Here is a 57671-nt window from a genome sequence, read left to right as displayed (position 1 = left end):
CCTTCTACGATTTACGTGAGAAATCCCGTGACGATGTAAAAGCCATTATCGAAGAAGTCGCAGCAACGCCAAATCTGGCCGCAGGCACTGATGAGCAAAAAGTCGCTGATTTGTATCGCTCATTCATGGATACCGAGACACTCAACAAGCTGGGTGTTACGCCCATTCAAAGTGAATTCGATGCCATTAATGCCTTAAAAGATAAAAATGAATTAGTCGCATACTTTGCCCACAGCCAAATTGCTGGTGCTGGTACGCCAATAGCATTTTATATCGATATCGATGCCAAAAACTCTAGCCGTTATGCGACGCATTTATACCAATATGGCTTAAGCTTGCCAGAAAAAGACTACTACTTTAACGACTCTGAACGCTTCGTTAATATCCGTAAAGCGTTCGTTGCCCACATCGAAAACATGTTTACCCTAGCAGGATTGGCTAACCCAAAAGCCAGCGCTGAGGCTATTTTAGCGTTAGAAACCGACATTGCCGCTAAGCATTGGGATGTGGTGGAAAACCGCGACAGCACTAAAACCTATAACCTGTACCAAGTAAAAGATTTACCAACATTGGCACCGGATATCGACTGGACAGTTTACTTAACTACGCTTGGCGCTGATAAACAAACCGATATTATTATTAACCAACCTAGTTATATCCAAGGCTTAAATGAAGTACTAAAAGCGACCGATTTAGCTACGTGGAAAACCTACATGCAGTGGCAAGTACTGACGCATGCAGCGAATAACCTGAGTGAAGCCCTAGACAACGAAAACTTCGCCTTTTTCTCTAAAACCTTAAACGGTCAAGAAGAACAAGAGCCTCGCTGGAAGCGTGGCGTAGCAACCGTTAACGGTATCCTTGGCGAAGTCGTCGGCAAAGTGTACGTCAAACGTCACTTTACGCCAGAAGCGAAAGAACGCATGCAAGCACTGGTTGAAAACCTTCGCGGCGCTTATGGCGATAGCATCAAAGATTTAGCTTGGATGAGTGACAGTACTAAAGTCGCAGCTGCTGATAAGTTAGCCAAATTCAATCCAAAAATCGGGTACCCGAATAAATGGGAAGATTACAGCAAACTAACCATCAAAGCTGACGATTTAGCCGGTAACGCTATGCGTGCCAGCGAAGTTGAACATGCTAAATCATTAGCCAAACTGGGCGCGCCAATCGACAAAGACGAATGGCACATGACCCCACAAACGGTTAATGCTTACTACAACCCAACCATGAACGAAATCGTATTCCCTGCCGCTATTTTGCAACCACCATTCTTCAATTTGGCGGCAGACGATGCTGTCAACTATGGCGGTATTGGTGCGGTTATTGGCCACGAAATGGGCCACGGTTTTGACGACCAAGGTGCCAAGTTTGATGGCGAAGGCAATATGCGTGATTGGTGGACTGAGCAAGACTTAAAAGAGTTCTCTGCTCGTGGCCAAGCACTGATAGCCCAGTACGACGGTTACTATGTGTTTGACGATTTACACGTCAACGGTGGATTGACCTTAGGCGAAAACATTGGTGACTTATCAGGTGTGACTATCGCTTATCGTGCTTATAAGAAATCGCTTAATGGTAAAGAAGCACCGGTCATCGATGGCTTATCGGGCGATCAACGCTTCTTCATCGGTTTCACTCAAATTTGGCGCGCGAAAGCCAAAGAAGAAGCCATGCGTAACCGCGTAGCGACCGATCCACACTCACCTGCTGAATTCCGTGCTCTGGGTGCTCTGTCTAACATGCCTGAGTTCTACAGCACTTATGAAGTCAAACCTGGTGATGCTATGTATATAGCACCAGAAAAACGAGTAAAAATTTGGTAAGCCAAATTAGCATGGCCGCTCGGTAATAAGTCTGCCGAGCCACAACAATGGCGCTTCCTATCATAGGTTGCGCCATTTTTATTTGGCTCAATCGCAGCGTAATGAATGTGGAACCCTGCGTAAGATGAACAACTCTTAATGATTGATTCAGCATTAATTAAGCAATAGTGACCTATGGTGAATGCGTGACCTGTATAACTCACGTATCACGTATAAGGAAGTAGGCCGCATGACTAAGTTATTTCGTACTTTTTTTATTTTTCTACTGTTATTATCGAGCCGTACTGGTGTAGCCAACCCTCTTGACATCAGTAACAGTAAAACAGAACGTGGTAATTACAGTGCAAGACAGGCACAAAGCCATGATCTGCAAGGTCTATATGCGCTTAGCAGCCAAACCTTTGATACGCCTCGCCAAGCTTTGAATGACTTATCTGTACTACATCATCAAGCCTACGACGCACAAGCTGAACTGGCTCAGTTACTCAGAAAAATTGCCCAGCATTCACCAACACAAGTGATTATTCCTCCGGTGAAAAGCTATCAAAGAGCCGCCGATAAGGTGGCGACAAAATTTAATGGTGACGCCAGTCAAATTACCGACCTTGCGAGGGCCAGTATCGTGGCAGGCAGCATTCAAGATTTAATGCAGGTTTACCAGATCTTAAACGAGCAAACCCAAATGGTAAAACAAAAAAACCGCTTTGCTGAGCCTAAGACGTCAGGCTATCGTGATCTCAATTTACTGGTGCGTTTACCCCAATCGGGCATGATTGCTGAAGTACAATTGCATCTGCAGGATATTGCCAATATCAAAAATGGCCCAGAGCACAAGGTATATGAAAAAGTGCAATTCATAGAAGCGACGGCCAATAAACAAAAAAGATCGTTGAGTGAGTTTGAATTGGCGCAGATTGCCCAATTACGCCAAGAGTCACACAAGTTGTACCACAAAGCATGGCTTAACTATAAACGGGTCGATGAAGCCAGTTTATTAAAAACCTCAGCCGCTTAAACCCTGCCCCTTTCACTCTTGCGCTAGTATTCTGAAAAGGTACTGGCGCTTTTTTATGTTTTACAACGCTAAAAGTCAGTTTAAAAACATTATGCACAAATGCACTCTCTCGCATCGAACAGCTGTTTGAGTATATAATCCCGCGCCATAGCCCTATCAGCAGGAAACGCCATGCACGACATCATCGAGCAACTCCAAGAACGCAGCGAAACTGTGCCTGTGCCACTCGAATTACCTACATTTGAGCAACTCGTCGAAGTCGAAGAGCAAATCCTGATTTCATTGCCGCGGGAGCTAAAAGAATACCTGTTGTATGCCAGCGATGTGATTTACGGCGCAATAGAGCCTGTGACTGCATCCGATCCTTACTCCCACACTTATCTACCTGAAGTGACTTGCTATGCTTGGTCCATCGGCATGCCAAGGGAGATGATTGCCATTTGTCAGCAGGGCGATGCCTTTTACTGTATCGACCAAGATGGCCAAGTACATTTCTGGAAAAATGGCGGCTTTACTGATATCTATTGGGAGTCGTTCTGGGAATGGGTTGAAGAAATCTGGTTGAAGATCAAATACTAATTTTACTTTTATTGCATTGAGAACAATATTATGTCGAAAAACATTGGCTTGAACGCCATCGAAATGAGCTACTTACGCCAATCACTGAGCTTAAGTGCGGCTCAAGTTGGCACGCTCACTAATCATAGTGAAGTCGATGTATTAGCCTGGGAAAGTGGCGAACAAGTTGCACCAGAGCTAGCACAAAAAAAACTACTCGATATTGATGACATTATCGAGATGCAAGTGCTCAATACCTGCGATGGCATTGAAGAGCTATTTAAAAAAGAACCTAAGCGTCACTTAGCTTTCGTGGTGTACTCCACTCAAGCGACTTATACGCAATACAACCCCGAATTTTTAAGTTCATTGCCTTTTACTGAGCTGTACAACACCGCAGCTTGGCGTATCAAGAAAGAGTGTAAATTGGTCTTAGAAGTCGATGTGAGCTTAGTAGCGCTGGACGTAGAAGCTTATAAAGCCTTCCGTGAACCAACCAAAATGAGCGAAAGCCGCGAAAGCCGCGCTAAATGGGCCGCGACGCAGCTTTAATTTAAACCAATACAACACTAAAAAGCAGCAATCATGCTGCTTTTTTATATCTAGCATAAATTGTCAGATAAGTTATTCGTTGTTAATGGATTTCGTAGCAAACTAATTTTTTTATAAAAATAGTTTGTTAGGTTATAAATTGAAATATATGTGCTTAGCATACAAAAACGGCGCCTTTAATCGGCGCCGTTTAACATTAAGACCTTTGATTCATCATTTAGAAATTCATGGTGAATTTAGTATAAACGTAGCGTCCCATTGGGTTATGTACTGAAATCACATAGCCGTAAAGGTCAGTATCACCATCACCAATGGCAAATGGTGGCTCTTCGTCAAAGACGTTGTTCACGCCTAAAGTGAGCTTGAACATGTCATTAAAGCGATAAGTACCTGACATATCTACCAACAATTGCGCATCAATAGTACGCGACTTATTGCTTTCAAAATCGAGTACACCATCAAAATCGATATCAGGAGTATCTTCAAACTCACCGATATAACTTAGATTAATGTTGGCGCCAAAGTTGTCCATAGTCCAGTTAGTAGTGAGTAACCAACGATGTTGAGGAAACTTATATTCGCCAGTGTAATCTAGGCCGTCTTTTTCGAAGTTATGTAAGTAACTGTACTCTAGACCGAATTTTAAATCGCCATAGCTATCTAGCTCAAAACCATAATGGCTAGAGACGTCCATCCCTTGTACATCTTGAGAGCTTAAGTTAACAAAGCTTGAATGGATGATACTAATCGGACCTAGCGTTTGCCCCGCCTGCGGTGTTAAACGCTCACACACAGTGCTACTTTGATCGTTACAATTTGCAGTATAGATATCGCCTAATGGTTGTTTATCAATTTTGTTATCTTGCGTAATACTAAAGAGATCAAAACCCACATCAAACTTCTGGCTTGGTGCCCAGATCATACCAACGTTCCACGTCTCAGACTCTTCAGCATCAAGATCTGAGTTGCCTTCAAATTCAGTGTTGTAATCTAAAGCCTCACAATCCACATTATCGGCAGCACAGCGATAAGTATCGATAAAGAAACTACTTTCACGAGATGGACCTAGGCCAATTTGTGCTAAAGATGGCGCACGAAAACCCGTAGACCAAGAAGCGCGAGCGGTTAACTCATCAGACACGCCCCATTGGAAAGCAACCTTAGGGTTAGTCGTTGAACCAAAATCACTATAATGGTCATATCGACCCGCTAGTTGCAGTTCGAAGTTATCGGTTATCGGAATAGATAATTCCATATAAGCCGCATATTGCTCACGGGATGCTGCAGCAGAAACCGCCTCAGTACCAAAAATCAATCCACGTTGGAATTGCTCATCCGGCACATCACTTACATCTTCTTCGCGATATTCAGCTCCGGCCGCCATCATAATGTCGCGACCACCAAGGGTAAATGCTTGGCCAGAGATATTAGCCGCATAAGACGTCATATTTGACAGACCTTGGCGTACTAAGCTGGTCGTAATGGCATCAATCACTTCTGGTGAGTTAATCGCGCCACCAAATGGGTTATAACGACCGGCATCAATTTCACGTTGTAAGTAATCGGTTCTTACCCAACCTTGGCTACGATCACCCGTTTGAGTTGACTCACTACGACCTTTTTGAACAGAAGCTTCCCAATCCCACTCCTTTACGACACCACGTAAACCCGCCACTAAACGTAAGCTGTCAGATTCGATATCCCAACGTCGCGCGCCCGCATCAACGGTACGAAAACGGCCGATTTCAATATCTTTGCCCCAAGGGTTATTTGGGTGACTACCGGGAACCGTTAATCCAGCATCTTCATCAAGAGGCGTTGGTGCACCACCCGCTTCTGAGGTATTGTGCTGAGCCGCTAATTCAAGGAAGGCAGTTAAATCATCATTAAAATGGTAATCAAATTGACCAATAGCACCGACGCGTTCAGCGGATGGGATCACCAAGTTATATGAACCATATTCAAATAAACAACTGCCGCTCGCTGTTGCACTATCAGCAGGACAAGCGGGATCGATGGTTTTCACCCCATCTACATAGAAATAACCAGGGAAACCACGAGAAGATCTAAAATCCTCCCCCCCATAAGGTGATTGATTTGAAACCCCAAAACGGCCTAAGTCAGTTGCAGCCAAAGTATCATTTTTGAAATAGTCGAGAATAATCGATGCATTGCCTTTTTCGGACTTAGTTCCCCACACGACACTCGCGGTTTTTTCGCCATAATCCGTACCAGAGCTGTCGCCTAAACCAAGGCTGACCTCAATGCCTTCAATGTCTTTTTTGAGGATAATGTTAACCACACCCGCAATAGCATCAGAGCCATAAATAGCCGATGCACCGTCCTTAAGAATATCGATACGTTCGATAGCTGAAACGGGAATATTATTGATATCAACAAATGAATTAGTGATGCCTTCGGCAAAAGCACTCGCCGCAACACGGCGGCCGTTAATCAAGACTAAAGTCGCATCAGGGCCTAAGCCGCGTAAACTAATGGATGCACCACCGTTAGCCGTAGAATCTTGACTGTTTCCTCGGGTAGAAAACGCGCCAGCACCGTTCGCCGGCATACGCTCGAGTAATTGCTGTAAATTATCAAATCCCATATTAGCAATATCGTCTTTGCTAATGGATTGAATCGGTGATGGACCTTCGATATCGGTACGTTTAATACGAGAGCCCGTTACTTCAATACGTTCAACTTTTTCAACACCGTCAGCGGCTTGGACTACTGTAGGGGCTAATGACATAGCAATGGCAATGGCACAAGCACTGGGTAAAATCTGAGGTCTTTTCATACACATCCCTTGTTTTAATTATTTTATCAAACCAAAGCTAATTAATATTTAACCTTAAATTAACAATAAGTAAGATAATGAGTTACAAGAGAAAGTCAATCAGCTAAAAGTAGAAGTGACACTTTTATTACATGTTAAAACAGGACACGTTCTCAACTAACAAACTGAAAAAGAACCCAGAGCCTTTAAGTGATATCTGGTCGTAAATCATCATATTTTAATAACGAGAATAAAGAGGCCGTATGCAAGAAAGTATTATTCATCAAGCGGAGTTTGAAGCTAATTTAGGCTGGTATTGGTTGCTTTCTGGAGCCGCTTATTTCAGCCTCAGCATAGTCGGTATTCCTTTGTTATTGCTTTGGTTTCCGATAGGACTGTGGGGGACTCGCCGTTATATTAGTAATATGAGTGCCCAGCTCACCAGTAATAAGTTGATTGTACGCCGTGGAATATTAACCCGTACCGAAAACACTGTACCTTTGGATAAAATTACCGATATGGCATTGATCCAAGGCCCAATTATGCGTCTATTTGGACTACATAAACTCACGGTAGAAACCGCAGGGCAATCGGGCACAGGTGCCTTGATAAGCTTAATTGGCATTATTGATGCGCCCCAGTTTAGAACCCGCGTATTAGAGCAAAAAGAACGTCTTGCTCAGCCATTGCATCCAACAATTCCCTCACTGCAGCCTGATAATGCGTTATTACAAAACGTGGTAGAGATGGCTGCAAGCCTAAAACGCATTGAAGCCTTGCTCAGCCAAAAATTAAACGGATAAATTGAATAAAACGACTTTGAGTGTCATCACTTTACCTTTAAGGTTGGGCCACTAACCCAGCATGAGCGCAGCGGCGCTTATTCCAACCCTAAGATTAATTTTCAACAGGTATTTTTGATAACGATATGACTGAATCCTCAGTAACTTCTCCCTCATCCTCTTGGATGACACACCTGACTCTAGGCATTAAAGCTATGGGGCCTGGCATTCTTATGGCCGCAGCGGCAATTGGTGCATCCCATTTGGTAGCATCGACTCGGGCGGGCGCCGAATTTGGTTGGCAATTAGCTTGGGTTATTTTAGGGGTTAATTTACTTAAGTACCCCTTCTTTGCCGCTGGTGCACGCTACACCGCTGCTACAGGGGAGAGTTTACTGCACGGCTATCTCAAACAAGGCCGAGGTTACTTACAGCTATTTACTGGACTGAATGTCATCGCCGCTGTTGCCAGCACGGCAGGGGTTTGCATGCTAACCGCCGCTATGTTGACTCAATTTATCCCGCTTCCTATCGATTGGTTAGCGCTGTTGGTCTTGTTGAGCTCATTGGCTTTATTAATTTTAGGGCATTATCAATTACTCGATAAACTCACTAAAATCATCATGTTTGTTCTAACGCTTACCACATTAATTGCCGTTGCCTTGGCTTGGGATCATGCTCAGCCATTAGCGAGCAATTTTGTTTCGCCCTCACCTTGGCAATGGGCCCATGTAGGATTTCTGGTCGCCATGATGGGCTGGATGCCAGCGCCGATTGAAGTCAGCGCTTGGAACTCTCTGTGGTTACTCGAAAAACAAAAAAGCCAAACCGTAACGAAAGCGCAGGCGTTACTCGACTTTAATTTAGGCTACATTATTACGGGGATCCTCGCTGTCGTATTCCTGTCCTTGGGCGCCTTAGTGATGCACGGCAGTGGCGAGCACTTTTCAGATTCCGGTGCACAATTTGCCAACCAATTAATTAATCTTTATAGCCAAGTGATGGGTGGAGACAGTCGCTATCTTATTGGTGCAGTAGCGTTTTTGTGTATTTTCAGTACTACTGTGACGGTTATTGATGGCTATAGCCGCACCTTAGCTATGGGCTGGCAATTACTCAGTGCAACCAACAGTTCTGAGAAACGTCTCACCGGGATCATGCTCGCCATTAGCGCTTTAGGTTTGTTACTTATCCTCTTCTTTAAAGGCGCACTGCTACCGCTACTTGAGTTTGTTATGATCTTGGCTTTTATGACCACTGTCATTTTTGCTTGGTTAAACTATCGTCTAATGACCAGTAGCCAGCTCCCCAAAGCCGATAGATACGGCGCGAAGATGAAGCTACTATCTTGGTTTGGCCTGAGTTATTTACTGATTTTTGCTGCACTTTTTGTTTATTGGTACGCTTTTATTAAATAAACCCATTAATTTGAGAGTATAATAGCCGCTCTTAAACCAGACAGCGCAGCCGCGCCAAGAGATGACCATGATTAATAATGATATTTTGCGCCGTTTGCGCTTCGTGTTTGATTTTAGCAATGCAAAAATGATTAAAATTTTTGCCAAAGCTGGAAGAGAAGTGCCTGTCGAAGAGATAATTGATCTTCTACGTAAAGAAGAGGAAGAAGGTTATAAAGCTTGTAACGACACGACCTTATGTCAGTTTTTAGATGGTCTTATCATCGAAAAGCGTGGTTTACGTGAAGGGGCTGAAATTCCAGCACCTGTTGCACGTTTAAATAACAACTTAATCTTCAAAAAGCTCAGAGTTGCCCTCGAAATGCGTGAAGAGGATATTGTTGCCGTATTGACCTTAGCCGAAGTGCAAATGGCAAAGTCTGAACTCAGCGCTCTGTTCCGTAATCCAGAACACAAAAACTTTAAAGAGTGTGGCGATCAAATCCTGCGTAACTTTGTTCGCGGTTTATCGCTCAAATACCGCGGCGTTTAACGCTAGGTTTAAGCTGGCTGAATAAGCCACGCGCTTTTAACATCAAACGCAGCTAAAGCTGCGTTTTTTATATTCAATTTCACCCAAGCAACAACGCCCTCTTAATGCCTCATCTCATGAGCTTTTTTGTTTAAAACAGCCCACTTCTTGATTGCTGCAAAAAAATGACAAATACCTTGCTCATCGGACAACAAAGATCACATTTCATGATAACCTTACGTGACTTATAGCTCGTATCGAACCACTTAAACAATAACTAAAAGGTTACCCATGGACGATAATAAACGCCCCCTCTATCTTCCGTTTGCAGGACCTGCCATTCTTGAAGCCCCGCTGATTAACAAGGGCAGTGCATTTTCTGAAGAAGAGCGTATTTTCTTTAATCTCGAAGGCTTAGTACCCTATGCCATTGAAACGATTGAGGAGCAAGCTTCTCGCGGCTACGACCAGTTTAGAAGTTTCACTAACGATCTCGACAAACATATTTACCTACGTAACATTCAAGATACTAACGAAACGCTATTTTATCGTTTAGTACAAAATAATATCAGTGAGATGATGCCCATCATCTACACCCCTACTGTCGGCTTGGCTTGTGAACGCTTCTCAAAAAACTATCGCCGCAATCGTGGTTTATTTATCTCCTATCCAAACAAAGATAGAATTGACGACATCCTCAATAACTCCACTCGCCAAAAAGTAAAAATTATCGTTGTCACCGACGGTGAACGCATTTTAGGCCTTGGCGACCAAGGGATTGGCGGCATGGGTATCCCTATCGGTAAGCTATCACTCTACACCAGTTGTGGCGGCATAAGCCCAGCCTATACTCTGCCGATCACCTTAGATGTCGGTACCGATAACCAACAACTGTTAGATGATCCTATGTATATGGGCTGGCGCCATCCGCGCATCGGCGGCGAAGAGTATGCCGAATTTATCGAAGCCTTTATGCAAGCCGTACATGTTCGTTGGCCAGATACCTTGATCCAATTCGAAGACTTTGCCCAAAAGAATGCTATGCCGCTGTTAGAGCGATATAAAGATCGCTATTGCTGCTTTAACGATGATATTCAAGGTACGGCTGCGGTTGCAGTGGGTTGTTTACTCGCCGCTTGTAAAGCTGCTGGCACAGAATTAAATCAACAACGTATCGCTTTTCTCGGTGCGGGTAGCGCCGGTTGTGGTATCGCCGAAGCTATCGTGGCGCAAATGGTGTTAGAAGGCATCAGCGATGAGCAAGCTCGTACACAAGTGTGTATGGTTGACCGTTGGGGCTTATTGTTAGACAACATGCCTAACCTATTACCCTTCCAGCAAAAGTTAGCGCAAAAATGTAATGATATTCAAAACTGGAGCAATTTCAGCGATAACATTTCGCTGCTCGATGTGGTCCACAACATTAAGCCAACCGTCCTTATTGGCGTATCTGGCGTGCCGGGTCTATTCACCGAAGAAATTATTCGCGCTATGCACAGCCATTGTGTTCGGCCGATTATTTTCCCCATGTCAAACCCCACTAGCCGTGTTGAAGCAACACCTAAAGACATCTTACATTGGACGTCTGGCCAAGCATTAGTGGCTACGGGTAGCCCGTTCGAACCTGTGATTGTTGATGGTGAAACCTTTGAGATTGCCCAGTGTAATAACAGCTTTATCTTCCCAGGTATTGGCTTAGGGGTTTTAGCCTCGGGTGCACGACATGTGTCTGATGCCATGTTAATGGCTTCAAGCCGTGCATTAGCAGAGTGCTCACCACTGGCAATTGATGGCACGGGTCCATTACTGCCAAAACTTGAAGATATCCATGCAGTAAGTAAACACATCGCCTTTGCTGTTGGTAAAGTGGCGGTAGATCAAGGTTTAACGCTGCCAATGAGCGATGAGATATTGCAGCAATCAATTGAAGGCAATTTCTGGAGTCCAGAATACCGTCGTTACAAACGCACCTCATTCTAGCCATCAGTTTGTTGCAGCTTAAGTGGCAACAAACTAGCTTAGCCAAGAAGCGTTAAAAAAGCCCCGTCACAGTGAAGTGACGGGGCTTTTTATTTCAAGTTTCAATTTACCATTAAGGTGCCATAACCTGCTTAAAACTATTAAGCATGGAGCGATCGGTACGCGCTTTTTTCAATTTTCGTAAACTTTCTTTGAGCGATTCGTCAGCTAAACGTAGAAAAATACCGTTATATTCTTGCTCTTGAATTTCACCATCGCTATCAGCTTGTTCAGAAATTTCTTGAGCGACACGGCTCAATTGCAACCAAGCATTGGCGATATAAAAACCGTGGAATGCGGCTTGCTCCATCAAATTACGGGCGCTGGCGGGTAAAGACGCCCAAGCTTGAGTAAATTTGCCTTCTCGGTCTTCTAACAATTCGGCGCACAACCCTTGATACGCTGCTAATAAACCTTCAGGCAATTTAGCCATTGGCAGCACTTTGTTGGCGACATTGTAAGAAATCTGCTCGGCAGTTTCACAGTACGCAGCTGATAATTCACTCATAAAAATCTCGATTAACCTTAATTAAAAATACACTAAAACTGACCACTAACATACAAACCATACACCCCATTACCTGCAATTGGCGTTAAGGTAATGCCTTCATAGGGTTGAGTGAAATACCAACCCGCAAGTGCGCCAATTGCAGCGCCGGCTAACACATCTTCTAAATAATGTTGGTCGCTCGCCACTCGGGTATAACCGACATAAGATGCGGCAACATAAGCAGGCAAACCATATTGCCAGCCATAACGTTGTTGAATAAACGTCGCGGCCATAAAACTGTCTGAGGTGTGTCCTGATGGAAACGAATCATCACCACTATCGTCAGGACGGTCTTTACTGACGCCATATTTTAGACCTTCAACAATTAATCGGCTTGATACTGCTGCCTGAATTAACTGCCAACTGCCGTCATAACCGTCTTCATAAAATAAGGTTGCACCCATTGCTGTGGCGGGAAGTAATAAATGCAGCACATCGCCTGATGTTTCTAAATCAGAACCTGCCCAGCTCGAGCCACTCACCATTAGCAGTGCAACATAAAGTAATTTTTTCAATGGAGATCCTTTTTAGCATAATATCCAGGGCGCAGTTTATACCTTGATAACTCGCTGAATGCAAAATTGCTTGTATCTAGGTATAAAAATATAAACGAGGGGACTAATTACGGTGCTTATGGCGGTAAAACAACGTAAAAAGCACACCTAATTGAGACCCAAAGAGTAAAGTCGTCGCTAATAACTGAAAAATGCTATCATATTGTCACCTAGCAAAAAGCCCCGCAGCAATCAATCCATGTCGACTTTAGCTCCTCCATCCCCAAGTCAATCTTATGCCAGCACCTTGTCGCGCCTCGCGCTACAAATAAAAACCTGGGGGAAAGCGCTCGGATTTGCACAAGTGGGTATTTGCGATACCGACTTAAGCGCTGAAGAAGTTAAGCTACAAACATGGCTAGATAAAGGCTATCACGGTGAAATGGCCTATATGGCAAATCACGGCATGATGCGGGCTAGGCCACAGGAATTGCATCCTAGCACAGTGCGAGTTATATCAGTGCGGATGGATTATTTACCCCCAGAGGCGGGCTTTGCTGCCAATCTCACCGACCCAAATTTAGGCTATATTTCCCGTTATGCCGGTGGCCGCGACTATCACAAATTAATCCGTGCTCGGCTTAAAAAGCTAGGCGACCAAATCAGTGCCGAGTTAGTTGCCCTCGGGTTTGATGCAGCTGATTTTCGCCCCTTTGTCGACTCAGCGCCAGTACTTGAACGCCCGTTAGCCGAAAAAGCAGGTATAGGCTGGACAGGCAAACATTCACTGATCCTCAATCACGATGCAGGCAGTTGGTTTTTTTTAGGCGAACTACTCATTAACTTACCGCTACCCGTGGATATTCCGATTCAAGAAGGTTGTAATACTTGCGTTGCTTGTATTACATCTTGTCCAACTGGTGCAATTGTAGCGCCTTATGTGGTTGATGGCAGACGCTGTATTTCTTATCTCACCATTGAACTGCAAGGCGCGATCCCCGAAGAATTTAGGCCACTCATGGGCAACCGTATTTATGGCTGTGACGACTGTCAGTTGGTCTGCCCAATCAATCGTCAAGCGCCGCTTACTGTCGAAACTGATTTTCATATTCGTCCCAAGCTAAAACAACCCGACCTACTTAATCTATTTGCTTGGTCCGAGGCCGAGTTTCTTAAACAAACTGAAGGCAGTGCGATTCGCCGAATTGGCCATAAACGTTGGCTGAGAAATATCGCCGTCGCGCTCGGTAATGCGCCCGCAAGTGAAACCATTATTGCGGCATTACACGCTCGCCAAGATAATGGAGAAGTTGATGAAATAGTACGTGAGCATATCGATTGGGCATTGAACGCCCAACAAGTGCGCCTTGCCGATAACGAACTAATCGTGCAGCAAAAAGCCCGCCGAAAAACTGAGCGTATGGTACGTATTATTGAAAAAGGTTTGCCCCGCGACGCCTAAGCTTTATTATTTTGTATTTATCTCGCGCTTAATAACATGCTATCGAATAGATAATTATCGTTACCAGCCCAAATACTGACATTAAATACTGACCATTCTCAACTCAGATTAATAAATCAATAATGGATGTCAAGGCATCCATTATTGATAGTGAGCAAGCACATTTTAAGCGAACGTATTAGCCTAAACGACGACGTAACTCCCGCGTTGCAACAACCATGTTTTTTAGTGCAGGTTCAACTTCATCCCAGGTGCGCGTTTTAAGGCCACAATCTGGGTTGACCCATAATTGACGTACTGGTACTTTTTGCGCTGCTTTTTCAATTAATTGCACTATCTCATCCACACTGGGCGTATTGGGTGAGTGGATATCATAAACACCGGGACCGATTTCATTTGGGTAAGCAAAATCTTCAAATGCGTTTAATAGCTCCATTCGTGATCGCGAAGTCTCAATGGTTATGACGTCAGCATCCATCGCAGCAATAGCGGCAATTGTGTCGTTAAACTCGCTATAACACATATGGGTATGAATTTGAGTTTCGTCAGTCACGCCTGCGGCGCTGAGTTTAAAGGCATTAACCGCCCAATCTAAATAGCCCTGCCACTCGCTGTGCTTCAATGGCAGACCTTCACGAAAAGCCGGCTCATCAATTTGAATAATGCCGATACCCGCATTTTGTAAATCCACCACTTCATCACGGATCGCCAACGCTAATTGGGTGGCTATCGCATCACGGCTAATATCTTCACGGGCAAATGACCAATGCAAAATCGTTACGGGCCCCGTTAACATCCCTTTGACTGGCTTATCTGTCAGACTTTGGGCAAACTCAGCCCAATCTACTGTCATCGCTTTGGGACGACTGACATCACCGTAAATCAATGGCGGCTTAACGCAACGCGAGCCATAACTTTGCACCCAACCATTTTTGCTAAAACCGACACCCGTTAATTGCTCTCCAAAGTACTCCACCATATCGTTACGCTCAGCTTCACCATGTACTAGCACATCAATGCCCAGTTTTAATTGGCGATCAATAGTGTCGCGGGTAACTTGTTGTAATTGCTCTGTGTACTGGGCATCGTTTAACTCGCCTTTACGCCAACGGCTACGCAAACCACGAATGGCAGGGGTTTGTGGAAAAGAGCCAATGGTGGTGGTAGGTAATAATGGCAAACGATATTTCTGCTGCTGCACACTTTGGCGCACGCTAAAACCATTCACACGCTCATAATCCGCTGCGGTTAATGCATTAACGCGATCAATAACCTGTTTATCTGCCAATTGTGCTTTAGCTTGGCGACGGGCAATGCAAAATACGGTGATTTTTTGTGCTTCATCTGAGTTAGGCGCTAATAACAGTTGGCGAATCTTACCCAGCTCTAATAATTTTTGTTTAGCAAATGCCAGTTGTTTACGTAGAACAGGCAGTAGCTTGACCTCAACATTTAAATCCACGGGGCTGTGCAGCAATGAACACGAAGTACCAATCCACAGTCGATCACCTAAATCACGGGCCACGGAGCCGATACGTTCTGCAATCAAGTCAATTTCTGCCGCCCATACGTTACGGCCATTAACCACGCCCAACGATAAAATTTGCTCGTTACCTAGTGCATTGGCAAACACCTCGAGTTGTTCGGGTGCCGTGACTAAATCTAAGTGTAAACCCGCAACAGGCAAGGCTGAAACTAAGGTTTGCTGGTGCGCAATACCACCGTAATAACTCGCCAATAGGATGTTAACCTTGGCGGTGCTGAGTGTTTGATAAGCCTCAGTAATCGCCGCTTGCCAGTGAGCATCGAGCTCTAATGCCAGTACAGGCTCATCTAGCTGCACCCACTCGACGCCTTGGGTAGCAAAGCGCGCCAAAATATCAGCATATGTAGTTAATAAATTAGGCAATAAACTTAGTTTGTCGAATTCTGTACCTACAGTTTTTGCCAGATATAAGTAACTGACTGGCCCCAATAATATCGGTTTAGCTTGGTGGCCTTGAGCTTTCGCTTCGTTAACTTCATCAAAAAACTGTTCATAAGCAATACTAAATACTTGGTTTTGCGACAACTCAGGCACTAAATAGTGATAGTTAGTATTAAAGAACTTGGTCATTTCAGAGGCTGGGGCATCTGTGCCTGTTGGTGCACGGCCACGGGCAACACGGAATAAGGTGTCTAAATCCACATTGCCTTCACCACGGTGACGTTCAGGAATCGCATTTAAAGTGGCGCTTAAAGTCAGCACTTGATCGTAAAAAGCAAAATCCCCCACAGGCACTTGCTCAATACCCGCCTCACTCTGCCATTGCCAATGAGTGCGACGAAGTTCTTCAGCTACCTCACAAAGTTGAGCTTGCGTGCTTTCTCCGCGCCAATAAGCCTCTAAGGCAAATTTCAGTTCACGACGGCGACCAATACGGGGAAATCCAAGACTATTTAGTTTCATATTCTATTTTCCTTTATTTGAAATGAGCCCTATTCGGCACGCGCACCCACTCGGTTGTGTTCTCTTGGCACTTTAAAATCTGTCTGCCGAGATAAATAACAGTAGGCGTCTGGACGTCTAGAAGTTTATTGTGTTAGTCTCTATCCCAGCAACCGAATTGATTTCAAGCACAACATGAGCGAAATTCACTTGGAGTGAACATGATCGAACTAAGACACCTGCGCACCTTAATGGCACTAAAGGAAAGTGGCAGCTTGGCGGGCGCGGCCAAAAAACGTTTTGTCACTCAGTCAGCCCTCTCACATCAAATTAAAGAATTAGAGCTGCGGATTAACTCGCCCATTTTTGTGCGTAAAAGTAAGCCGCTATCATTCACCCAAGAAGGTGCGCGATTATTACATCTGGCCGAAGAAATTTTGCCTAAGGTGTTAGAAACCGAAAGCGATCTAAAGAATGGACTTGAAACCGAAATTAATCAGTTACGAGTCGGCATTGAATGCCACAGCTGTTTTCGCTGGCTAATGCCTGTAATGGAAAAATTTAGGCAACAGCACCCACTAGCAGAGTTAAACTTGTCTAGTCGTCATCTGTTCGACTCGCTTAACGCCCTAGAAATGGGAGAGTTAGATATTGTGCTCACCTCTGACCCTGTACCTGGGCATTCATTGGCTTATCAGCATTTATTTGATTTTGAGGTGAAATTAGTAGTTGCCAACGATCATCCTTTAGCGAAAGAAGCTTATATCACCCCGAAACAATTGACGCGTTTACCGATTATCAGCTATCCAGTGCCACTGGCCCGTTTAGACATTTACCGTCACTTTTTAGAACCTGCTGGCGTTGAAGCTGGCGAGCAAAAAACCTGTGATTTAACCATGATGTTACTGCAACGTATCGCCTGCAAAGACGGTATCGCCGCGTTACCGAACTGGTCGATTAATGAGGCACATGGCTTGAGTTTAACAACGGTAAAACTGGGCGCAGAAGGTTTAAAACGTCCCTTGTTTGGCGCCTATCGCCGCCATAGTAACAATTCAGTATTGATTCAGCAGTGGTTACAATTAGTGGCAAATGAAGGGTTATCCCGTCAAAACAACGGCAATTAATTTTTTATACAATAACCAGCCTACAGAATTCAGGCTGGTTATTTGCTTTAAACTAATTATTTAATCAATGCGTTATAGAGTTTTCGAATAAAATAATTACAGCGGATTCATCAGTAAGCCACGAATAGATAATACGCGGCGCAGGATTAAACCTGCTGAATTAGGGTTACCTGTTTGGCGCAGATTGTGCGCAATCATAAACTCTTGACGTAAGTCTTGATCTAAATCTAATACCTCAAAGGCCTCTATTGTTAATGTTTGTTGCTGATTATCAATCACTGATTTAATCGCACTCAACGGGAACGGTTGTTCGGCATTAGCATTTAAATAAGCGAATGCGGTTAACGCAATAATGAGGCCAAACACACTAAATAAAGCTAAGGTTTGTACTTCGTCGGCATCAATATCAACACCTTCCATATCGACCAAACTGTCTACTGCATCCGTCGCAATATCTTCTGTTAGCTTCCAATAACCATGGACTAACTTTTTATAGGGCTGAGGCAACTCATCGAGGCGTTCTTTGAGATAAAACGCAAAGGCGTAGCGGTAGATATTCACTTGACCTAGGCGGATCAGCGCCTCTTTCAACGAACGCGCTTTGTGGTTTTCGACTACAGCCGCCTGCGCCAAATTACTGCGCATTAGCATATGAGCTGACAATGCAGGATCGCTCGAGACAATATCAATCACGTTACGAATATCACCTTCAGCAAGAATCGCCTTTTTGAGTGGAATTAAAATTCCTCGGCGGCCAATCACTTGTTCTTCATTGGCGATGATAGCGCTAACTTGAGAAAAAACCTGTTGCTCAAGATCAGTCATAAGACACTTTACACCTATTAATTTATACTGGTATTGGTTCGGTTACAGCCCATATCATACCTAAAATACTAATAATTTCAGCTATAGACAGCGCAGTAATGGCATTAGTGACGCCCATTTTTTATTCAAACTCACTAATAACTATAAATAACGACAGTTAATACAAACAACTAAAACAATATTCAAAACTATCGTGCTTTAAGATTTATTCTTTGAGCTAAGTGTAAAAATAAAAAAGCCAGACTTAGTCTGGCTTTTTTTTAAACAATTTGTCGAGTTTAGAAACGATAGCCCACGGTAAAGCGTATATCACGACCACGGCCAGAGTAGTAACTATCCCCCCAAGCCCCACCGTAATAACCTGAACTGACATAATCTTTATCAAATAGGTTATCGATGCGCAAACTCGCCAGCCAAGCATCACGGGTATAGTTAAGGGCTAAATTACTCAGTACATAACTGGCTAACTTATCACCTTCATTGCCATTATCGCCTTCGATAAAACGATCACCGGTATAAATAGCTTCGGCAAATACTTGGAAATGTTCGGCAATATCCATGCTGAGATAACCGCGCCCAGTATGCTCTGCCACCCAAGACAATTGCTTGCCATCGTTTAAACCGTCAGTAAATTCGGCATCAATATAGTTATATTCCAATCCTAGCTGCAGCGCTTGAGTAATCTGCCAATCCCAATCGGCACTCGCGCCATAGCGACGTGAAGCATCAGCATTGACATTAGCACCTGGGAAGCTACCGCCTTCTGGCGTTGGTGCGCTGGGATCAAACACGATTTCATCTTCTAAATCGAGACGATATAGGCTAACTCGTAATGTTTGGCTAGTAAGAGTCCAATCCCAGCCCGCTTCATAGGAGCGACCTGTTTGCGGCGTTAAGCCAAACACACCTTTAGGGGTATAAGCTTGCTCATCGACTTTGGCAAAACGGAAGTTATCATCGGCACGTAAATACAGTCTATGCTCGGCGCTAGGACGATAGTTTAGTCCCAGTTCAAATGCATGGGCATCTTCATCAAGATCAATACCAAGGGGATAGGCTTGCGCATCTTTTAATTCATCTTGAACCCAAGCATAACGACCACCCACAACGTAACTTAACGTAGGGCTTAAAGGCACAGTGGCATGCACATAGGCACTTTGCATTTGCTGCACATTACTGCGCTGCATGCTATCAAAATCGGCCTTACCACGACTGATATCTAAACCCGTCACTAAGTTCAGCTCACCTTGGCGCGTAGCATAATTACCGATTGCTTTGGGGCTAAACATCAGCATTGAACGCGTATTTTGGCTATTAGCCCCCCAGTTCAACGAGGACACTAAGGTATCGCTATAATCGACATCTGCGGCAAGCGCCCAGTGTTGATTAAGCTGGTGCTGATAACCCGTACGCGCCGCTGTGGTCATTTCATGAATATACTCTTGGGTATTATCAGAATGGCGTGGATTGGCTTTAAATTGCGCCTTGGTGAGTGAACCAGGGTTTTCACGATCATCATCGTAATAACTGGTTTCAATAAAAAATGAATCGGTCGCAGTTTTATACTGAATACGCCCTAAAATAGAGCCGGTTTCGTTAGCATTGTGCTCACGATAATTATCGCCTTGATTGTAGCTACCCGTTAAAAAGTAGCGCCAGTCTTTGTTGATGGCGCCTGAAATATCGCCACGGCCTTCATAGGTATCAAAGCTGCCACCAGACAGCTGCATACTACCACCGGTATTTTCAGGGGATTTAGTGACAATATTGATGACACCACCAACGGCTTGATCGCCATAAAGCACACCAGCACTGCCAGATAATATTTCGATACGATCCACTTGGTTAAGCGGAATCGCATTGAGACTTGGCGCTGCAATATCAATATTATTAAGACGACGGCCATCGAGCAAAATCAGGGTATTGTTGACCGCAGTGCTTGCGCTAAAACCGCGCATCGCAAAGCTAGTACCCATATTATTATCTGAAAGTTGAATACCGCTTTGACCGCGTAATACTTCGGTTACGCTCGTTGCGCCACTCATTTCAATGGCTGCTGCATCAATCACATTCACATTAGCAGCAATGTTTAGCGGGGTATTATCAGAGCGGCCAATAACGACGACATGCTCGTCGATTTTAGCTGTGCTGATATCGTCAGCCGCCATAGCGGGCGCGATAATTGAAAAACTGCACAGGCTACTCATTAGCAGCGCGATTTTTGTTGGATTTGTTCCCATTTTACCTTTAACTCCTGCAAGGAAAACGGGGCATTAGCGCCACGATATGCATCATTCAGTATCAAAACTGACATTGACTATCGCATTTTGAAATCTGCCCACCGAAATTTCAAAAACACCTTTAGGGCCGGTCTCCGGACTTAAGCTAGGATAATCCATTACGAATTAACACGAGACTCATCGTTCATACTACGGCTATCGAGTCCATCTTAGACCCTTCACTCACGTACGGCCGTCTCTCACTTTTTACCGTTGCGGGGGCAGTGCCTGCATTTCACAGGCTTCCCGATTATCTCGCTGCCTTAGCAGGCGAGCACCTCAGAAGGTTGACTTAATATTTAAACTGGGGTTAAAAGCAGCATATCGCTTCTTGTAACCCTTGGTACATTATACAGACTGCCCTTTGGCAGTGAACGCGCGCATTATAGACGTCTAAATGGATAAAAGTCCATTAATCCACATCAATCCTCGCAGTGATTACTCTCAAGCACTATTGTGCTCTTATGCTTAAAAATATCATCTGAAATGCAGGTCCCAAACGCAGCGGCGCCCATCAATCGAGAGCCCACCAGCATCAATAACTGAAAGATATTTAGTAGCTTATTAAACAAAATACGAAAAAGGTCACACTTTATCATTAGAGTCACATACACAGACTAGCGTCCATCATAGGGCATGTTATGCTAGGCCGCTAGAACAGCTGTTTAATGGAAGTAACAGTATGACTCGTCAAATTATTCTTGATTGCGATCCCGGGCATGATGATGCCATTGCACTTATCTTAGCCTTAGCTCACCCAGAACTTAATCCCCTTGCCGTAACGACCAGCGCAGGCAACCAAACGCCAGATAAAACCCTCAATAATGCCCTGCGGATTTTAACCCTGTTAAAGCGTAGCGATATTCCCGTGGCGGGCGGTGCCATTAAACCACTGGCACGTGAATTGATTATTGCCGACAATGTCCACGGCGAAACAGGGCTTGATGGTCCCGTATTGCCCGAACCCAGCTTTAGCCCACAAGCGATGACGGCGGTTGAGTTGATGGCGCGGCAAATTCGCCAAAGCACTCAACCCGTAACCTTAATCCCAACTGGGCCACTGACTAACATCGCACTGTTATTGGCAAGTCACAGTGAATTACACCATAAAATCGAACGCATCGTATTAATGGGCGGCGCCGCGGGCGTGGGTAATTGGACTCCTGCTGCCGAGTTTAATATTTTTGTCGATCCTGAAGCGGCGGATATGGTCTTTAAATCCGGAATTCCTATTACCATGTGCGGACTCGATGTCACCCATCAAGCGCAAATCATGGATGAAGATATAGAACGCATTCGCGCTATCCAAAATCCAATAGCCAAGTGCGTCGCAGAATTACTGGATTTCTTTATGGTTTACCACAAAGATCCTAAATGGGGCTTTATTGGCGCGCCATTGCACGACCCTTGCACTATCGCTTGGTTGCTCAAACCTGAATTATTCGAGGCACAAGATTGTTGGGTCGGCATTGAAACACAAAGCGAGCTGACCTTAGGCATGACTGTGGTTGATCGCTATCAACTCACAGGTAAACCCGCCAATGCCACTGTATTATTTGGCCTAGATAGACAAGGCTTTGTCGATTTACTGGTCGACAGTTTGCGTGTCTACGATGCCTCTTATCTCAATCGCAAAGATTGCTAACCGTGAGCGTTTTATGAGCCAGATACTGATTATCGGCAGCGCTAATGCTGATCATGTGATGAAATTTGAATACTTGCCCGGAGCGGGGCAAACCTTGATGAGCCGTGAATATCGGCTTGAACAAGGGGGAAAAGGCGCAAATCAAGCCGTCGCCTGTGCTCGCTTAGCCAAACCAGGCTCGCGCATTGATTTTATCTGCCATCTTGGGCAAGACAGTGTCGGTGATGATATGCGTCAGAACTGGATTAAAGACGGCATTAGTACTGAAGGTATCAGCCAAATAACCGGGCTAAATACCGGCACTGCGATGATATTTATCGGTGACGATGGCGAAAATACCATTGGTGTTGCAGCCGGTGCGAATGCCAGTCTGTCACCCCATGATTTAGAGAATCATACCGAGCTCTTTGCCAGTGCTCAATATTTACTAATCCAACTAGAAACCCCCGCTGCCACAGTGGCAAAAGCACTACAACTGGCTAAAAAACGCGGTATTATTACGGTATTAAACCCAGCCCCTGCAACGGCTCTTGGCAATGATTGCCTCAAGTGGGTCGATATTATTACCCCCAATGAAACAGAGGCTGAAGCCTTAAGCGGTGTGGAAATCAATGATGCCGAAGATGCACAAATGGCTGCACAACTGCTGCATCAGCAAGGTGTAGGCATTGTGGTGATAACCTTAGGCAGTCGTGGCGCATACATTAGTAGCACCGATTTTATGGGACTAGTCCCCGCGATCAACCTGCAAGCCATAGACACAGTTGCTGCTGGTGATACCTTTAATGGCGCTTTAGTTGTGGGCTTGAGCGAAGGCATGTCAATTGCAGCTGCAGTGGGGTTTGCCAATGCCGCCAGTGCCATTACCGTGACGCGCCAAGGTGCGCAACGTGCAATTCCCTATCGTCATGAGCTCCTATAATTAATGGGTATGACGTTAAGCTAAATGCAGTACTCAAACGAAAGTTGCATATACATAATTTACAAACAGATTTCATTCCCATTTAATGTAAATTGCTTATGCTCATATGCGCATGTCTGAGTCAAAACGGCTCGACTACCTTTGTTCAAATAAGGAAGTTCCAGATGAAAGCATTACGTAGCGTGACCAGTACGAGTATCATTGGCTTAGGATTACTATTTGCTAGCCAAGCAAGTGCCAACGAATGTGAACTGAAAATTGCCGCCACCGATGCAATGCAATTTGACACTAAAGAGCTATCTGTTCCTGCAAGCTGTAAAGAAGTAACCTTGACCTTAACTCATTCAGGCACTTTGCCAAAAGCTGCTATGGGCCATAACTGGGTATTAGCTAAAGCGGCAGATATGTCCGGTGTAGCAACAGATGGTATGAGTGCAGGTGCTGATGCAGCCTATGTCAAAGAGGGTGATACTCGCGTTATCGCTCATACGCCATTAGTGGGCGGCGGTGAATCAACATCTATCACGTTTAGCACTGCCGGCATGAACGCCGCCGAAGCTTATCAATTTTTCTGCACTTTCCCAGGTCACTGGGCAATTATGCAAGGCAGTTTTAAAATCAAGGCTTAATGCTTAGCTTAGTACGCTAATAAACGCTGAAAACACAAAAGGCGGATCCTAAGATCCGCCTTTTGTTATGTATCGCCAGATTGGCTGTGAGGTTCGCGTTGAACGTTCCACCACAATCAAGCTAAGCTGATAAGACAATACGAGTGAGGGTTACTCTTCGTCGAAATCATCTTGATCAAGATCTTCGGCATCAGTTGCCGCTTCAGCCGCTAATGCCGCCGCTAATTTTGCTTTAGCTTGTTTCTCTGAACGGCGCTTATTACGTTCAGTTAACGTACCTAAAAACACTTGTAATTCAGTCAAGCCCCAAGCTTGCGCTTCAGCTTCAGTTGCAAAACCATCGTGGCTTTTAGACACTACAGTTTTGGTTGATGTCATGCGACGAGTGATTTCAGTTTTCCAACCGTTGTCGCCCTGTGTTACGCGCAAATCGTATTTTTTACCCTTGCTCATTCTGCTCTATTTCCTAAATGATGCTTGTCACGTTTGTCTTATCAAGCTAACCCAACGCTCATCATAAAACAAAAGGAGCGCAGTGTACTTGATTTCGGCCTAGAAAGATCGACCAAGTGAAAATATTCATGCCAGTTTCAGCAACTCGCTCAATGAAGTAAATACCTTAACCGTTATGTTAAGTTACCACAGTGATGAACGGCGCTCGGCCGAAACTTTATTTACACTTTAAAAGTCTCTTAAGATTCAAACAATACTAACGAATGCGGTTCAGTCGTAACCCCAACTTTTTGACCAATACTTAACTGCATCATCTGACTGCGTACCTCCACATAATACGCTATCGATGCCGTCTCAACTTTGACCCAATAATGACAAAAAGCCCCTAAGAAACGCCGCTCGGTAATCATACCGACGCCTTGTTCATCGGCATTAATCGTTAATTGCTGTGGCCGTAAAAATACCATGCCACTAAATTCATTCAAGAACGCTAATGGTGTAAGACTGGTTAAATCACCGATGGGAGTCGCCACACTATGTCTATCCAGCACTGCGGCAGGTAAATAGTTACCACTGCCTAAAAAGTCCGCCACATAACGGCTATTGGGTGCTGAATATAGGGTTTCTGCACTGCCATGCTGCACTATGACGCCTTGGTTAAGAATGGCTAATGTATCTGCAAAAACAAAGGCTTCGTCTTTGCTGTGAGTTACAAATACCGCACTTACATTACGTTGTTTTAAGATGCTACGGATTTCTGCCATCATCTCATAGCGCACTTGGGCATCGATGTTAGAAAAAGGCTCATCCAGTAACAGTAACTGTGGCTCGTAGGCGAGTGCGCGCGCAATTGAGACCCTTTGCTGCTGACCACCAGATAATTCATGGGGATAACGCTTAGCTAATCCTTCGAGTTTAACTAAAGTTAGCATGTCATCTAACCGCACTAGACGCTCAGCGGCCGACAATTTAGCCACACCAAAGAGGATATTCTCCGCCACAGTTAAATGCGGAAAAAGAGCGTAGTCTTGGAAAATCATACCAATACCGCGCTGCTCACTGGGCACAAACGCACTATCGCCACTCACCATTTGGCCATTAATGTGGATTTCACCTTGGCTAATCGTCTGTAATCCGGCAACCGCACGTAGTAATGTGGTTTTACCACAGCCACTTGGGCCTAATAGCGCAAGGATTTCCCCTTGGCCCAGCGTTAAACTCAAGCCTTGAAGCACTTGCTGGCCCTGATAATCACTATGAACTTGCTGAAGTTTAAGCGTATTTGTCATCAGCTATGTTGCTCCAATGAACGGTTTAAATAAATAAGTGGTACTAAACCTACCAGTACAATAACGACCGCGGCTAAGGCGCCGTGCTCGAGCTTCTCATCGGATACAAACTGGAATACGTAGGTAGCAAGATTTTCAAAACCGATAGGTCGCAGTAGTAATGCGGCGGGTAATTCCTTCATACTTTCAATAAAAACTAATAAAGCACCAGAAAATAACCCCTTGGCGAGTAAAGGAAAATGCACCCGCCACAGAAGTTGCCTTGGGCTTTGCCCCATCGTAAGGCTCACCATATCTAACGATGGTGAAATACGTTTATAACTGTTTTCGACACTGCCGATGGCTATCGCGACAAAACGCACACAAAAGGCAAAAATCAATGCTACCACACTGCCCGTTAAGATAAGTCCAGGGCCTTTTATACCCATCACATCGGCTACATCGTTAATGGCAAAATCAAGCATAGTGAGCGGTACTAATACCCCGATCGCCAACACAGTACCCGGTAAGGCATAACCCATTGAGGCTAAACGTGAGGGTAAGGCATCACTCGGTCTTGGGCTACTACGTCGCACAAACATCAACAGTAAGGCGATTAAACAACAAATTAAGCTCGTTATAAGCGCAAGGCTTAAACTGTTAACACTCAATTGCCAAAAGCGTTCATCCCAACTTTGCTCAAAATAACCAATGGCATAAGATAATAAAATACTAAAGGGCAATACAAAGGCGAACAATAACAGCGTGCAACAAAAGCTGAGCGCGACTGCTGTTTGTACCGCCGTAAGTGGATATAAATCTGTGGCCTGAATGCGCGATTGCTTCTGAAATAGCTGCTGCTTACGACGAGCAAAGCGCTCAAAGCCAATGAGACTAAACACCACCAGCAAAATAATCGCCGAGAGCTTAGCTGCGGCGGTTAAATTACCGTAACCCAACCAAGTATCGTACACAGCCGTCGTTAAGGTGGGCACCGCAAAATAACTAACCGTGGCAAAATCGGCAGCCGTTTCCATCGCCACTAACGCCACACCAACGGCGAGCGCAGGCCTTGCCATAGGTAAAGATAAGCGCCAAAAACTTTGCCATGGCGAACAGCCCATAATGCGCGAAGCATGCGCCAAACTTAAGGACTGCTCCATAAACGCGGTGCGCGCTAAGAGATAAATATAGGGAAATAGCACTAGCGATAACATACAAATTGCACCACCTAAGGTGCGAATATCGGGGAAAAAATAATCCTGCGGTGAGCTCCAGCCAAATATCGACCGTAAACTGCGCTGCACTGGCCCCGCATAATCGAGTAAATCAGTATAAACGTAGGCGACAATATATCCCGGCATCGCTAGGGGCAATAAGAGCGCCCATTGCAGATAACGCCTGCCGAAAAACTCACAGCGCGCGATAAGCCAAGCACAAGGTATCGCTAATAGTAGCGATCCTAAACTCACCCCTAAAATCAGCAGTAAACTATTACGAATATAAGTCGGTAGAACCGTTGCCAGTAAGTGACCGAATACGGCTTCATCGGGCTGTAATGCTTGAAATATAAGCGCAAAAAGAGGCAGCACCAGTAATGCAGCCACGGCATAACCAGCAAGCGACCAGCTTCTGGCCAGTCCTAAAATCATGTCAATCCTTAAAAATTACAGCGCCAATAAATGGCGCTGATAAACTCATCAATATTGTATGTCTAAAACCAGAAATTAGAGATCAAACTGCACTTCATCTAACAGTTTTACCGCCGCTTGGTGGTACTCTGCTAATTTAAAAATAGGCATTTGATCAGATTTAAATTGCCCCCAAGAGGCCACTAATGGCGAAGGCACAACATCCGTTTTTACTGGGTATTCCATATTGATATCGGCATAAGCCTTTTGAGCCACATCTGCTGATAAAAACTCCATCAATTTAATGGCGTTTGCTTTATTAGGGCTATAGCGGGCTAATGCCATACCTGACACATTAACATGGGCACCGCGATCGGCTTGATTGGGGAAGTTAATCGTTACGGCTTCTGCAATAATTTTTTGCTCAGGGTCTTTCAGCATGTTGCCATAGTAATAGCTATTACCTAAGGCGATATCACATACGCCTTCTTTAACTGCAGCAATTTGCCCTCTATCGTTACCTTGTGGCTTACGCGCTAAGTTAGCCTTTACGCCTTGTAACCATGTTTTCGCTTCGGCCTCGCCATGGTGAGCAATCATCGAAGCTACCAGTGCGATATTGTATGGATGTTTACCACTGCGGGTACAAATTTTACCTTTGTACTTAGGATCGGCCAATTCCTCATAGGTCATTTGCTGTGGGCCTAAACGATCCTTCGCGGTATAGAGATTTCGAACACGCATCGTTAGGGCATACCATTGGCCGTCGGGATCGCGATATTGTACCGGTATATTATTTTCTAATAGCGTACTCTTAACTGGAGAAGTCAGATCTTTATCGACCAACTCTACCAAACGAGAAAAATCTGAGGTCAATACTAAATCAGCCGGTGATAAGCGGCCTTCACGGGCGATACGCTCAGCAATACCGTCTTTAGCAAACACCACATCCACACCAATACCCGTTTCGTCAGTAAAGCGCTGAATAATAGGCTCCACTAAGAAGGCTTGCCGATACGAATAAACCGTTAGCTTATCTTCTGCATTTGCCGAATACCCTATCGACGTGAGTCCAACAACCGCTGCACAAGTTACCCATTTCATGACTGACACCCCATAGTTATAACGTATTCGACGAATTAAAAGACAACAGCATTAGTGATAATGCTTATCAGTTAGTTAAGGGTAATGGATACTAAATAGGAGAGCAAGAGGCTATTTAACATTTTGTTTTTAATAGATTTAAGTTGAAAAAATGGCGATTATCTCAAATCTAACTAAACTGAACCTTAATTTGCATAAAATATTTATAGAGGTCGTTATGTTTACTCTGTTATTGCTCGGTATCGCCGCACTAGCACTCGTTGGGTTCGTTAAACACTATAATGGCACCCCAAAACGGCATAAACCTTATGTTAAAGTGAGGACTCCACACGCCAACGAATCTAAATCACAGCCACTTCAACCCGATAACTTCCACAGTGTGAGCATAGTGAATGACGGTCATTGCTGTGAGCAAATAACCGCCATTTCAGGTAAACGGTTTTTATCAAAAGATGCACCTGAAATTCCCATGGAAGACTGCACTGTAACAAACTGCCAATGTCGCTATCAACACTATGACGATAGACGTCAATTGGGCAATGACCGCAGGATAGGGTTTGGAGTAACACGAGATTTATTCGGCGCTTTTGGTGAACAAAACCGCCGTGACAGGCCTATGGGTAGACGCGCAACCGATAGCTGAATGATTTGTCTTAGTACCTAGTTAGTACCTAGCCTTAGTACGGACGAGTTTGAATAAAAGCAGGTAGGTCACGCATCTCACCAAACCAAAGTGCTGTGGCAGGAGCGACTTTACGCCAATCTAACCCAGAATGCCTAAAATCCACATAATCGAGCAGACAAATTAAAGCCAGTTGCGGGGCTTGGATCGTTGTTTGAGTGATCACGGTTTGAAGCTCAATCTGCATTAGCCCACGCAGCAATGCTTGCTCAAAACGAGAGGTCCAAAAAGCGGATCTTACCCCTTCTTCTTGTCGCATCTGCTCTTGGCGTAATTTTACTGCACTATCGATTAGGCCTTTCACTAAAGAATACTGGCACTCCAGAAGCCAATTGCCGCTTGAAGCACCAAACATCTGCCGATCACCCAATTCAGTATCGAGATAACGCATAATGACTTCGCTATCAAATAGCGCCATGCCATCATTAGTGATAAGACATGGAATTTGTCCTAATGGATTGGCATCAAGCAATTCGGCTGTATTATCAAAGGGATTAACCAGTAACTCTTCAATATTATTAATCCCCAAATGTTGGATTAACACGCGAACACATCGGGCATAGGGCGATGCTTTAGAGCTTAACAACCTCATTAAAATATCCTTATATTAAAATACTTAAATTATTAAATATGCTGTTTAAGCACAACGTAAGCGAGTTTAGCATCGCTATTTGCAAATGCAGATCACCAGTATTTCTCAACGGTGATGTGTCCAGGCGCTCGGCGTAGATTCTTAGCCAAACCTTTGTTAAGTAACGCTGCTTGCGCGCCGTTAATCATACCGGGATTACCACAAATCATCACTTGAGAATCGCCAGCGCTTAACCTTATCTCCGCTTTATCTTCAATTTCACCCGACACCAAACCATCGGGAATACGGCACTGTAAAGCATCGTTAATTGATTCACGGGTCACGCTTAAAATAAGCTTAAACTGCTCAGGATATTGTTGTTCTAATCCACGCAGTTTATCAAGATAAGCTAAATCCTGTGCCTCACGCACACCGTAGACTAACACCACCTTTTCGAAACGTTGCCACGGCTCGGCCGTATCGAGCATAGACAGAAAAGGCCCTACTGCGGTTCCTGTTGCCAAAAACCACAAGTGTTTACCTTGAAGTTTGCCTTTAGGGATCTCATCTAAGGTCATAAAACCTGTCGCGGTGGGCGTAATGTCAATTTCATCACCAATGGACAGCCTGTGTAACTGGGGAGACAGTAGACCGTCCTCTACCGCAACGGCGAGTATTTCGGCATAGGGTTTATCGGGAGAGTTGACTAAGGAGTAGGCTCTGGCGACTCGTTTATCGCCTTGCATTTGACTCAGCTTAATAAACTGACCGGGTATGAATGGGGCTAACTCGGTGGCTATTCGCAGTGAAAATAACTTATCACTCCAATCAATACGCTCTATAACTTGTCCACTAATCCACATAACTTGCCCTCAAGCGAAACGTTAGATAGACCCTAGCATAGACTGTTATCCACACAACAAAAACCCCTTATTTCAAGGGGCTCTTTACCTAAAAATGTTTAATAAAACATTAGCTTTAATCGGCTTGGGTATCTTGCGATTTTGGCTTAATACTATCTCTAAAAGCTTGTAGACCGTCTTGTACTAGAGCATAAGTTTTATCAACACCCGTGGCGATATCTCCCTGCAGCACTTTAAGGCCAGATAAAATATCCTTTGCATCCTTAAAACCACTATCAATAGCACCACCAATAATGCCCATAAAACTCTCAAGTTGGTCGTCTAGATTCATACCTGAATGTTGCTGCTGATGAACACTAAAAAACTTAGTCGCAAAGCTCACAATCCGCTCTGCGGTGGCTTCAGGTGAAGTATCGACGCCATTGTCATAAACGGTTTGAATGGCGTTCTCTCCCATCGTTGGCGCTAACTCTTTATTAATCGACTCTATCGCAGCACGATAAAGTAATACCATAGACTGGTCACCGGATTTAATATTGACGTCCTGCTGCGCCGATAAGATCGCCTGATTCATCAGTTGTTTACTTGTTTGCTGAGCGGTTTGCTTAGAGGTAACTTTAGGTTCTTTTAAATCACTCACATCGGTATTCTTAGGCGCCGCGTTTTCAGCATATTTTTTCTGTGGCAAAGCTGTACTTTGCACTTGGGGAGATTTATTAATTTCCATGATGGCTTCCATTCAGCTCAAGTTAATTTGATTATTGGGTTAACTTAATTATCGACCAAAATTCAACCAGCTTTAGTAATTTTTAGAATTGAAGTACCATCGAAGCCATAAGGTTCTGATATACCCTGCATAAGTTAGCTATTTTTATGACCGCTAATACATCGCTGTTGCCAAACTGATTACCCATAAATGCTAATAAAGGATATTACACAATGGCAGTAAGTCGTCTCATTAATCATGTGGTTAAATGTCATTCACTGATGTGTATAAAACGATTTAACCTACTGGCGTTTATTATATTCATGAGTCTAAATATCGCGCCGATGAGCCAAGCTAATGCGGAAAATCGATTGATAATTATTATCAGACATGCCGAAAAAGCTAATGTGTCAGCGAAGGACCCACCCTTGTCTCCTCAGGGAGTCATGCGCGCGACGTCACTGATTACTGCTCTACATCGCACGCCGCTATCGCAACTCGTTGCAACACAGTATCAGCGGACCCAGCAAACGCTTGCGCCCATCGCTGAGGAACGCCATTTACCGGTAACAATAGTGGAGGCTGCCAATCCTATCGAACAACATATTCAGCATATTGTTGAGCAAGTGCATGCCGTGCAAGGTAATACACTGATTGCAGGTCACTCCGACACTGTGCCGCTCATCATCAAAGCCCTTGGCGGGCCTGAAATCCAAGCGATTAATGAAGATGATTACAGCCAGCTGTTTATACTCTCGCTTAATGATGGACAACCAGCGAGCCTAATCGCGACCCGTTACGGACAAGAATAAGGACAATAATATGAGTAAGCTCAATGTTATGTAGGGGCTGGATCTGTTTTCTGCACTCTTTTGGATTCTGGTAGTTCTTGGGTTCTAGTGCTCATCGATATGTATATCGCTGACAAAATAAAGACTCAGCAAGCGGTTAAGCATAAATATCCCGTCATTAGCCACTTTAGATACTTATTCGAGAAATAAGGCGAATTTTTAAATAATACTTTTTTGCCCAAGATAGGGAAGAACTTCCTTTTAATCGAGCAAAATGTAACAGGGTATCCCGCGCACCTAAAAATATGTATAAAGGCATAGTGTTCAGTTTCACTCGACAAATACTATGCGCATATACCCAGCAGGCTTAAACCACGCGCGGCGACTGGACTGTAAAACTTTCGTCTACACTGTATCTAGATAAGGTATATTTGAATCTGTACCACAAAAGAGGTAAAATCCGTGAGGTAAGACAACATTTTGATAATCTTACCTACACAAAACATAAGGAAATACCTTGAAACCTAGTTTCTTAAGCCAGCAGCCACTCAGTAAAACTGTCAACTCGAGCTGTAAAAGCTGCAACCGTTTAACGGAGATCGAAGGCGAGATGGTATGTTTTCGTGAGGGACAGATTATTAGGCTCACTCTCATTGATGAATCGACACCTAAACTAAATCTATTATGTGAAGGTTGGAAAGCAGCAAAGCTAAACGATAAAGCTTGATTTTTTGTTACGCTGAGCATTTCTAGCATATAGGTTTTCAGGGGTATTGAGACTAACAACCGCGCTCGACTTCCTACCTTGTGTTTTTACATTACCCCTCTCGCCTTTACTTACCTAACGTCGGCCCATACTATAACTTGCTGGCATATTCATCTCACGGATAACCCCTGCAAGCACCATTTCTGCATTGACCTTTGCTAAGGTAAGACTGCGAGTCGTCACTAATAGCCCCGCATTTAGCTCAGCGTAAATACGTTGTAATGAGCCATAGTCGACACCGCGATCTTTCAATGTTGCCATAATGGCATACCAATCAGTGGCGACTTTTTCTTCTTTGCCTTCAATATTCACTCTCAGTGTCATATTTTTCATGCTTGAATCTCTTCCGATTGATGTATTGCCATTGAGTATAGAGAGTTAAAGCTGAATAAAGACTGAATTATCTTGGACTATTAGCTGCTTAGGTGCGCATGCTGCTGCTCATTTTGTATTCGCCATAATTTGGCATATAAGCCATTTGCTAAGAGTAATGTCTGATGATTGCCTTGCTCAACAATCTCTCCTTGGCTTAATACCACAATTTGGTCGGCATCGACTATAGTCGATAATCTGTGAGCCACTACTAGGCTAGTATGCCCCTTAGCTACTTCACGCAGAGCCGACAAAATAGCCTGTTCAGAACGGCTATCAAGTGAAGATGTCGCTTCATCAAAAACCAATACAGGTGAGCCTTTTAAGATGGCCCTTGCGATTGCAACCCGTTGTTTTTCACCGCCAGAGAGCTTTAAGCCGCGTTCGCCCACTTTGGTGTCCCATCCCTGAGCAAGTGAGTCAATGAACTGTTCTAAGTGTGCCAGTTTAATCGCATTTCGTACTTCTTCGTCGCTCGCACTCGGTCGGCCATAACGTATGTTCTCAACTAACGAATCGTTAAATAGCACAGTATCTTGCGGCACTATGGCAATAGCGCGTCGCAATGCGTCTTGCGTAAGATGGCGGATATCTTGACCATCAATTTTAATCGCGCCTTGGTCTACGTCGTAAAATCGAAATAACAGTTTAATCAGCGTCGACTTACCCGCGCCGCTATCGCCTACGACGGCGACCTTTTTACCCGCAGCGACCTTAAAACTCACATCCCGAAGAATGGGGCGCTCATCATAACTGAAACTCACCTGTTCAAAAGAAAGCTCTCCCTTTGAAGGCTGAAAATCTAATGCTTGGGGTGAATCAACGATCATCGGGTGCTTATCGAGCAAGCTGAACATGCGTTCAATATTGGCTAATGCACCGCGAATTTCGCGATATACAAAACCTAAAAAATTGAGGGGTAAAAACAGCTGCATCATAAAGGCATTAATCAATACAAAATCACCTAATGTCATATCGCCATAGGTGACTCGGTAGGCCGCCAACGCCATCATAGCCGTCATTGCTAAGGCAATAATGACAGCCTGACCACCATTAAGTGCAAACAAAGATAAACGGTTTTTACGTTTTGCTACTTCCCACTGCTCAAGCGCTTGATCGTAACGACTAGACTCGTATTGCTCATTATTAAAATACTTTACGGTTTCATAGTTCAATAAACTATCGATAGCACGGGTATTTGATAAGGAGTCAGCCTTAGCGGCATCGCGTACGTATTCGGTGCGCCACTCAGTCGCCACCACTGAAAAAATAATATAAGCCAGCACAGCCACAAAAGTGATTGCCGCAAAAGCGATACCATAGTTGAAGAAGAAAATGCCGATAACCATGACAATTTCAAGTAACGTGGGCACAATATTAAACACCATAAAGCGCATGAGAAAACTCACACCGCTGGTACCGCGTTCAATATCTCGGGATAGACCACCGGTTTTACGCTCTAGGTGAAAATCGAGATCAAGACGGTGTAAATGCTCAAATACGGCCAGTCCTAAGCGCCGAATCGCCCGCTCAGTCACGCGACCAAACAAGGTATCACGGATCTCCCCTGTAATTGCCGTCAACAAGCGCACTGCGCCATAGGCTAAGACTAACCCTACCGGCACACTCAGTGCTTGCACCGTTTTATCGGCATCTAAAGTATCAACCAAGTGTTTTAAAATAAAAGGTAACGCAAGACTGGTGAGTTTAGCCACAACCAAACATGACATTGCTAGTGCTATACGGCCTTTGTATTCCAACAAATAAGGCCAAAGTAACTTCATCACATGCCAGTTTAACCTCTCAACCGGACCGTCTAAATAGTGCGTTGGGCGCATGGAATATAACCTTTAATGAGTTAGATTAGCTGTAATAATGCCGAGCTAAAATAAGCAGTGTGAGACAGGTAAAGCGTGAATAAAATAAAATTGATTCCATTCTCCGACCGCCCGACCAGCTTACTGTGTGAGGCTGGTTATCTTAACCTAATTCAACGGTAAAAGTTGATGCATCTAGCTCGGCTTTAATTATTCATATCGAGCAAAATGATACCGCGGTCAGTATTCTCATCGATGCTTATAATTTCAACAGTAATCGCCGATTAAAATAGAATATTAGCGCCATAATGCTATTGGTAAGCTTTTATCAAGATAACTCCAATTACTGATTATTTTTCGTTTTCGCGCTAAGTATCGTCTAAATAGTTATGAAAACAGCCAGGATTTGTTAATATCGCCCTCTAGTTTGGGTGATTGTAACGCCTTGGCTATCGCGATAATATTAATGTATATCCATTAAATTAAGATCAAAGGAAGCGTTATGTTTGACTCGGCTAAAGTTCAGTACCCACCCCTACCACTGATCCAAACTTGGGTGTGGATGATGATTGAATCAGGCAACCCAGAGATCCAAGATAAAGGAAGAGAAAACCTTATTGCCGCCTTTGGTAGCTTAGCCAAAGCCAATGAATATTTAGCTGAAATAAGCACAATCTAATAATAAAAAAATAGTAAAGGCGCTTATATAGCGCCTTTATCCAGCATGATTAAGCTTAACTTTTTTATTAAAATTAATTCTGCCGGCGTTCAATAATGCTCTTATTTAAGATGGCTAAAAGTCGCTCGGTATCATCCCAGCCAATACATGCATCGGTCACACTCTGGCCATAGCATAATGTTTGACCTTCTATTAAATCCTGACGACCTGCGACGAGATGACTCTCAACCATCACACCAAAAATAGCCGTATTACCCGCGGCAACTTGAGAGGCTACATCCTCAGCAACCACCATCTGGCGTTGATACTCTTTACTGCTATTAGCATGACTAAAGTCGATCATAATATTATCAGCAAGCTGAGCTTTTAATAATTGTTCGCTAATTTTAGCTACATGCGGTGCACTGTAATTTGGCTCACGACCACCCCGCAAAATAATATGACAATCAGGGTTACCCTTAGTCGAGACAATTGCCGAATGGCCTAGTTTAGTCACAGATAAAAAATGATGTGGCGCATTGGCGGCACCTATCGCATCGATTGCAACCTTAATCGTGCCGTCAGTCCCATTTTTAAAACCAACTGGGCATGAGAGACCCGAAGCTAATTCTCTATGTACCTGTGACTCTGTTGTACGGGCACCGATAGCCCCCCAACACATTAAATCTGCCATATATTGCGGGGTGATCATATCGAGAAACTCACCCGCTGCTGGCATACCGCTGTCATTTAAATCCACTAATAATTTACGCGCGGTACGTAAGCCATCATTAAGTTTAAAGCTGTTATCCATGTAGGGATCGTTAATCAAGCCTTTCCAACCCACAGTGGTTCGCGGTTTCTCAAAATACACTCGCATTACAATTTCGAGTTGATCTTTATAGCGTTCACGCAGCGCAACTAAACGCTGTCCATATTCTAATGCGGCCTTAGGATCATGGATTGAACAAGGTCCAATCACCACTAAAAGGCGATCATCTATCTTGGCGAGAATATTGTGAATATTATTGCGCGCATTAAATACTGTCGCAGAAGCTTTTTCGGAAGCAGGAAATCGTTCAAGAATCGCAATAGGAGGAAGTAACTCTTTTACTTCTTTAATGCGAACATCATCATTTTGGTAATACATAATTCTACTGCTCCAACGCTGGTATTTTAGGCTATTTCTATCGCTGCAATAAGGGATCTCAACTGCAATACTGAGTTAAATTTATCGAGTCTGAAACGTCAATGCAACCAACTTGTTTCTATTTGAAAAAATCAAATATAACTGATTGTTTTAATATATTTTTAAATTCAGTAACTCTAAAAGTTGCATCTAATGACATTCACACTCAATCGTTCATTTCACGGTAACTGCAGAGTTAACCTGCTAGCTACTGTTGAGGTGGATCAATCTCAATATATAACTCGCGCTGCTGATAATTATATGGCCGATAATGATGTTCACCACAGGAAAAATATCGATAGGGACGTATTACAGTAATGCAGCCAAGGGGTAAAGCCTGCAGTATTTGAATTTGTTGCTGCCGACGAATCGACTCCTGCCATTCAAAATCTTTAAGCACTTGATCGCGCACCGCAAAAGCATCTACAGGCTCACTCGAACGATTAACGATCACTTCGCCAGCAACAACAGTCGTTGATATCAGACCCGAGATAACTATCAAAAAAAGGCTTCTAACTCGACGAGCTGCGTTTAAATTCCACCGCATAATTAGCTCCTAAATCATCGCTATAATATAAATTCGTTTAGTCAGCAGCTTAATACTCAGCCGACTCGTTTGTTCTACATTGACTCTCAATAAAAAACGACATCCATAAAAAAACAGAGCCGAAGCTCTGCTTTACTATCCCTCGAACCACGCTATGCATCAAGGTGTTTTATCAACTCGCACTTTTCACTGTGACGAACTCAGGGTACGCATCAATACCGCAATCAGAAGAATCCATACCGTTATATTCCTCTTCCTCGGTAACGCGGATCCCCATAGTCACTTTAATCACATACCAGACTATAAATGATGAGCACAATACCCAAGTGAAAATCAATGCAGCCCCAGTGAGCTGTGCACTGATCGTCGCGTCACTGTTGGATAATGGCACACACATTAACCCTAGGAATCCGGCCACACCGTGCACTGAAATTGCGCCAACAGGATCGTCGATTTTGATGCGATCTAAACCCACTATCGAAAATATAACAACAGCACCGGCCACTAAGCCAATGACCCCCGCCATTAATAGCGATGGAGATAATGGATCTGCAGTAATGGCGACTAAACCAGCGAGAATACCGTTGAGTACCATAGTGAGATCTGCTTTGCCCCAAATCATCTTGCACACAATAAGAGCCGAGATTGCACCACAAGCGGCGGCGGTATTAGTGTTAACGAACACTTTAGCGACTGAGCTGGCATTCGCCGCATCCGAGAGCATTAATTGCGAGCCGCCGTTGAAACCAAACCATCCCATCCACAAAATAAACATCCCTAAGGTTGCCATAGGTAAGTTAGAGCCTGGTATAGGATTCACTTGTCCGTTAGGACCATATTTCCCCTTACGCGGCCCCAATAATAATACTCCCACTATTGCAGCCGTAGCTCCCGTCATATGCACGATACCGCTACCCGCAAAGTCTACAAAACCCAGTTTAGTGATAAACCCTTGTCCCCACGTCCAATAACCTTCAACAGGATAAATAATCCCTGTCATTACCACGGAAAAGAACAGAAAAGCCCATAACTTCATCCGTTCAGCCACAGCCCCAGAGACAATCGACATCGCCGTGGCAACAAAGACGACTTGGAAGAAGAAATCAGCTTCGAGCGCATGACTTGCGTCTGCAGATTGAGAGCCGATTAGCGTACCTAAACTAGGTAACCATCCCCCTTCAGCGTTATCTACGTACATAATGTTATAACCAACGAGCAAGTACATAACGCAGGCAATTGAATATAAAATCACGTTCTTTGTTAATATTTCAGTGGTATTTTTAGAGCGGACTAAACCCGCCTCTAACATTGCAAACCCCGCGGCCATCCACATAACCAAAGCACCTGAAACTAAAAAGTAAAATGTATCAAGCGCAAAGCGTAATTCAGTGACTGTACTGCCTAATTTTGTTAACTCTTCCATTGTTAGCCCCTTATAACGCTTCTGTATCGAGTTCACCCGTACGGATACGGATAGCGTGTTCTAAATCAACAACAAAAATCTTACCGTCGCCAATTTTCCCGGTATGGGCCGCGGTGGTAATAGCCTCTATCAGCATGTCCAGATCCTCGGCCTTAATCGCTATTTCGAGTTTTACTTTTGGCAAAAAATCCACCTGATATTCGGCACCGCGATACAGCTCTGTGTGCCCTTTTTGACGGCCAAAGCCCTTAACTTCGGTGACTGTCATGCCCTCAATGCCGATTGCAGCAATAGCCTCACGGACATCATCCAATTTAAATGGCTTTATGATTGCGCTGACGAGTTTCATTTTGACCTCCAAAAATACGATTGTTACTAACTTGTATCAAAGACAATTCAATCATTAGGCCATATATTTAAGATGTTAATTTTTAGTCATTAACACTATAAAAAGCTATTTTTCTAGGCGATGACTGCACCATAAAAGGGCAGTGAAAGATAAAGCCTGCTCTTTTAATGAGCAATGCCGCTACGGTAACCATTCGACCTTAGGCCTATTGGTAACAGAGTTAAATTGGGGTTTACTGGGTAAGTAGAAAATGAAGTAAGAACTAAACCACGCAGTCCTAATAACAAAGATAAGACTAAGATAATCATCAAGCGCAGAAGGAAGGCCCGATGTTAAAACCCGAAGAATGTGTTCTTGTTATCGTCGATGTGCAGGGAAAACTCGCACAAATCATGGATAACAGTGAAAAATTGCACCAACAGCTACAGACCTTAATTCAAGGTGCACAATTATTTGAAATCCCCATACTCTGGTTAGAACAACTACCAGATAAACTTGGCACCACCAGCTCTGAGCTACAAACCTTACTGAATAAAACCAGCTCCCCTATAGCCAAACAGCATTTTAGCGGCTGGCACTGTGAAGAGTTTGCACAAGCACTCACGAAGGAAAATCGCAAACATGTATTACTCGCAGGTATTGAAACCCACGTTTGTGTTTACCAAACCTGTTGCGATCTTATCGAACAACAATATGCAGTGCATATCGTTGCTGATGGCGTCTCCTCACGCAGTGCTGACAATAAACAGCTTGGGATCCAGATGATGACAGCACAAGGGGCGCAGTTAACCAATGTGGAATCGTTATTATTTGAATTACAGCACCAAGCACAGGGTGATCGCTTTAGAGCATTAATCAAACTCATAAAGTGAGCTTTATACCCAATAAAAAAGCCCTCAATATTGAGGGCTTTTTAGTTGAGTGTGGTTAACTCAGTTTAAAATATGACTGATTATTTGTAGGTTGCTTCGCGTTTTTTAGCTTCTTCATCCCACTTAGGTAACACGTTTTTCTTGAATGCTTCTTTCTCTACATTCATTTTTTCCATGTCCATACCTAATACAGCTTGTGCTTTAGCTTTAGTCGAAATATCTGGAACGGCCACTGGATCTGTGATGCCTTTTTTACCCAGTAACTGCGCTAACTTAACCCGCGCATCAGCAGCTTTATTGACTGATGTTCCCAGCATACGCAGTGCTTCTTCCGGAGCATGAGCCGCTACGCCGTGAGACGCAATAGCTAAGTCCCAACGCCATTGTGAGTGACGGATATCAGTCAAAATTGGTTTCATTTCTTCTTCAGTTGCGCCAGCTTTCCAAGCCGCAGCAGCTTCAAAGTGTGCTTTGACTAATTGATCTTCCGCTTTCAACTTCATTTCTTTAACTTTGGCTTTACGCTCATTCGTCACACCGACTAAAAACTCTTTAGTTTGGTTGTGGCAAGTGGCACACGTTTCTTCAAAACGGTCAAATGGATTACCCACTTTATGATCGGTAAACTTCTTACCTGCTGCACTGGTCACTTTTGGCATGTGGCAATCAACACAACTCACGTTATTCATACCGTGAATGCCCATTTTCCACGTTTCATACTCAGGATGCTGAGCTTTTAGCATAGGGGTTTTAGAAAGAGCATGTGTCCAATCTGAAAATTGGATTGAGTCATAATAGACTTCCATTTTGTCAACTGTCATTCCCATATCCCATGGGAATTTAACAAAATTCTTTCTATCTTCGGTTTTCTCAAAATAATATTCAACGTGGCACTGACCACAAACCATTGACTCTTTATCTTGTTTTGAAGCCTTGCTAAAAGGTGTACCTATCGCTTCAAAAGCACGTTCTGCATAAGGGCGTGAAATACGCAACTTTGGAGAACCTTTTTCATGGCAATCACCACAGCCAATAGCGTTAGTCACTTCAGGGCCACCCTTAGCCCACTTACCTTTGAAATAACCGTCTTCGCCTTGCTCCTCAATCATACGAGGTACATCAGGGCTCTTACAGCTCCAGCATGCCATAGGCATTGGACCATCTTCTGCATCTGCGGGGGCACCTGTACGTAGAGTATTACGCATATCGGTTATCGCATACATGTGACCACGTGGCGCATTATAATCTTTAGCAAAACCATAACCCGCCCATAAGATCACCATATTGGGGTCTTGGGCAAGCGCATCAACTATCTCTTCACTTTTATCCGTGTCATGCCAGCTACTATATTGATTAGCAAACTTATCTTTATAAACTTCGTTACGAGGCTCAGTCTTGTCACTCGCCATTGCGCTCGCCGCCATGAAGCTGGCGGCAACCAATGCACTCAATGCAAAGGACTTACCTGTCATCTTCTTCATCATCTTATCTCCGCGTTGCATTATTGTTATAAATACGACATCTCCATGGTCAAATTTAATGACTTCCCACCTCCAAAGACATACCTCTTAGTGAGTATATAGTGTGAAGTTTGCGCTAGATCAAAATGTAATAGTGTTGTTGTTCACATTTTTGTGTTTTTGTTAATGTATTACATTATTTTCTAATGTAAAAACCACTGCAAAACGCGGCAACAACAGTGGGCACCTGATGGACAGCGGAATAATGAAGCGAGGTAGTCTTACCTCAAAAATATTAGGGTTAATGTTAGTACTTATTCTGCTTTCGAGTAGTTTATCGACCTTTGCTATCATCAATTTGTCTTACAGTTTGGGCGATGCCAAAGCCATTAACGCTTCTGGATCGCTACGCATGCAAAGTTACCGACTGATGTTCTATGCCAATGCAGGTAGCGATAATGCCCAGCAAAAAATAATAGAGTTTGAAAATACCTTACACTCTGAAGCATTACAGCCTGCAACGGGCTGGTTAAGCCAGCCAAAAATTGCCAACCAATATCAACTCGTAGTCGATAAATGGTTAGTGATGAAACACTACATAGAGCAGGAAAACTCACGCGATTATGTGACGTCTTTAAAGGACTTTGTCGATACCATCAATTTATTGGTACTCGAAATGGAGCAGCACGCCGCCTTTAAACTTAAGTTACTTGCCGTCAGTCAAATTTTAGGCTTAGGTCTAATGTTAATTATTGCCTTTGTCGCCGTACGCTTTACTCGCAAAAAAGTGGTGATCCCGCTACAAAAACTCATGGAATCGGCAAATACCATTTCAAAGGGTAATTTTGAAATTGAAATGCCCGAAACTGAATATATTGAACTCACGGCATTAAAAAATGCGCTACAAAAGACCGCTAAAGAACTCGCGACTCTGTATGGTAATTTAGAGTCTCAAGTAACTGAAAAAACCTTGGCACTCACTCGGGCCAATAACGAGCTGGCATTTTTGTATGATAATCTAATCACACTAAATGCGAATAAACTTGATTACAAAGCATTAAAAGCCGCGCTAAATCAGCTAAAAGATTATGAATCACTCGATTATTTACGACTCATTATTCAGTATCCCGAACAAGAGATTGAGGTGATTGAAGCCGATGGCGGCTGGCCCAACACACCACAAGATAGTACGCGTTTCCCACTGCAATTTGAGCAAGCTAATCTAGGTTATTTAGAGCTGATCTCTGACCAAGCGCCTAATATTGCACTTTTTAGTAATTTCGCCATTATGCTCAACCGCTCTATTGTGATCCACAATGCGACAGAACAGAGACAGCAATTAGCCCTAATGGAAGAGCGCGGCGTAATTGCCCGGGAATTACATGATTCCCTTGGACAAGTGTTGTCTTTCTTAAAAATCCAAATTAGTTTACTGCGTAAAAACTTAGATTACAGTTGCCGCAGCCCTGCAGTTGAAAATCAACTCACCGAAATCAACGAAGGGGTGAGCACTGCCTATGCGCAGCTCCGGGAGTTACTCTCCACTTTTAGATTAACAATCAAAGAGCCTGATCTGAAAAGTGCCCTAGAAGCCATGCTTGAGCAACTTAGAGCAAAGACAGAGATCAAGATCACTTTAGACTATAAACTGGCGCCACAATGGCTTGAGGCAAAGCAACATATCCACATATTACAAATCACGCGAGAAGCCACACTCAATGCCATTAAACACGCCAACGCAAGCCTAATTAACATACGTTGTTATAAAGATGAACATGGTATGGTCAATATCAATGTGTGCGATAACGGCATAGGTCTCAAATATTTAAAAGAACGAGATCAACATTTTGGCATAGGGATTATGCACGAGCGAGCGAGCAAACTCTCTGGTAGGGTTATTTTTAGTGATAACGCGCCCACTCACTTCGATTCAGAAACAACAGCTATTGGGCAAGGATGTAGTAAACAAGCAGGTGCACTCAGCCCCGATAATCCATTAGGCCCAACGCAGTATGCCAACGGCTCAATAGGCACTAGAGTGACGCTTATTTTTCCCTCTCAACAGGAGCCTTCAAATGGGTAAACCTTATTCTGTTTTGGTGGTCGATGACCATCCTCTTTTACGTAAAGGTATCTGTCAGCTCATCGCCTCAGATACTGATTTCAGCCTATTTGGTGAAGCCGGTAGCGGTTTAGATGCATTAACCGCCGTCGCCACCGATGAGCCCGATATCATCTTGCTCGACCTGAATATGAAAGGCATGACAGGCCTTGATACCCTCAACGCGATGCGCCAAGAAGGTGTGACTTCACGCATAGTGATACTCACGGTTTCCGATGCAAAACAAGATGTTACCAGGTTACTACGCGCAGGTGCCGATGGCTATTTACTCAAAGATACTGAGCCAGACTTACTGCTCGAAAAACTCAAAAATGCCATGCTTGGCCACAGGGTAATAAGCGAAGAAGTTGAGGAATATCTTTACGAATTAAAAGATGCTACCGATGAGCAAGAATGGATTACGACCCTAACCCCAAGGGAGCTGCAAATATTGGAGCAACTGGCAGAAGGATTAAGTAATCGAATGATTTCAGAGCATTTACACATTAGCGAAGGCACGGTCAAAGTACACGTGAAAAACCTACTGCGTAAAGCCAATGCCAAATCGAGAACCGAAATGGCTGTGCGCTACCTAAATCAATAATATCTTGAGTATTCACTTGCGATAACACGTAAAATAAAGGCAATCACCTGATTGCCTTTATTTTTAGAGCAGACTCAATATAGCGCTTCAATAAATGATTACAGGCCTTTCTCAACGAACTGTCCCCAGCTCAATAACACTTGCTCAAAATCCTCCAGCCCGCAATAGGCTTCAGACTCGGCATCATAAAGCGACATAGCCTCTTCTAACTCATATTCTTGCTCAAACCCTAAGGTATTAGCAAAAACTCGCGCCTGCTCACGCTCTAACTCTAAAGTAAAATCATTACCAACCAGACGCCATGAGCCCAGTTTATCGTTTTGAATTTCCTTAATCACATCCAATACTTGCTGAATTTTGGCTAAATCAGGCCCTAACTCTTCCGTAAACCATTGTCCAAGCACTTCATGATCCATGCTGAAACTGGCTAAAAAAGTGCCCGTTAAACTATTACGCCGAAATTCGAATTCCATTTGATGGTCTCTTTATGTTAAGCCTACTCAGGCTAATTTTAACCTATCCACAGCTAAGTTGCTTAGCTTCAGTCTGCATATCAGATTTATGTGTGTTGATATTGACCTCTTACTACTGCACGTAAGTACTGACTTCATTTTCGTCGTAAAATCAGTTAGCTTGTTTGCATGATTTTGAAAGTTAAATGGAATGCGATATGCACGATGGATTTATCTACAGTTTAGTGCTTAGCGGTGCCCAAGCGGGTACGACCTTAAGCCTAGAACAAATTGAGGAATGGGACCCCAAGGATGGCTTACTCTGGTTGCATCTTCGCTATCGCAATAAAAAAGCGCGCCATTGGATACTCAATAGCGGCCTGCCAAAGGTCGAGAGTGATGCTCTACTGGCACAAGATACTCGCCCCCGCGCCGTCATTGCTGACGAGGGGATATTACTGGCATTACGGGGAATTAACCTCAACCCCAATTCAGCTCCCGAAGACATGATAGCTGTACGTATCTTCGCCGATAAGCAGCGGATTATTTCGACCTGCGATCGCGAGTTGCAATCAGTAAAAGATGTGGCGGAATTAATCATTGAAGGCTCTGGCCCGACAACGACAGGCGATTTTATCGTTGCCGTGTGTGAGCGGCTCACCAATCGAAAAGTCGAATTTATCGATAAGCTCGAAGAGCAACTGTCTGATTTAGAAGAGTTGGTTGTCTCGGGTAATGTAAAGGATTTGCGTACCGACATCGCCGAGTTACGTCGTCAAACAGTGGCTATTCGCCGCTATTTAGCCCCGCAGCGAGAAGCTTTCTCAAAAATGATTGCAGAACAATTCAGTCTATTTACTGATACTGAAAGACTCAAACTCAGGGAAATAAACGATAAGCTTATCCGCACGATAGAAGATCTCGATGCCCTGCGCGATAGGGCCAATGTGACTCAAGAAGAATTACTCAGCCAACAATCAGAGCAACTGAATAAACGCTTATATTTCTTATCTTTAGTATCGGCAATCTTCTTGCCGTTGGGCTTTTTAACGGGTTTACTCGGGGTCAATATTGGTGGCATACCGGGCGCGGACAATATCTGGGCCTTTACTACCTTCTGCGGCATATTAATCTCACTCGTTGCGCTGCAAATGGCGCTGTTTTATCGATTTAAATGGTTATAGCCACCCCAATAACAACAACGCCAATCGATTAAGATTGGCGTTGTTTATTACCGATATTAGGTATTATGTTGCGGGTAACTCGAACACATGAGTCATGACTTTGTAAAGCTCAGTCCCTTGATGCACGGATGCCGAAGCAAAGTGTAAAATAGGCACGCAATATTGCGGCAAACTCAAGCTTTTAAGTTCATCCACAGTGCCGTATAAATCCATTCGCAATATATTCACTAATGGTTGTCCCGCCGCCAATGGCTCACCAACGGCCGCGAGATATTCCACTAAACCAGCACTGGGCGCATGATACTTTTTATAGTCTTTAAGATAACAGCCAAAACGCGGCATTTTGACGGGGGCTACGGTTTGCGCAATCACGCCTCGATGGCTCAAATACGCCAAAATACCTTGGGCATCCAGTCGTGCATCCTCAAGACACACTCGCTCTTGGCTCGCTAACTCTAAGGTTAATGCCGACACTGCAACGGCTAAATCCCGTCCCTGCGACTTAGCAACATCACTCAATTGCCACCAAGGACAAAATGCCGCTTCATCCATAGCACCGCCAAAACTATTGGGGATTACCAACGTGTAAGGAATCGATAAAAACTGGGCAGCGGCTAAGTCATATTCAGGACAATACAAATGTTTACAGGACTTAGGGCCTGTGTGTAAATCGAGCACGATATCGGCGCAGTGGGCCATAATTTGCAAGTTGACTGCAAGCCGATGGCCAGTGGTAATACCCCATTCATACAGCAATTTTTGCTGACAGGCTTCAATTAACGTACTGCGATAGGCTTGAATCAGCTCGCTGTCACTCAAATTGGCATGTTCGCGATACCAAGTAGGCAAATCAATAGCGTGATTCAAATACTCACGATTCCAGTTTGCTCCCGTAATAGGGTCAAAACGGCCAAGGGTAAACTCACCACTTTTTTGGTTAATTCCCAGTGGATTAGCCAGTGGCACTAACGTAATTTCGCCGCGAATATCACAGTGTTCAAGCTGCTTCATCAGCTGATAAATCACCGCATTACCTTGCACCTCAGCACCGTGCACATTGGCCTGAATATACACTTTTGGGCCGGTTGCCTTATCGGCGCTCGGCTTAAAATGGTAAATAGGGATAGTGAGCGCCTGCCCTGCGGCAAGCTCCCCTATTTGCAGAGACGATGTTGTCGGCAACATATTAAACGCCTTCGAACAGATTTTGGTGCAGCGATTTAACCACTTGCGCCGCTTCCGCTTCTGCGACTAATACACACAGGTTATGTGGGCTAGCGCCTTGGCAAATCATTCTTACATTGTGAGGTTCTAACACTTCAAATACGCGTCGACAAATACCCGGCGTCGTCGCAATACGGTTACCAATAATCGCCACTAAAGCCAAGCCATCTTCAACACGTACACGACAATGTTGTGATAACTCTTGCAGCAGTGATTCACTCAATAGCCCTTGACCGCTTGAATCTGAGCCAGTTTTATCCAGCGTCAATGACACGTTCACTTCTGAGGTGGTAATTAAATCGACACTGATTTTATGTCGCGCTAATGTCGCAAAGGTTTCAGCCAAAAAGCCCTGAGCATGCAGCATTTGTAAGCTATGAAGATTCAACAGAGTTTGATCGCGGCGCAATGCCACAGCCCGGAAAATGGGCGCATCTTCTACTTGATGGCGTATCCAAGTACCGCCTTTTTCAGGCTCTTTACTTGAGCCCACAAACACTTGAATTTGCTGACGCACGGCAGGAAGAATCGTCGCAGGGTGCAATACTTTGGCGCCAAAGGTGGCCATTTCAGCGGCTTCGTTGAAGCTTATCTCGGCAATCGGAAATGCATTTGGCGCAAGGCGAGGATCGGTGGTATAAATCCCCGCAACATCGGTCCAAATCTCAACAGCTGATGCACGCAGGGCTTCAGCCAATAATGCGGCAGAATAATCACTACCGCCACGGCCTAATGTCGTCGTCTGGCCAGCATCATCTGCACCGATAAAACCTTGAGTCACAATGACTTGCTCAGCCAATAATGGCTGTAAATAATCCCGTGATAGGGTCGCTATGTGTTCTATTTGTGGTTCAGCACGGCCAAAATGGCTGTCGGTACGTAACACTTGGCGTACATCAAATGCACTCGAGTTAACACCTTTCTCACGGATCACTGCAGCAAAGAGTAGCGAAGAACATTGCTCACCAAGGGACAACAGTTCATCTACCGTGGCTTTGCTGCGTTGTGTCGCGAGGACTTCGCTTAATACCGCCATGCGGCTTAGCAATTTATCTAATGTGGCAGCCACATCATTAGGACGGCCGAGCTTATCTAAAATAGCGTATTGGATTTGGGCAATTTGTTTTAATCGCTGTAAACGGCCATCGTCATTAATCGATTCTTGGGTCAATTCGACTAATAAATTAGTGACACCGCTTGAAGCACTGACCACGACCAAACGACAATTAGGATTGGCTAACACTATGTCAGCACAACGATTCATAGCACCATAATCGGCGACGGAAGTGCCACCAAATTTTGCGACAACGAGGGACATTAGCGCACCTCCGCGAAACACGTAGGGCGAGAAATAACAGCAGATTGAATAAGATATTGATTAACTAACATGATTACACTCCGAACTGACTTCGTTCGAAGAGCCTGGTGCTCAATGATAACGCACCCCAATTGAGGGAAACAGCAATCGTCACCAGAAGCTCTCCACCAATTACAGGTGACAATCGTCAGGATTCAGCCCGAGCGACCGACATAAACATGCAACAACCATATCTATGCCTCGGCGTTAATCTCCCTCATCGGTCATCACTGGAGTTTGTGCTCCTCTGACCGACTACCTAGTTAACGCTCCTCTTCTGTTCCTTTCCAAGGAAAGGGACGAAAAAAGTAGCAATAAACCCCTAATGAAGTCAATGCTAATTTCATCACAAATGAAAAATCACATAAAATCGTTTAAAAATAGCAGGTTTAATTTCTCATATCGGGTAGTTCAGACACTAACCTGACCCGATCGCTAAATTTACCCAAACACACTTCATCATGCCCGTGTAAAAGACAAGGCACTAAGCTCACATCGCCTTGCTCAACAATATAAATCGCGTATTGATTAAATTTTTTACCCAATTGCAGTGCCATGGTTCTATCAATAAACACCGCCCAGCTTTTTTCCATATGAGATAAATCCGGCGCAGCGCCCACTAAAGCACGATAAGGGCTACCGAGTAATTCAATTTCACGCAGTAACTGACGATCGAGTAAACGGTTTTGACTGGGGCTAAGGAGCATAGCGGTAGGATTATGAGCGGTAATAATAGCAAAAGAAAAATTACTGGATAATGATTGAGTTAGCAAAAATAACGGTGATTGGTAACATTGCCATAAATCTTGAGTCGTGTAGTCCATTGGTTGTCTAATCGAAAATTTAACCCAAATTAGTGTAGCAGACAGAATATAAAACCTAAAGAGGTGTGAGCGAGCTCACAGGAACACATGTCACATTAGTTAAACTAATCAATAGCTAAAGTAAATATCATGCTAAAATTCAGTACACGTCTAAAATTTGTTAACATTTCATTTGTTAACAAATGACTAAAACGAGTACAATGCACGTACTGGTGAGTTGAAGCAGATTACGCAAGGTGTTTAAGCTTTAATACAGTTTGTTACATATATCGCTTCGGATAATACAAACTGGTCGAGCATCTGTCTAAATATGTTCTACATTTAATTTATCATTTAAACATTTTAAAAAAACAATAGTTAAGGAACTTATTCTAACTATTGCTTATCGAAGTTGGTACTGATTACGTTTTCTCGTATTACACTTAATACGTGCTTTAATCTGCATCCTAACGTGTCGTCGTAACGATTTCCTTTAGAACACTAAAATAGTTCAAGGAAGTATCAATGCTTTTATGAATATAAGAGCCCGAAGTAAGTTGCTCTTATTGGTTAGTATAAACTTGTTATAATGTAGGTAAATAATATGCAAAATCCGCACATTCTGATCGTTGAAGACGAAGCCGTTACCCGTAACACGCTGAGAAGTATTTTCGAGGCAGAAGGGTATGTGGTAACAGAGGCCAATGATGGCGCAGAAATGCATAAGGCTATGCAAGAGAACAAAATTAACTTAGTTGTTATGGACATTAACTTACCAGGTAAAAATGGCTTATTGTTAGCGCGTGAATTACGCGAAATCAACAACATAGGTCTAATTTTCCTGACAGGTCGTGATAACGAAGTCGACAAAATCCTTGGACTTGAAATTGGCGCGGACGATTATATTACCAAGCCGTTCAATCCACGTGAATTGACGATTCGTGCTCGTAACCTTCTGACTCGCGTCAACAGCGCTGGCGCCGAAGTAGAAGAAAAGAGCTCAGTAGAATACTATCGCTTCAATGATTGGAGCCTAGAGATCAACAGCCGTTCATTAGTCAGCCCACAGGGTGAATCTTACAAACTGCCACGTAGCGAATTCCGCGCTATGCTGCACTTTGTTGAGAACCCAGGCAAAATTCTGACCCGTGCTGATCTACTGATGAAAATGACTGGCCGTGAGCTTAAGCCACACGACCGTACCGTTGACGTGACGATTCGTCGTATCCGTAAGCATTTTGAAAGCTTGCCAGATACGCCAGAAATCATCGCGACTATTCACGGTGAAGGCTATCGTTTCTGCGGTAACTTAGAAGCTTAATCGGCCTCGAAGCGACAAGAAACAACAGTCGATTCGATAAGAATTGACTCATAAAAAAACCAGATCCTAGGATCTGGTTTTTTTATAGCTGCTTTTTTATACCTACTATTTTGTGTTTTTCAGCTGTCTATCGAGAAAGTCAGCCAGTGAATGATATAAATGGTTACGCACTTTCTCGCCGCGCATTGAATGTTTAGATCCCGGATAATCGATCATCTGGAATAATTTACCTTCATCCTGTAGCGCTTTATAAACCCGAGTACTGTTTTCAAACAACACGTTATCATCAGCCATACCGTGATACATCAAGAGACCCGCTTGATAGTTTTTCACGTAGGGGAACACGCTACTGGCTTCATATCCCTTTTCATTACTATCGGGATGAGCTAAATAACGCTCAGTATAATGGGTATCATACAAACGCCAGTCGGTTACAGGCGCGCCCGAAATCGCCGCTTTAAAGTAATCTGGCGCCTTAAATAAACTCATCAAGGCCATATAACCACCATAACTGTGGCCGTAAATCGCCACATTGTCGGCATCAACAAAAGCTAGGCTACGTAAATAGTCCACACCCACTTTTTGATCGTTCACTTCGGCTTCGCCTAAATGACGGTAGATCACTTGCTCGAACTGAGTGCCTCTGTGAGCGCTGCCACGGTTATCTAATTGAAACACCACATAACCTTGCTGCACTAAGTATTGAGTAAAGTAGTCCTGCTCGCTCCAACTGTTAGTGACTAATTGTGCGTGTGGCCCACCGTAAACCCGCACTACAACAGGGTATTTCTTACTCGCGTCAAAGGAAATCGGTTTAAATAAACGGGTTTGTAGCATTTGGCCATCTTCGGCTTTGAGCTCACCAAATTGAGGGATTTGCCACAGCCCCGCATAGTCATACAAAGGGTGGCCTTGCTTAACGGCATTTTGCTCAACCCATGCTAGTTGTTGCCCTTTATCACCGTGTAAGCTAATTTGCGGAGGTTGGGATAAGCTATTGAAATAATCTAGATAGACACTTTGATTATCGGCAAAAACCGGATCATGCATCCCCGCTTGCGTGCTCACGCGCTCAACTTTTCCGCCCGCTAAAGGTACACGATAAAGCTGTTTCTCGATTGGCGTATCTTTACGCCCCGTGAAATACACCCAGCCTGCGGTTTCATCTATGTATTCGAGCTCATCAACTGCCCACTCGCCTTTAGTCAATTGCGTTTTGAGCTGACCTTTTAAATCAAACAAATACAAATGATTAAAGCCGTCGCGTTCCGACGCCCAAATAAAAGCTGCTTGCTGCTTTAAAAAGTGCAGATCATTATTGAGATTAACCCAAGCGTCACTGCGCTCTTTAACTAAGGTTTTCGGCTTAGTCAAAGCATCTAAAGCTACTAGCTGTAAATCTAATTTATGTTGGTCGCGGCTCTGCCACTGAAACGACAAATGCTTGCTATCGGGCAGCCAATTAACGCGCGGCAGATAAATGTCTTTGCTGTTATCTTCGCTATTATCTTCGCGCAGGGTCACCCAATTAATGGCTTTATCCTTTAACGTGACCACAGCTAAGGTAATCTCGACGTTGGCTTTACCAGCATAGGGATAACGCTGCTCGGTGAGCTTAATGCCGTCGGCATAAATTTCGTTACGCGTCACTTGCTCGACGCCAGACTCATCGATACGGGTGAAGGCAATGGCCGATTCATCGGGCGCCCACCAATAACCCGTCATGCGATCCATTTCTTCTTGAGCAACAAACTCAGCCATCGCATTTTTAATCGCCCCGCCGCCATCGGTCGTTAGCGCTTGCAGCTTTTTACTTGCCAGATCTAACACATACAGATTTTGATCGCGCACAAAAGAAACAAAGTTGCCCTTAGGTGACAGCCGTGCGTCAGTAGCAAAACCTTCACCAATCGGTAATTGAGTCACGCTGCTGTCAACGAGGGAAAAGTAATACAGATTGCCAGAAGCGGGAATTAATAATGCTTTACTATCATCGGCCCAAAAGTACTCCATAATGCCATCGCCATAAATGCGTTGGCGCTCGCGGCGCGCTTTTTCTTCATCGGATAATTCATTGATAGCAAGTTTATCGGCACTTAATAGCAAACTCGACTCACCGGTTTTGACCTCCATTTGCCATAAGTCGTAAAAATTTTGGTTATCTTTACGACCAGCAAGATAGGTGACGCGCTGACCGTCGGGTGACAATTTTAAGCCCCGAGGGCTACTGCCCGCTAATGCAGGCGATGCATTCATGCGCTCAATCGTCAGTGGTTGTTTACCGCCTTCTATAGCAAAAGCGGGCGTCAGAGTTGAAATCAAAGTGGTTGAAGCGATTGCAGTTGAAACCATAGCGACCTGAGTAGTTATTCGTAGAGGAGCGCTTAACTTAAACGCTTGCTTGAGGGACCAAGTTAATCCATTTTTAGTCATTATTATCCCTTGGATACATAATCGCCTAACAAGGTAGCGATTAAAAACAAGCCGACATTGTGCCAGAGGCCACCTCAAAATAGAAATAGCATATAACAGCACTGAAATTGTTGACTAACTGGGTTATCATTCGCGGCAAATAACGAAATTGACCTCATTGTTGAACCTCTAAAGGACATAACATGCAGACTCTGACCCAGCACCTGACCTCACAGGCAGTGAACGATTCCCTCTCTCAGTTAATTTTAACCTTAGCCGACACCTCAAAAGCCATTAGCCACGCCGTTCGTCACGGTGCACTTGCGGGCGTTTTAGGTGCGACTGAGCAAGAAAACGTCCAAGGTGAAACCCAGAAAAAACTGGATATCATCACTAACGACATGCTCAAAGATGCCTTAAAAGCTGACGGTACAGTACGTGGTTTAGCGTCGGAAGAAGAAGATCATGTGGTTGAAGTTAGCAAAGGTGGTCAGTATTTAGTGTGTTTCGATCCGCTAGATGGTTCATCTAATATCGATATTAACTCGTTAGTCGGTACGATATTCTCTGTCCTGCCCGCCCCTGCTGGCGAACTAACTGAAACCAGTTTTTTACAATCTGGCCGCGCGCAATTAGCCGCAGGTTATGTACTTTATGGCCCATCGACCATGCTGGCATTAACCACAGGTCAGGGCGTGCAACTGTTTACATTGCACCCAGAAACCAATGAGTTTTTACTGACTGACGCCGCCATGAGCATTAGCCCAGACACCGCCGAATTTGCCATTAACATGTCAAATCAACGTTTTTGGGAAGCGCCAATGCAAACCTATATTGCCGATTTACTGCTCGGTAAAATTGGCCCGCGCGAAAAGTCATTCAACATGCGCTGGATTGCCGCCATGGTCGGCGACGTGCACCGCGTACTATCACGCGGTGGTATTTTCACTTACCCCACCGACAATAAAGACTCTAAAAAACCGTACAAACTGCGCTTAATGTACGAAGCCAATCCCATGGCCTTCTTAGTTGAACAAGCAGGCGGTAAAGCGTCAACCGGTTATGAAACCATTTTAGACATTATCCCAACACAAATTCACCAACGTGTAGCCGTTATCCTCGGCAGCAGCAACGAAGTCGACGCTTGCCTGAGCTATCATGGTTTAGACTACAGTGAAGAGCCAAATATAGAGTAGGCCGAATCGCTTAGCTTCTGATTTTTAGAATAAAAAGCCACTTATCACAGTGGCTTTTTACTTGGCTTATTGTTTCAAGCATCGAAAACAAATTCACATTGCTACTCCAGTGACACGCCATTAACTCATCCCTGAGGGCTCGACGACGGCATCCCTGCCGTCAACGGTCACTTTCATACCAATGTAAATTCGTTAGGATGAGTGCACAATTTAACTTGGCATCCATGCCACGGACGGTCACTTACATGACAGAGCTTAATCCAGTTAAGCCCTGCGTATATCTAATAGCCAGTAATGCCTGCCCCAGCGTTCACGCCTAACTATTTTTGTCTTTATCTTTGAACGGCAAAGTGGGTATTATGAGGCTGATTATTATCAAGTTATGAATGGATGCTGTTGATAAATGATTCTAAAAACCAAATCACTTCAAAATACCCAAACACCACAGGCTATTGCGGGTCAAAAACAAGAACAGGACATTGCCTTCTATTTACGTCGCGCCTTCAAAGATCATCCTGAAGTTTTGGTCATCAATGATTTTCGATTCGCCTTTAACGGCGAAAAAGCGCAAATTGATCACCTAATTATTTACCCCTACGGCTTTGTTTTAATTGAATCTAAAAGCATAAAAGGCCATGTAGAAGTCAACCAACAGGGTGAATGGTCTCGCAGTCACGGAAGTAAATGGTTTGGTATGCCATCCCCAATCAAGCAAGTTGAACTACAACAAGCACTGCTTAAAGAAATGCTAAAACAACATAGAAGTGAAATTCTAGGAAAATTACTTGGTATAAAACAACAAAGCTTTGGCATGCGTTGCTGGGACCATGTGTGCGCGGTATCAAGTGATGCGGTAATCAACAGAGATACTATGCCAACGGCCATTTCTGAGTTGTTAGTTAAAACAGAGTTTTTAGTCGATAAACTTGAAAAAATCATGAATCTTAAAAGTAAGTTCATGCGCATTATAAATGTAAGCGACACCCGCCCCGACTTTAATCAACAAGAACTCAATTCCATTACCAAGTTCTTAATCGATCGACATATAGATCCACATCAATCAACGAGTGAAATAACGCTCGCGCAGACACAACAAATCAGAGAACCTATCGCACACTTTGAAGTTAACAAAGCAGTTAAAGCTAAAACCCCTGCAATAACTCAATCTGTCACACACAGCATTCTTAGCTGTAAACATTGCGGAGAATTAACAAACTACACCCCAATGTACGGTAAGTTTGGTTACTACATCAAATGCAACCAATGCACTAAAAACACGCCAATGAAACAAGCCTGCCCACAGTGCCAAAGCAAAAATATCAACATACAAAAACGCAGCCAAAGCTATACCCTCACCTGCCAAGATTGCAGTCATAGCTCACAGGTGATTTAAAAATTGGCGAAAATTTGGTCTAAGTTGCATAGCTTCAAATAAAGGTTAGATCTATGAAAATAGAATAAACAGAGATTCGTGCGTGTCCCAGCTTTCGCACGCCGAATACAAGAATGATGTAACAGATTCGAAAATATAATGATAAGTAAAAGGAAATATTTGATGGCTGAAAATGTAGCTACAGTTCAGAACGTTATTACAGAATGTATCGTACACAAGCTAATAAAAAAACAACACGTCAAAGGCGCTGACAAGGAATTACGCGAAACATTGTTACCAGTAAACAGGTCAGTGCAAAGGTTAGTGGACCACCTTTACAACCTTTACTCAGGTAGCACAGGTAAAGCATTTGGGTGTTTCGAACCAGATGAGGATGAGTACCCCGTACAGCGATACATTCGACAACACACCCAAGAAGCTAAGTACGACTTTAAAACGTTATCGGAAAAACTAATGGTACGCTTAGCCAATAAAGCGGGAGAAGAACTATTAGCAACGGGAGGTTATGTACTTTTTGCAAAAATTAGCGTCGGCGATGTTCATTATTTGCTAGTAGCAATTGTTACTGAAACAGTAGGTACAGCTATTACAGATGGCCTAGATGTTATTGACAGTGTTCATCTTGATTTAAGTCACTTACGTGTTGCTGGTCGCATAGACTTGAATGCTTGGCAAACTGGGGGGGAGCGTTACATTAGTTTTCTCAAGGGACGAAGTGATATCGCTGATTACTTTAAAGTATTTATTGGTTGCAACGACATATTAAAACCACTTGTTGAGACTCAGAAGCTCGTTACAGCATTAGATACTTTTGCAACCGAGCAACAGATGGGAGTCGAGTCTAGAGGGGAGTTTTTGGAAAGAGCTCATCAATTTATAATTCAGTTACCCAAAAATACTCCCCTCAGCTTGACTGCTCTGGCCAATCACTGTTGGCCTGACGCTCCCTCTGCGCTTACAGCTACTTTATCGCGCGAAGAGTTTAGTTTGTCAGATGGATTTGTCCCTGATCGACGAGCAGCAAAAGGATTGGTAAACTTCGAAGGTAAATCTAAGTTCTGGAAGCTAAATTTTTCAAGAACTGCAATCAAAAATGGCGATGTCGAATATGACCATAAAAATCAAAGAATTATACTAACAAACATTCCTGATGACTTAAGAGAAGAACTATTAGCTGAAACAGCTGAAAATGAAGACGATGAATCTTAAGACACTTAGTAAACTATACAAAAATGTTGAACTTTTCGATGGCAGAAAAGGATACTTTACTGCGGCTGATACGGGAGAATTAGAGCTACTCCAATCAGCCTTAGCAGACTCAACTAATACAGGTGTACATCTCCTTCAAGCTTTTGATATCGAACAGTTAACGGTCGGTACTAGAGTTGAACTGGAGCTATCAGACCCAAGAACAGGACTTGGGCTTCTAGCTGATAGCTTTGACGATGTGTTGCAATTCCGAAAAGGTAAAATCCAAAAATCCCGATTCTACTTAATTGAAAATGCTTGGTACTCTGAAGATGAAAATGGCCCTGCAATAGTCGATAAATATCTTTCTGTATTGAAATTAGTTGAGCTACTGGGACTTGTTGCGGCTTATCTGGACAAAGATACACAGCAATTGGTATTTGTTAATAACGGTAAATTTATTTTGCCCGTTCAATATGTGACTAACGATATTGAACAAATTAATCAGGATTCTTTATCTAATTTGATGAGCTTTTTTGAGAGTCCTATCCACAAAGAGCAGAAGTTAAAAATTCTTGAAAAAGTTATATGCAAAAAGTACAAAAAAACCACAGAGTGTACTGGTCAACCCAAACAGGACACTTTTAGTTGAGAATTTTCAAACTCTACCGGTGACAGATTGTCATTAGCAGAATGAAGTCGCTCCAAGTTGTAATATTTCATGTAAGCCGTCACATCTTGCTTCATAAACTCCCTTGTTGGTTGATTAACTTTAAAAATCCAATCGTGTTTTAAGCTGCCAAAGAATCGCTCGACAACGGCATTATCCCAACACGCTCCCACATCACCCATGCTGGCTCGGATACCATAGCTCAATAGCAGCCTACCGAATTGCTTACTGGTATATTGCGAGCCTCGGTCACTGTGGAATACCAGCCCTCGCGCTGGTTGGCGCAGGTTGTAGGCTTTTATTAATGCCTTGGATATCAAATCCGTGGTCATGCGTTTGTCTATGTGCCATCCCACAATCCGGCGTGAATATAAATCCATCACCACAGCCAAATACATCCAGCCTTCACCCGTCTTTAAATAG

General features: G+C 43.8%; 51 protein-coding genes, 1 pseudogene and 2 riboswitches (1 of these 54 running past the window's edge). Of the genes and pseudogenes, 26 read left to right on the top strand and 26 right to left on the bottom strand.

Going from position 1 to position 57671, the window contains the following annotated elements:
* The 4 genes from L2717_RS07845 to L2717_RS07830 all read left to right on the top strand — a co-directional run.
* Window positions 1-1826, top strand: partial view of a M13 family metallopeptidase gene (locus L2717_RS07845; protein WP_220774770.1) — the 3' portion only. It extends 259 nt beyond the left edge of the window; 1826 of the gene's 2085 nt are visible here — the last part of the coding sequence; its start codon lies beyond the left edge, outside the window; the stop codon is at window positions 1824-1826.
* Window positions 1827-2055: 229 nt separating this feature from the next.
* Window positions 2056-2841, top strand: coding sequence for a RelA/SpoT domain-containing protein (locus tag L2717_RS07840; RefSeq protein ID WP_220774771.1), 786 nt, complete (start codon window positions 2056-2058; stop codon window positions 2839-2841).
* Between the two features lie 171 nt (window positions 2842-3012).
* Window positions 3013-3420 (top strand): SMI1/KNR4 family protein, encoded by a 408-nt coding sequence (locus L2717_RS07835; protein ID WP_220774772.1) that lies wholly within the window; start codon window positions 3013-3015, stop codon window positions 3418-3420.
* Window positions 3421-3450: 30 nt separating this feature from the next.
* Window positions 3451-3951, top strand: a complete 501-nt coding sequence (locus tag L2717_RS07830) for a DUF4447 family protein (RefSeq protein ID WP_220774773.1) — start codon at window positions 3451-3453, stop codon at window positions 3949-3951.
* Window positions 3952-4168: 217 nt separating this feature from the next.
* Here the strand turns inward: L2717_RS07830 and L2717_RS07825 are convergent, their stop codons facing one another.
* Complete coding sequence (locus L2717_RS07825) at window positions 4169-6751, bottom strand: TonB-dependent receptor (RefSeq protein ID WP_220773160.1); 2583 nt, start codon at window positions 6749-6751, stop codon at window positions 4169-4171.
* A 242-nt stretch (window positions 6752-6993) separates the two neighbouring features.
* Between L2717_RS07825 and L2717_RS07820 the strand changes: the two genes are divergently transcribed.
* The 4 genes from L2717_RS07820 to L2717_RS07805 all read left to right on the top strand — a co-directional run bounded on the left by L2717_RS07820 (window position 6994) and on the right by L2717_RS07805 (window position 11421).
* Window positions 6994-7533, top strand: a complete 540-nt coding sequence (locus L2717_RS07820) for a PH domain-containing protein (RefSeq protein ID WP_220773161.1) — start codon at window positions 6994-6996, stop codon at window positions 7531-7533.
* Between the two features lie 125 nt (window positions 7534-7658).
* Window positions 7659-8930: an Nramp family divalent metal transporter gene (locus L2717_RS07815; protein WP_220773162.1), complete on the top strand. Its 1272-nt coding sequence runs from the start codon at window positions 7659-7661 to the stop codon at window positions 8928-8930.
* Window positions 8931-8997: 67 nt separating this feature from the next.
* On the top strand, window positions 8998-9462 hold the full coding sequence (locus L2717_RS07810) for a YehS family protein (RefSeq protein WP_246611737.1): 465 nt from the start codon (window positions 8998-9000) through the stop codon (window positions 9460-9462).
* 270 nt (window positions 9463-9732) lie between these two features.
* Window positions 9733-11421 carry an NAD-dependent malic enzyme gene (locus L2717_RS07805; RefSeq protein WP_220773164.1) on the top strand — a complete coding sequence of 563 codons (1689 nt, stop codon included), beginning with the start codon at window positions 9733-9735 and terminating at the stop codon, window positions 11419-11421.
* Between the two features lie 112 nt (window positions 11422-11533).
* Here L2717_RS07805 and L2717_RS07800 read toward each other — a convergent pair whose 3' ends face one another.
* On the bottom strand, window positions 11534-11968 hold the full coding sequence (locus tag L2717_RS07800) for a DUF3069 domain-containing protein (protein WP_220773165.1): 435 nt from the start codon (window positions 11966-11968) through the stop codon (window positions 11534-11536).
* 32 nt (window positions 11969-12000) lie between these two features.
* Complete coding sequence (locus L2717_RS07795; RefSeq protein ID WP_076497887.1) at window positions 12001-12525, bottom strand: phosphatase PAP2 family protein; 525 nt, start codon at window positions 12523-12525, stop codon at window positions 12001-12003.
* Between the two features lie 238 nt (window positions 12526-12763).
* Here L2717_RS07795 and queG point away from each other — a divergent pair, with 238 nt between their 5' ends.
* Window positions 12764-13966: a tRNA epoxyqueuosine(34) reductase QueG gene (gene queG, locus L2717_RS07790; protein ID WP_220773166.1), complete on the top strand. Its 1203-nt coding sequence runs from the start codon at window positions 12764-12766 to the stop codon at window positions 13964-13966.
* Window positions 13967-14144: 178 nt separating this feature from the next.
* Here the strand turns inward: queG and metE are convergent, their stop codons facing one another.
* Complete coding sequence (gene metE / locus L2717_RS07785) at window positions 14145-16415, bottom strand: 5-methyltetrahydropteroyltriglutamate--homocysteine S-methyltransferase (RefSeq protein WP_220773167.1); 2271 nt, start codon at window positions 16413-16415, stop codon at window positions 14145-14147.
* Window positions 16416-16615: 200 nt separating this feature from the next.
* Between metE and L2717_RS07780 the strand changes: the two genes are divergently transcribed.
* Window positions 16616-17521 carry a LysR family transcriptional regulator gene (locus L2717_RS07780; RefSeq protein ID WP_220773168.1) on the top strand — a complete coding sequence of 302 codons (906 nt, stop codon included), beginning with the start codon at window positions 16616-16618 and terminating at the stop codon, window positions 17519-17521.
* Window positions 17522-17617: 96 nt separating this feature from the next.
* Here L2717_RS07780 and L2717_RS07775 read toward each other — a convergent pair whose 3' ends face one another.
* Window positions 17618-18346, bottom strand: coding sequence for an HDOD domain-containing protein (locus L2717_RS07775; RefSeq protein WP_220773169.1), 729 nt, complete (start codon window positions 18344-18346; stop codon window positions 17618-17620).
* A gap of 278 nt (window positions 18347-18624) precedes the next feature.
* Window positions 18625-20586 carry a TonB-dependent receptor gene (locus tag L2717_RS07770; RefSeq protein WP_248938022.1) on the bottom strand — a complete coding sequence of 654 codons (1962 nt, stop codon included), beginning with the start codon at window positions 20584-20586 and terminating at the stop codon, window positions 18625-18627.
* Window positions 20587-20694: 108 nt separating this feature from the next.
* Window positions 20695-20922, bottom strand: a riboswitch (cobalamin riboswitch).
* 385 nt (window positions 20923-21307) lie between these two features.
* Here L2717_RS07770 and rihA point away from each other — a divergent pair.
* From rihA to azu, 3 genes are all read left to right on the top strand, one after another.
* The gene (gene rihA, locus L2717_RS07765; protein ID WP_220773171.1) at window positions 21308-22270 is read left to right on the top strand and encodes a pyrimidine-specific ribonucleoside hydrolase RihA; all 963 of its coding nucleotides are present in this window, start codon (window positions 21308-21310) and stop codon (window positions 22268-22270) included.
* A 13-nt stretch (window positions 22271-22283) separates the two neighbouring features.
* Window positions 22284-23192, top strand: a complete 909-nt coding sequence (gene rbsK / locus L2717_RS07760) for a ribokinase (protein WP_220773172.1) — start codon at window positions 22284-22286, stop codon at window positions 23190-23192.
* 164 nt (window positions 23193-23356) lie between these two features.
* Entirely contained in the window at window positions 23357-23821 is a 465-nt protein-coding gene (azu, locus tag L2717_RS07755) for an azurin (protein ID WP_220773173.1), read from the top strand.
* Window positions 23822-23971: 150 nt separating this feature from the next.
* Here the strand turns inward: azu and L2717_RS07750 are convergent, their stop codons facing one another.
* The 4 genes from L2717_RS07750 to L2717_RS07735 form a co-directional block, all read right to left on the bottom strand.
* Window positions 23972-24274 carry a DUF3622 domain-containing protein gene (locus L2717_RS07750; protein ID WP_220773174.1) on the bottom strand — a complete coding sequence of 101 codons (303 nt, stop codon included), beginning with the start codon at window positions 24272-24274 and terminating at the stop codon, window positions 23972-23974.
* Window positions 24275-24513: 239 nt separating this feature from the next.
* Complete coding sequence (locus L2717_RS07745) at window positions 24514-25563, bottom strand: ABC transporter ATP-binding protein (protein ID WP_220773175.1); 1050 nt, start codon at window positions 25561-25563, stop codon at window positions 24514-24516.
* Entirely contained in the window at window positions 25563-27194 is a 1632-nt protein-coding gene (locus L2717_RS07740; protein WP_220773176.1) for an ABC transporter permease, read from the bottom strand. The genes L2717_RS07745 and L2717_RS07740 overlap by 1 nt, the downstream gene beginning before the upstream one ends.
* 75 nt (window positions 27195-27269) lie before the next feature.
* The gene (locus L2717_RS07735; RefSeq protein ID WP_220773177.1) at window positions 27270-28277 is read right to left on the bottom strand and encodes a Fe(3+) ABC transporter substrate-binding protein; all 1008 of its coding nucleotides are present in this window, start codon (window positions 28275-28277) and stop codon (window positions 27270-27272) included.
* A 217-nt stretch (window positions 28278-28494) separates the two neighbouring features.
* Here L2717_RS07735 and L2717_RS07730 point away from each other — a divergent pair, with 217 nt between their 5' ends.
* On the top strand, window positions 28495-28920 hold the full coding sequence (locus L2717_RS07730) for a hypothetical protein (protein ID WP_220773178.1): 426 nt from the start codon (window positions 28495-28497) through the stop codon (window positions 28918-28920).
* Window positions 28921-28954: 34 nt separating this feature from the next.
* On the opposite strand, the gene L2717_RS07725 is transcribed toward L2717_RS07730, so the two are convergent.
* The 3 genes from L2717_RS07725 to L2717_RS07715 all read right to left on the bottom strand — a co-directional run bounded on the left by L2717_RS07725 (window position 28955) and on the right by L2717_RS07715 (window position 31120).
* Window positions 28955-29551 (bottom strand): glutathione S-transferase, encoded by a 597-nt coding sequence (locus L2717_RS07725; RefSeq protein ID WP_220773179.1) that lies wholly within the window; start codon window positions 29549-29551, stop codon window positions 28955-28957.
* Between the two features lie 92 nt (window positions 29552-29643).
* Complete coding sequence (locus tag L2717_RS07720; protein WP_220773180.1) at window positions 29644-30393, bottom strand: ferredoxin--NADP reductase; 750 nt, start codon at window positions 30391-30393, stop codon at window positions 29644-29646.
* 115 nt (window positions 30394-30508) lie between these two features.
* The gene (locus L2717_RS07715; protein WP_220773181.1) at window positions 30509-31120 is read right to left on the bottom strand and encodes a DUF5610 domain-containing protein; all 612 of its coding nucleotides are present in this window, start codon (window positions 31118-31120) and stop codon (window positions 30509-30511) included.
* Window positions 31121-31332: 212 nt separating this feature from the next.
* Between L2717_RS07715 and L2717_RS07710 the strand changes: the two genes are divergently transcribed.
* Both L2717_RS07710 and L2717_RS07705 read left to right on the top strand, forming a co-directional pair.
* Complete coding sequence (locus tag L2717_RS07710; protein WP_220773182.1) at window positions 31333-31911, top strand: histidine phosphatase family protein; 579 nt, start codon at window positions 31333-31335, stop codon at window positions 31909-31911.
* Window positions 31912-32407: 496 nt separating this feature from the next.
* The gene (locus L2717_RS07705; RefSeq protein ID WP_246611738.1) at window positions 32408-32617 is read left to right on the top strand and encodes a hypothetical protein; all 210 of its coding nucleotides are present in this window, start codon (window positions 32408-32410) and stop codon (window positions 32615-32617) included.
* Window positions 32618-32731: 114 nt separating this feature from the next.
* Here the strand turns inward: L2717_RS07705 and L2717_RS07700 are convergent, their stop codons facing one another.
* Window positions 32732-32989 (bottom strand): hypothetical protein, encoded by a 258-nt coding sequence (locus tag L2717_RS07700; RefSeq protein ID WP_220773183.1) that lies wholly within the window; start codon window positions 32987-32989, stop codon window positions 32732-32734.
* Between the two features lie 80 nt (window positions 32990-33069).
* On the bottom strand, window positions 33070-34866 hold the full coding sequence (locus tag L2717_RS07695) for an ABCB family ABC transporter ATP-binding protein/permease (RefSeq protein WP_220773184.1): 1797 nt from the start codon (window positions 34864-34866) through the stop codon (window positions 33070-33072).
* Between the two features lie 481 nt (window positions 34867-35347).
* Here L2717_RS07695 and L2717_RS07690 point away from each other — a divergent pair, with 481 nt between their 5' ends.
* Window positions 35348-35524 carry a hypothetical protein gene (locus L2717_RS07690; protein ID WP_220773687.1) on the top strand — a complete coding sequence of 59 codons (177 nt, stop codon included), beginning with the start codon at window positions 35348-35350 and terminating at the stop codon, window positions 35522-35524.
* Window positions 35525-35597: 73 nt separating this feature from the next.
* On the opposite strand, the gene aroG is transcribed toward L2717_RS07690, so the two are convergent.
* The 4 genes from aroG to L2717_RS07670 form a co-directional block, all read right to left on the bottom strand.
* A complete protein-coding gene (aroG, locus tag L2717_RS07685) occupies window positions 35598-36653 on the bottom strand; it encodes a 3-deoxy-7-phosphoheptulonate synthase AroG (protein WP_220773686.1) in 1056 nt (351 codons plus the stop codon).
* A gap of 247 nt (window positions 36654-36900) precedes the next feature.
* Complete coding sequence (locus L2717_RS07680) at window positions 36901-37239, bottom strand: hypothetical protein (protein WP_220773685.1); 339 nt, start codon at window positions 37237-37239, stop codon at window positions 36901-36903.
* A 172-nt stretch (window positions 37240-37411) separates the two neighbouring features.
* A complete protein-coding gene (locus tag L2717_RS07675) occupies window positions 37412-38662 on the bottom strand; it encodes an ammonium transporter (protein WP_220773684.1) in 1251 nt (416 codons plus the stop codon).
* A 10-nt stretch (window positions 38663-38672) separates the two neighbouring features.
* Window positions 38673-39011, bottom strand: coding sequence for a P-II family nitrogen regulator (locus tag L2717_RS07670; RefSeq protein ID WP_220773683.1), 339 nt, complete (start codon window positions 39009-39011; stop codon window positions 38673-38675).
* Window positions 39012-39340: 329 nt separating this feature from the next.
* Between L2717_RS07670 and L2717_RS07665 the strand changes: the two genes are divergently transcribed.
* Window positions 39341-39883, top strand: coding sequence for a hydrolase (locus L2717_RS07665; protein WP_220773682.1), 543 nt, complete (start codon window positions 39341-39343; stop codon window positions 39881-39883).
* 80 nt (window positions 39884-39963) lie between these two features.
* Here L2717_RS07665 and nrfA read toward each other — a convergent pair whose 3' ends face one another.
* Complete coding sequence (gene nrfA / locus L2717_RS07660) at window positions 39964-41367, bottom strand: ammonia-forming nitrite reductase cytochrome c552 subunit (protein WP_220773681.1); 1404 nt, start codon at window positions 41365-41367, stop codon at window positions 39964-39966.
* A 241-nt stretch (window positions 41368-41608) separates the two neighbouring features.
* Here nrfA and narQ point away from each other — a divergent pair, with 241 nt between their 5' ends.
* The gene (gene narQ / locus L2717_RS07655; protein ID WP_373316153.1) at window positions 41609-43426 is read left to right on the top strand and encodes a nitrate/nitrite two-component system sensor histidine kinase NarQ; all 1818 of its coding nucleotides are present in this window, start codon (window positions 41609-41611) and stop codon (window positions 43424-43426) included.
* Window positions 43419-44048, top strand: a complete 630-nt coding sequence (locus L2717_RS07650; RefSeq protein WP_220773679.1) for a response regulator — start codon at window positions 43419-43421, stop codon at window positions 44046-44048. The genes narQ and L2717_RS07650 overlap by 8 nt, the downstream gene beginning before the upstream one ends.
* A gap of 98 nt (window positions 44049-44146) precedes the next feature.
* Here L2717_RS07650 and L2717_RS07645 read toward each other — a convergent pair whose 3' ends face one another.
* Complete coding sequence (locus L2717_RS07645; RefSeq protein ID WP_220773678.1) at window positions 44147-44521, bottom strand: YacL family protein; 375 nt, start codon at window positions 44519-44521, stop codon at window positions 44147-44149.
* A 197-nt stretch (window positions 44522-44718) separates the two neighbouring features.
* Here L2717_RS07645 and L2717_RS07640 point away from each other — a divergent pair, with 197 nt between their 5' ends.
* Window positions 44719-45684 carry a zinc transporter ZntB gene (locus tag L2717_RS07640; protein WP_220773677.1) on the top strand — a complete coding sequence of 322 codons (966 nt, stop codon included), beginning with the start codon at window positions 44719-44721 and terminating at the stop codon, window positions 45682-45684.
* A 63-nt stretch (window positions 45685-45747) separates the two neighbouring features.
* Here the strand turns inward: L2717_RS07640 and L2717_RS07635 are convergent, their stop codons facing one another.
* The 3 genes from L2717_RS07635 to L2717_RS07625 all read right to left on the bottom strand — a co-directional run bounded on the left by L2717_RS07635 (window position 45748) and on the right by L2717_RS07625 (window position 49089).
* Window positions 45748-46869 (bottom strand): succinylglutamate desuccinylase/aspartoacylase family protein, encoded by a 1122-nt coding sequence (locus L2717_RS07635; protein WP_220773676.1) that lies wholly within the window; start codon window positions 46867-46869, stop codon window positions 45748-45750.
* 1 nt (window position 46870) lies between these two features.
* On the bottom strand, window positions 46871-48226 hold the full coding sequence (gene lysC / locus L2717_RS07630; protein ID WP_220773675.1) for a lysine-sensitive aspartokinase 3: 1356 nt from the start codon (window positions 48224-48226) through the stop codon (window positions 46871-46873).
* 149 nt (window positions 48227-48375) lie between these two features.
* Window positions 48376-48550: riboswitch (Lysine riboswitch) on the bottom strand.
* A gap of 104 nt (window positions 48551-48654) precedes the next feature.
* Window positions 48655-49089: a DUF3293 domain-containing protein gene (locus tag L2717_RS07625; protein WP_220773674.1), complete on the bottom strand. Its 435-nt coding sequence runs from the start codon at window positions 49087-49089 to the stop codon at window positions 48655-48657.
* Between the two features lie 583 nt (window positions 49090-49672).
* On the opposite strand from L2717_RS07625, the gene arcA reads away from it, so the two are divergent.
* Window positions 49673-50389, top strand: a complete 717-nt coding sequence (gene arcA / locus L2717_RS07620) for a two-component system response regulator ArcA (RefSeq protein WP_076497949.1) — start codon at window positions 49673-49675, stop codon at window positions 50387-50389.
* A gap of 105 nt (window positions 50390-50494) precedes the next feature.
* Here arcA and L2717_RS07615 read toward each other — a convergent pair whose 3' ends face one another.
* Complete coding sequence (locus tag L2717_RS07615) at window positions 50495-52822, bottom strand: S9 family peptidase (protein WP_220773673.1); 2328 nt, start codon at window positions 52820-52822, stop codon at window positions 50495-50497.
* A 182-nt stretch (window positions 52823-53004) separates the two neighbouring features.
* Here L2717_RS07615 and L2717_RS07610 point away from each other — a divergent pair, with 182 nt between their 5' ends.
* From L2717_RS07610 to L2717_RS07595, 4 genes are all read left to right on the top strand, one after another.
* Entirely contained in the window at window positions 53005-53997 is a 993-nt protein-coding gene (locus L2717_RS07610) for a class 1 fructose-bisphosphatase (protein WP_220773672.1), read from the top strand.
* 403 nt (window positions 53998-54400) lie between these two features.
* Window positions 54401-55390, top strand: a complete 990-nt coding sequence (locus L2717_RS07605; protein ID WP_220773671.1) for a nuclease-related domain-containing protein — start codon at window positions 54401-54403, stop codon at window positions 55388-55390.
* Between the two features lie 162 nt (window positions 55391-55552).
* Window positions 55553-56599, top strand: a complete 1047-nt coding sequence (locus L2717_RS07600; RefSeq protein ID WP_173247493.1) for a nucleoid-associated protein — start codon at window positions 55553-55555, stop codon at window positions 56597-56599.
* Window positions 56580-57230, top strand: coding sequence for a hypothetical protein (locus tag L2717_RS07595; RefSeq protein ID WP_220773670.1), 651 nt, complete (start codon window positions 56580-56582; stop codon window positions 57228-57230). The genes L2717_RS07600 and L2717_RS07595 overlap by 20 nt, the downstream gene beginning before the upstream one ends.
* Here L2717_RS07595 and L2717_RS07590 read toward each other — a convergent pair.
* Window positions 57203-57671 (bottom strand): annotated as a pseudogene (locus tag L2717_RS07590) (IS3-like element ISSba3 family transposase); the annotation flags it as partial. The gene L2717_RS07595 and the pseudogene L2717_RS07590 sit on opposite strands and share 28 nt — an antisense overlap.

It is taken from the genome of Shewanella glacialipiscicola, assembly GCF_023283485.1.
Lineage (GTDB): Bacteria > Pseudomonadota > Gammaproteobacteria > Enterobacterales > Shewanellaceae > Shewanella > Shewanella glacialipiscicola.
The sequence above is the reverse complement of the archived record's forward strand: the minus strand, read 5'-3'. Positions and strand labels throughout refer to the sequence as shown.

Bases quoted from the DNA above. Each gene is read 5' to 3' on its own strand.
- L2717_RS07840 (WP_220774771.1), top strand. From the start codon at position 2,056: ATGACTAAGTTATTTCGTACTTTTTTTATTTTTCTACTGTTATTATCG.
- L2717_RS07835 (WP_220774772.1), top strand. From the start codon at position 3,013: ATGCACGACATCATCGAGCAACTCCAAGAACGCAGCGAAACTGTGCCT.
- L2717_RS07830 (WP_220774773.1), top strand. From the start codon at position 3,451: ATGTCGAAAAACATTGGCTTGAACGCCATCGAAATGAGCTACTTACGC.
- L2717_RS07825 (WP_220773160.1), bottom strand. From the start codon at position 6,751: ATGAAAAGACCTCAGATTTTACCCAGTGCTTGTGCCATTGCCATTGCT.
- L2717_RS07820 (WP_220773161.1), top strand. From the start codon at position 6,994: ATGCAAGAAAGTATTATTCATCAAGCGGAGTTTGAAGCTAATTTAGGC.
- L2717_RS07815 (WP_220773162.1), top strand. From the start codon at position 7,659: ATGACTGAATCCTCAGTAACTTCTCCCTCATCCTCTTGGATGACACAC.
- L2717_RS07810 (WP_246611737.1), top strand. From the start codon at position 8,998: ATGATTAATAATGATATTTTGCGCCGTTTGCGCTTCGTGTTTGATTTT.
- L2717_RS07805 (WP_220773164.1), top strand. From the start codon at position 9,733: ATGGACGATAATAAACGCCCCCTCTATCTTCCGTTTGCAGGACCTGCC.
- L2717_RS07800 (WP_220773165.1), bottom strand. From the start codon at position 11,968: ATGAGTGAATTATCAGCTGCGTACTGTGAAACTGCCGAGCAGATTTCT.
- queG (WP_220773166.1), top strand. From the start codon at position 12,764: ATGTCGACTTTAGCTCCTCCATCCCCAAGTCAATCTTATGCCAGCACC.
- metE (WP_220773167.1), bottom strand. From the start codon at position 16,415: ATGAAACTAAATAGTCTTGGATTTCCCCGTATTGGTCGCCGTCGTGAA.
- L2717_RS07780 (WP_220773168.1), top strand. From the start codon at position 16,616: ATGATCGAACTAAGACACCTGCGCACCTTAATGGCACTAAAGGAAAGT.
- L2717_RS07775 (WP_220773169.1), bottom strand. From the start codon at position 18,346: ATGACTGATCTTGAGCAACAGGTTTTTTCTCAAGTTAGCGCTATCATC.
- L2717_RS07770 (WP_248938022.1), bottom strand. From the start codon at position 20,586: ATGGGAACAAATCCAACAAAAATCGCGCTGCTAATGAGTAGCCTGTGC.
- rihA (WP_220773171.1), top strand. From the start codon at position 21,308: ATGACTCGTCAAATTATTCTTGATTGCGATCCCGGGCATGATGATGCC.
- rbsK (WP_220773172.1), top strand. From the start codon at position 22,284: ATGAGCCAGATACTGATTATCGGCAGCGCTAATGCTGATCATGTGATG.
- azu (WP_220773173.1), top strand. From the start codon at position 23,357: ATGAAAGCATTACGTAGCGTGACCAGTACGAGTATCATTGGCTTAGGA.
- L2717_RS07750 (WP_220773174.1), bottom strand. From the start codon at position 24,274: ATGAGCAAGGGTAAAAAATACGATTTGCGCGTAACACAGGGCGACAAC.
- L2717_RS07745 (WP_220773175.1), bottom strand. From the start codon at position 25,563: ATGACAAATACGCTTAAACTTCAGCAAGTTCATAGTGATTATCAGGGC.
- L2717_RS07740 (WP_220773176.1), bottom strand. From the start codon at position 27,194: ATGATTTTAGGACTGGCCAGAAGCTGGTCGCTTGCTGGTTATGCCGTG.
- L2717_RS07735 (WP_220773177.1), bottom strand. From the start codon at position 28,277: ATGAAATGGGTAACTTGTGCAGCGGTTGTTGGACTCACGTCGATAGGG.
- L2717_RS07730 (WP_220773178.1), top strand. From the start codon at position 28,495: ATGTTTACTCTGTTATTGCTCGGTATCGCCGCACTAGCACTCGTTGGG.
- L2717_RS07725 (WP_220773179.1), bottom strand. From the start codon at position 29,551: ATGAGGTTGTTAAGCTCTAAAGCATCGCCCTATGCCCGATGTGTTCGC.
- L2717_RS07720 (WP_220773180.1), bottom strand. From the start codon at position 30,393: ATGTGGATTAGTGGACAAGTTATAGAGCGTATTGATTGGAGTGATAAG.
- L2717_RS07715 (WP_220773181.1), bottom strand. From the start codon at position 31,120: ATGGAAATTAATAAATCTCCCCAAGTGCAAAGTACAGCTTTGCCACAG.
- L2717_RS07710 (WP_220773182.1), top strand. From the start codon at position 31,333: ATGGCAGTAAGTCGTCTCATTAATCATGTGGTTAAATGTCATTCACTG.
- L2717_RS07700 (WP_220773183.1), bottom strand. From the start codon at position 32,989: ATGAAAAATATGACACTGAGAGTGAATATTGAAGGCAAAGAAGAAAAA.
- L2717_RS07695 (WP_220773184.1), bottom strand. From the start codon at position 34,866: ATGCGCCCAACGCACTATTTAGACGGTCCGGTTGAGAGGTTAAACTGG.
- L2717_RS07690 (WP_220773687.1), top strand. From the start codon at position 35,348: ATGTTTGACTCGGCTAAAGTTCAGTACCCACCCCTACCACTGATCCAA.
- aroG (WP_220773686.1), bottom strand. From the start codon at position 36,653: ATGTATTACCAAAATGATGATGTTCGCATTAAAGAAGTAAAAGAGTTA.
- L2717_RS07680 (WP_220773685.1), bottom strand. From the start codon at position 37,239: ATGCGGTGGAATTTAAACGCAGCTCGTCGAGTTAGAAGCCTTTTTTTG.
- L2717_RS07675 (WP_220773684.1), bottom strand. From the start codon at position 38,662: ATGGAAGAGTTAACAAAATTAGGCAGTACAGTCACTGAATTACGCTTT.
- L2717_RS07670 (WP_220773683.1), bottom strand. From the start codon at position 39,011: ATGAAACTCGTCAGCGCAATCATAAAGCCATTTAAATTGGATGATGTC.
- L2717_RS07665 (WP_220773682.1), top strand. From the start codon at position 39,341: ATGTTAAAACCCGAAGAATGTGTTCTTGTTATCGTCGATGTGCAGGGA.
- nrfA (WP_220773681.1), bottom strand. From the start codon at position 41,367: ATGATGAAGAAGATGACAGGTAAGTCCTTTGCATTGAGTGCATTGGTT.
- narQ (WP_373316153.1), top strand. From the start codon at position 41,609: ATGAAGCGAGGTAGTCTTACCTCAAAAATATTAGGGTTAATGTTAGTA.
- L2717_RS07650 (WP_220773679.1), top strand. From the start codon at position 43,419: ATGGGTAAACCTTATTCTGTTTTGGTGGTCGATGACCATCCTCTTTTA.
- L2717_RS07645 (WP_220773678.1), bottom strand. From the start codon at position 44,521: ATGGAATTCGAATTTCGGCGTAATAGTTTAACGGGCACTTTTTTAGCC.
- L2717_RS07640 (WP_220773677.1), top strand. From the start codon at position 44,719: ATGCACGATGGATTTATCTACAGTTTAGTGCTTAGCGGTGCCCAAGCG.
- L2717_RS07635 (WP_220773676.1), bottom strand. From the start codon at position 46,869: ATGTTGCCGACAACATCGTCTCTGCAAATAGGGGAGCTTGCCGCAGGG.
- lysC (WP_220773675.1), bottom strand. From the start codon at position 48,226: ATGTCCCTCGTTGTCGCAAAATTTGGTGGCACTTCCGTCGCCGATTAT.
- L2717_RS07625 (WP_220773674.1), bottom strand. From the start codon at position 49,089: ATGGACTACACGACTCAAGATTTATGGCAATGTTACCAATCACCGTTA.
- arcA (WP_076497949.1), top strand. From the start codon at position 49,673: ATGCAAAATCCGCACATTCTGATCGTTGAAGACGAAGCCGTTACCCGT.
- L2717_RS07615 (WP_220773673.1), bottom strand. From the start codon at position 52,822: ATGACTAAAAATGGATTAACTTGGTCCCTCAAGCAAGCGTTTAAGTTA.
- L2717_RS07610 (WP_220773672.1), top strand. From the start codon at position 53,005: ATGCAGACTCTGACCCAGCACCTGACCTCACAGGCAGTGAACGATTCC.
- L2717_RS07605 (WP_220773671.1), top strand. From the start codon at position 54,401: ATGATTCTAAAAACCAAATCACTTCAAAATACCCAAACACCACAGGCT.
- L2717_RS07600 (WP_173247493.1), top strand. From the start codon at position 55,553: ATGGCTGAAAATGTAGCTACAGTTCAGAACGTTATTACAGAATGTATC.
- L2717_RS07595 (WP_220773670.1), top strand. From the start codon at position 56,580: ATGAAGACGATGAATCTTAAGACACTTAGTAAACTATACAAAAATGTT.